The organism is Acidobacteriota bacterium (genome assembly GCA_021161905.1).
Taxonomy (GTDB): Bacteria; Acidobacteriota; B3-B38; order Guanabaribacteriales; family JAGGZT01; genus JAGGZT01.
In genome coordinates, this window is the sequence record JAGGZT010000050.1 from 1 (window position 1) to 57,671 (window position 57,671).

Annotated in this window: 49 protein-coding genes and 2 tRNA genes (1 of these 51 running past the window's edge); 25 read left to right on the top strand and 26 right to left on the bottom strand. The window is 50.4% G+C overall.

Annotation, left to right across the window (positions count from 1 at the left end):
• The 10 genes from J7L64_06585 to pilB all read right to left on the bottom strand — a co-directional run.
• A partial coding sequence (locus J7L64_06585) for a spermidine synthase (protein MCD6452008.1) occupies positions 1-503 on the bottom strand: 503 nt, incomplete at its 3' end.
• Between the two features lie 57 nt (positions 504-560).
• A complete protein-coding gene (locus J7L64_06590; GenBank protein MCD6452009.1) occupies positions 561-2,471 on the bottom strand; it encodes an O-antigen ligase family protein in 1,911 nt (636 codons plus the stop codon).
• A gap of 8 nt (positions 2,472-2,479) precedes the next feature.
• The gene (locus J7L64_06595) at positions 2,480-4,240 is read right to left on the bottom strand and encodes an O-antigen ligase family protein (protein ID MCD6452010.1); all 1,761 of its coding nucleotides are present in this window, start codon (positions 4,238-4,240) and stop codon (positions 2,480-2,482) included.
• Between the two features lie 81 nt (positions 4,241-4,321).
• Positions 4,322-4,777, bottom strand: coding sequence for a type II secretion system protein GspG (locus J7L64_06600; GenBank protein ID MCD6452011.1), 456 nt, complete (start codon positions 4,775-4,777; stop codon positions 4,322-4,324).
• A 167-nt stretch (positions 4,778-4,944) separates the two neighbouring features.
• Positions 4,945-7,389, bottom strand: a complete 2,445-nt coding sequence (locus tag J7L64_06605; GenBank protein MCD6452012.1) for a YfhO family protein — start codon at positions 7,387-7,389, stop codon at positions 4,945-4,947.
• The gene (locus J7L64_06610; GenBank protein ID MCD6452013.1) at positions 7,386-8,762 is read right to left on the bottom strand and encodes a sigma-54-dependent Fis family transcriptional regulator; all 1,377 of its coding nucleotides are present in this window, start codon (positions 8,760-8,762) and stop codon (positions 7,386-7,388) included. The genes J7L64_06605 and J7L64_06610 overlap by 4 nt, the downstream gene beginning before the upstream one ends.
• Complete coding sequence (locus J7L64_06615; GenBank protein ID MCD6452014.1) at positions 8,759-10,441, bottom strand: PAS domain S-box protein; 1,683 nt, start codon at positions 10,439-10,441, stop codon at positions 8,759-8,761. The genes J7L64_06610 and J7L64_06615 overlap by 4 nt, the downstream gene beginning before the upstream one ends.
• Positions 10,438-11,640 (bottom strand): type II secretion system F family protein, encoded by a 1,203-nt coding sequence (locus tag J7L64_06620; protein MCD6452015.1) that lies wholly within the window; start codon positions 11,638-11,640, stop codon positions 10,438-10,440. Before J7L64_06620 ends, J7L64_06615 begins: the two co-directional genes overlap by 4 nt.
• A 23-nt stretch (positions 11,641-11,663) precedes the next feature.
• The gene (locus tag J7L64_06625) at positions 11,664-12,806 is read right to left on the bottom strand and encodes a type IV pilus twitching motility protein PilT (GenBank protein MCD6452016.1); all 1,143 of its coding nucleotides are present in this window, start codon (positions 12,804-12,806) and stop codon (positions 11,664-11,666) included.
• A gap of 18 nt (positions 12,807-12,824) precedes the next feature.
• Complete coding sequence (gene pilB, locus J7L64_06630) at positions 12,825-14,537, bottom strand: type IV-A pilus assembly ATPase PilB (protein ID MCD6452017.1); 1,713 nt, start codon at positions 14,535-14,537, stop codon at positions 12,825-12,827.
• A 164-nt stretch (positions 14,538-14,701) separates the two neighbouring features.
• Between pilB and J7L64_06635 the strand changes: the two genes are divergently transcribed.
• Genes J7L64_06635 through J7L64_06650 form a run of 4 tightly spaced genes read left to right on the top strand, consistent with a single transcriptional unit; the run spans position 14,702 to position 18,671 of the window.
• Complete coding sequence (locus J7L64_06635) at positions 14,702-15,721, top strand: 2-hydroxyacyl-CoA dehydratase (GenBank protein MCD6452018.1); 1,020 nt, start codon at positions 14,702-14,704, stop codon at positions 15,719-15,721.
• 10 nt (positions 15,722-15,731) lie between these two features.
• Complete coding sequence (locus tag J7L64_06640) at positions 15,732-16,940, top strand: 2-hydroxyacyl-CoA dehydratase (protein MCD6452019.1); 1,209 nt, start codon at positions 15,732-15,734, stop codon at positions 16,938-16,940.
• Positions 16,941-16,959: 19 nt separating this feature from the next.
• A complete protein-coding gene (locus J7L64_06645; protein MCD6452020.1) occupies positions 16,960-17,739 on the top strand; it encodes a 2-hydroxyglutaryl-CoA dehydratase in 780 nt (259 codons plus the stop codon).
• A gap of 2 nt (positions 17,740-17,741) precedes the next feature.
• Positions 17,742-18,671, top strand: coding sequence for an NAD-dependent epimerase/dehydratase family protein (locus tag J7L64_06650; GenBank protein MCD6452021.1), 930 nt, complete (start codon positions 17,742-17,744; stop codon positions 18,669-18,671).
• On the opposite strand, the gene J7L64_06655 is transcribed toward J7L64_06650, so the two are convergent.
• Positions 18,663-19,154 (bottom strand): thioredoxin family protein, encoded by a 492-nt coding sequence (locus J7L64_06655; GenBank protein ID MCD6452022.1) that lies wholly within the window; start codon positions 19,152-19,154, stop codon positions 18,663-18,665. The two genes, J7L64_06650 and J7L64_06655, sit on opposite strands and share 9 nt — an antisense overlap.
• A 110-nt stretch (positions 19,155-19,264) precedes the next feature.
• Here J7L64_06655 and J7L64_06660 point away from each other — a divergent pair, with 110 nt between their 5' ends.
• The 8 genes from J7L64_06660 to J7L64_06695 all read left to right on the top strand — a co-directional run bounded on the left by J7L64_06660 (position 19,265) and on the right by J7L64_06695 (position 26,771).
• Positions 19,265-19,909, top strand: coding sequence for a hypothetical protein (locus J7L64_06660; GenBank protein MCD6452023.1), 645 nt, complete (start codon positions 19,265-19,267; stop codon positions 19,907-19,909).
• 15 nt (positions 19,910-19,924) lie between these two features.
• The gene (locus J7L64_06665) at positions 19,925-20,578 is read left to right on the top strand and encodes a hypothetical protein (protein MCD6452024.1); all 654 of its coding nucleotides are present in this window, start codon (positions 19,925-19,927) and stop codon (positions 20,576-20,578) included.
• 237 nt (positions 20,579-20,815) lie between these two features.
• On the top strand, positions 20,816-21,070 hold the full coding sequence (locus J7L64_06670) for a YfhL family 4Fe-4S dicluster ferredoxin (protein MCD6452025.1): 255 nt from the start codon (positions 20,816-20,818) through the stop codon (positions 21,068-21,070).
• A gap of 108 nt (positions 21,071-21,178) precedes the next feature.
• Entirely contained in the window at positions 21,179-23,188 is a 2,010-nt protein-coding gene (locus J7L64_06675; GenBank protein MCD6452026.1) for a peptidase M49, read from the top strand.
• Between the two features lie 76 nt (positions 23,189-23,264).
• Complete coding sequence (locus tag J7L64_06680; GenBank protein MCD6452027.1) at positions 23,265-24,176, top strand: ABC transporter ATP-binding protein; 912 nt, start codon at positions 23,265-23,267, stop codon at positions 24,174-24,176.
• Entirely contained in the window at positions 24,177-25,022 is an 846-nt protein-coding gene (locus tag J7L64_06685; protein MCD6452028.1) for a hypothetical protein, read from the top strand.
• A complete protein-coding gene (locus tag J7L64_06690) occupies positions 25,019-25,945 on the top strand; it encodes an ABC transporter ATP-binding protein (protein MCD6452029.1) in 927 nt (308 codons plus the stop codon). The genes J7L64_06685 and J7L64_06690 overlap by 4 nt, the downstream gene beginning before the upstream one ends.
• Positions 25,946-25,955: 10 nt before the next feature.
• Positions 25,956-26,771: an ABC transporter permease gene (locus J7L64_06695; GenBank protein MCD6452030.1), complete on the top strand. Its 816-nt coding sequence runs from the start codon at positions 25,956-25,958 to the stop codon at positions 26,769-26,771.
• A 3-nt stretch (positions 26,772-26,774) separates the two neighbouring features.
• Here the strand turns inward: J7L64_06695 and J7L64_06700 are convergent, their stop codons facing one another.
• The 8 genes from J7L64_06700 to J7L64_06735 form a co-directional block, all read right to left on the bottom strand.
• Complete coding sequence (locus J7L64_06700) at positions 26,775-28,349, bottom strand: NAD(P)H-hydrate dehydratase (protein MCD6452031.1); 1,575 nt, start codon at positions 28,347-28,349, stop codon at positions 26,775-26,777.
• 12 nt (positions 28,350-28,361) lie between these two features.
• Positions 28,362-28,769: a hypothetical protein gene (locus J7L64_06705; protein MCD6452032.1), complete on the bottom strand. Its 408-nt coding sequence runs from the start codon at positions 28,767-28,769 to the stop codon at positions 28,362-28,364.
• An 18-nt stretch (positions 28,770-28,787) separates the two neighbouring features.
• Positions 28,788-30,140: a Trk family potassium uptake protein gene (locus J7L64_06710; protein ID MCD6452033.1), complete on the bottom strand. Its 1,353-nt coding sequence runs from the start codon at positions 30,138-30,140 to the stop codon at positions 28,788-28,790.
• A 3-nt stretch (positions 30,141-30,143) separates the two neighbouring features.
• A complete protein-coding gene (locus J7L64_06715; GenBank protein MCD6452034.1) occupies positions 30,144-30,854 on the bottom strand; it encodes a DUF502 domain-containing protein in 711 nt (236 codons plus the stop codon).
• Positions 30,847-31,395 (bottom strand): CDP-diacylglycerol--glycerol-3-phosphate 3-phosphatidyltransferase, encoded by a 549-nt coding sequence (gene pgsA / locus J7L64_06720; GenBank protein MCD6452035.1) that lies wholly within the window; start codon positions 31,393-31,395, stop codon positions 30,847-30,849. Before pgsA ends, J7L64_06715 begins: the two co-directional genes overlap by 8 nt.
• Before the next feature lie 216 nt (positions 31,396-31,611).
• Positions 31,612-33,975, bottom strand: coding sequence for a glycyl radical protein (locus J7L64_06725; protein ID MCD6452036.1), 2,364 nt, complete (start codon positions 33,973-33,975; stop codon positions 31,612-31,614).
• A gap of 5 nt (positions 33,976-33,980) precedes the next feature.
• On the bottom strand, positions 33,981-34,886 hold the full coding sequence (locus J7L64_06730; GenBank protein MCD6452037.1) for a glycyl-radical enzyme activating protein: 906 nt from the start codon (positions 34,884-34,886) through the stop codon (positions 33,981-33,983).
• Between the two features lie 12 nt (positions 34,887-34,898).
• Entirely contained in the window at positions 34,899-35,594 is a 696-nt protein-coding gene (locus tag J7L64_06735; GenBank protein ID MCD6452038.1) for a GntR family transcriptional regulator, read from the bottom strand.
• Positions 35,595-35,783: 189 nt separating this feature from the next.
• Here J7L64_06735 and J7L64_06740 point away from each other — a divergent pair, with 189 nt between their 5' ends.
• Genes J7L64_06740 through J7L64_06750 form a run of 3 tightly spaced genes read left to right on the top strand, consistent with a single transcriptional unit; the run spans position 35,784 to position 37,409 of the window.
• The gene (locus J7L64_06740) at positions 35,784-36,155 is read left to right on the top strand and encodes a 6-carboxytetrahydropterin synthase (GenBank protein ID MCD6452039.1); all 372 of its coding nucleotides are present in this window, start codon (positions 35,784-35,786) and stop codon (positions 36,153-36,155) included.
• Between the two features lie 15 nt (positions 36,156-36,170).
• Positions 36,171-37,199: a hypothetical protein gene (locus J7L64_06745; protein ID MCD6452040.1), complete on the top strand. Its 1,029-nt coding sequence runs from the start codon at positions 36,171-36,173 to the stop codon at positions 37,197-37,199.
• Positions 37,200-37,211: 12 nt separating this feature from the next.
• Complete coding sequence (locus tag J7L64_06750; protein MCD6452041.1) at positions 37,212-37,409, top strand: hypothetical protein; 198 nt, start codon at positions 37,212-37,214, stop codon at positions 37,407-37,409.
• Here the strand turns inward: J7L64_06750 and J7L64_06755 are convergent.
• Both J7L64_06755 and J7L64_06760 read right to left on the bottom strand, forming a co-directional pair.
• Positions 37,374-38,675 carry a (Fe-S)-binding protein gene (locus J7L64_06755; protein ID MCD6452042.1) on the bottom strand — a complete coding sequence of 434 codons (1,302 nt, stop codon included), beginning with the start codon at positions 38,673-38,675 and terminating at the stop codon, positions 37,374-37,376. The genes J7L64_06750 and J7L64_06755 overlap by 36 nt on opposite strands.
• 13 nt (positions 38,676-38,688) lie before the next feature.
• Positions 38,689-39,006: a divalent-cation tolerance protein CutA gene (locus J7L64_06760; protein ID MCD6452043.1), complete on the bottom strand. Its 318-nt coding sequence runs from the start codon at positions 39,004-39,006 to the stop codon at positions 38,689-38,691.
• A gap of 147 nt (positions 39,007-39,153) precedes the next feature.
• On the opposite strand from J7L64_06760, the gene J7L64_06765 reads away from it, so the two are divergent.
• The 3 genes from J7L64_06765 to J7L64_06775 all read left to right on the top strand — a co-directional run bounded on the left by J7L64_06765 (position 39,154) and on the right by J7L64_06775 (position 42,279).
• On the top strand, positions 39,154-40,560 hold the full coding sequence (locus J7L64_06765; GenBank protein ID MCD6452044.1) for a phosphoglucomutase/phosphomannomutase family protein: 1,407 nt from the start codon (positions 39,154-39,156) through the stop codon (positions 40,558-40,560).
• Between the two features lie 15 nt (positions 40,561-40,575).
• Entirely contained in the window at positions 40,576-41,877 is a 1,302-nt protein-coding gene (eno, locus tag J7L64_06770) for a phosphopyruvate hydratase (protein MCD6452045.1), read from the top strand.
• Positions 41,878-41,940: 63 nt separating this feature from the next.
• Entirely contained in the window at positions 41,941-42,279 is a 339-nt protein-coding gene (locus J7L64_06775; protein ID MCD6452046.1) for a septum formation initiator family protein, read from the top strand.
• Here the strand turns inward: J7L64_06775 and J7L64_06780 are convergent.
• The 3 genes from J7L64_06780 to J7L64_06790 form a co-directional block, all read right to left on the bottom strand.
• Positions 42,211-43,545, bottom strand: coding sequence for an NTP transferase domain-containing protein (locus J7L64_06780; protein MCD6452047.1), 1,335 nt, complete (start codon positions 43,543-43,545; stop codon positions 42,211-42,213). The genes J7L64_06775 and J7L64_06780 overlap by 69 nt on opposite strands.
• A 99-nt stretch (positions 43,546-43,644) precedes the next feature.
• Positions 43,645-43,721 (bottom strand) — tRNA-Glu (locus J7L64_06785).
• Positions 43,722-43,827: 106 nt separating this feature from the next.
• Positions 43,828-43,903: transfer RNA gene (locus J7L64_06790), tRNA-Lys, on the bottom strand.
• An 865-nt stretch (positions 43,904-44,768) separates the two neighbouring features.
• On the opposite strand from J7L64_06790, the gene J7L64_06795 reads away from it, so the two are divergent.
• From J7L64_06795 to J7L64_06805, 3 genes are read left to right on the top strand one after another with little or no spacing between them, the layout of a single operon-like run.
• Positions 44,769-45,932, top strand: a complete 1,164-nt coding sequence (locus J7L64_06795) for a carboxypeptidase regulatory-like domain-containing protein (GenBank protein ID MCD6452048.1) — start codon at positions 44,769-44,771, stop codon at positions 45,930-45,932.
• Complete coding sequence (locus J7L64_06800) at positions 45,932-46,588, top strand: hypothetical protein (protein ID MCD6452049.1); 657 nt, start codon at positions 45,932-45,934, stop codon at positions 46,586-46,588. Before J7L64_06795 ends, J7L64_06800 begins: the two co-directional genes overlap by 1 nt.
• Positions 46,589-46,610: 22 nt before the next feature.
• Positions 46,611-47,276, top strand: a complete 666-nt coding sequence (locus J7L64_06805; GenBank protein MCD6452050.1) for a hypothetical protein — start codon at positions 46,611-46,613, stop codon at positions 47,274-47,276.
• 118 nt (positions 47,277-47,394) lie between these two features.
• Here the strand turns inward: J7L64_06805 and J7L64_06810 are convergent, their stop codons facing one another.
• The gene (locus tag J7L64_06810; GenBank protein ID MCD6452051.1) at positions 47,395-48,702 is read right to left on the bottom strand and encodes an adenylosuccinate synthase; all 1,308 of its coding nucleotides are present in this window, start codon (positions 48,700-48,702) and stop codon (positions 47,395-47,397) included.
• Between the two features lie 178 nt (positions 48,703-48,880).
• On the opposite strand from J7L64_06810, the gene hutU reads away from it, so the two are divergent.
• Genes hutU through J7L64_06825 form a run of 3 tightly spaced genes read left to right on the top strand, consistent with a single transcriptional unit; the run spans position 48,881 to position 55,313 of the window.
• Entirely contained in the window at positions 48,881-50,530 is a 1,650-nt protein-coding gene (hutU, locus tag J7L64_06815; protein MCD6452052.1) for a urocanate hydratase, read from the top strand.
• Between the two features lie 26 nt (positions 50,531-50,556).
• Positions 50,557-50,973 (top strand): hypothetical protein, encoded by a 417-nt coding sequence (locus J7L64_06820; GenBank protein MCD6452053.1) that lies wholly within the window; start codon positions 50,557-50,559, stop codon positions 50,971-50,973.
• Entirely contained in the window at positions 50,973-55,313 is a 4,341-nt protein-coding gene (locus J7L64_06825) for a HAMP domain-containing protein (GenBank protein MCD6452054.1), read from the top strand. Before J7L64_06820 ends, J7L64_06825 begins: the two co-directional genes overlap by 1 nt.
• Here the strand turns inward: J7L64_06825 and J7L64_06830 are convergent.
• Complete coding sequence (locus tag J7L64_06830; GenBank protein MCD6452055.1) at positions 55,288-56,259, bottom strand: CPBP family intramembrane metalloprotease; 972 nt, start codon at positions 56,257-56,259, stop codon at positions 55,288-55,290. The genes J7L64_06825 and J7L64_06830 overlap by 26 nt on opposite strands.
• 455 nt (positions 56,260-56,714) lie before the next feature.
• On the opposite strand from J7L64_06830, the gene J7L64_06835 reads away from it, so the two are divergent.
• A protein-coding gene (locus J7L64_06835; GenBank protein MCD6452056.1) for a TonB-dependent receptor crosses the window boundary here: on the top strand, positions 56,715-57,671 show its 5' end (the start). It continues 1,983 nt past the right edge of the window; the window shows 957 of its 2,940 coding nt (coding positions 1-957); the start codon lies at positions 56,715-56,717; its stop codon lies beyond the right edge, outside the window.

Consider the following 57,671-nt stretch of genomic DNA (forward strand, 5'->3'; position numbering starts at 1 on the left):
ACCGCCCCTAAGGTGTTCACCCCGTAGAGCACCCCCACCCGAAAACCAAGATGGGACCCTCGCCTAACAAGATGACGGGAAAGGAGAGGAAGGGTACCTCCCATCAGGATGGTCGGAGGAAGAAGGATGAGAGCACAAAGAAGAAATCGGGAAAGACCAAAGATAACCCCACTTCCGTTGAATAGACGATAGAACGGTATGTAAAGCGAGGCCGCTCCCTTGAAGAGGAAGGGTGAGAAAAGGGCAAAAAGCCCAATCAGCCCTTCGAGAAGGGCATATAGCCTGAGAGGATTTCTCACTTTATCAGCGATCCGCCCGAAGAGGAAACTCCCCAAAGCAAGCCCTCCCATAAACACGGAAAGAAGGGTGCTCGTGGCATAAACGGTGTTCCCGAAGACGAGAACCAGGTATTTAAGCCAAACCATCTGGTATAAAAGGGCGGTAAAACCGGAAAGAAAGAATAGCCCTAACACAGCCGAAAGCGATTCCCCTCTTCTTACCATCTTTCTCCCTTAGATTATCTTTCAGAACTTACTCTATACGCCTTAAAAAGGAAAAAACTATCGCTCTTTTTTAAAGAGCGTCTTTGGTTGCGCCAGAAGTTCCCTGAGGTAGGGGGAACTATCCCTCAAGCTTTCGTATTTCCTGGCTATCTCCTCCGCTTTTTTCATCTCCTTTTTCCCTTCTTCCACCCTTCCCAATAAGAGGTAGAGCTTGCCCAAATCATAATGGCCAGCGATATAGTTTGGCTCAAGCGATATCGCTTTCTTAAGCGTATCTTCCGCAAGGGAGTATTTCCTCAAATCTATATAGAGATAAGCCAGACCCCGGAGGAGAAAGACATCATAAGGACGAAGCGATAACGCCCGTTTATATTCAGCTTCAAGTAGCCGGTATGCCTCCTCAGTGGTGAACCCCTTCTCAAGTAGGGCGAGATAGCAGTTTATCCTTCCGATAATAAAGCGCGGATCAGCAGGAGAGAGCCTTTCCGCCTGGTTGTAGGAAAGAAGGGCGTAGTAAAATGCCTCAATACTACCCCGTTTTCTGAAGTAACTGAGGTAGAGGTCGGCAAGAGCAGCACGATAATGGGGTTGGATGGGGATGATTCTTACCGCTTGCCTCAACAACGCGCTTCCGGAAACGATCTCCCCTTTCTCAACCTTAAGGAGCCCCTCCCGATAATATCGTTCGCCGACGAAGGGGAGTAGCGAACCCAAGACAAAGAGAGGTAGATAGAAGATCACTCCATATAAGAGGAGTATCTTCCCGTTAGAGAGGCGAAGGTTAAGGTTTCTTCCCCCTTTTGTCTGGGAGGCGAGGATAGCGATGAGGATGAAGGTTAAGTAAAGGACGCCTCGCGAGCGGAAGATGCTCGAAAAGAACGCCTGGAATAACACTGCAGAAAGGGAGAGAATAGGAGCAAAGGTGTAAGGAGGGGTATCGTTCTTTCTCACGAATCCCTTGACCTCGCGGAAAAGGAGGAATAAAGCGACTATGAGAAGCGCTCCTCCTATTGCCCCTGTTTCTACAGTAAATTCGAGAAAGCTGTTATGTGCCTGGCGTGGTATCTTGGCGTACCTCCCTATCGCCTCGGCTACAGGGAAGTTGTAAGGCTCGGCAGCGATCTTGAAATTGCCCAGACCGACCCCAAGTAAAGGATGATCGAAGAACATCCTTAAAGACATCCGCCAGATATCGATTCGGGTGAAGGCGTAGATATCGTATCGTTTAATTAGGTGATCTCTCAAGGGATTGGGGATTAGGACCACCGCCAATAGGATGAGGAAAAGGGCGATGAGAGTGCGTTTTTTCCCCTTAAGAAATGCGATAAGGGCAAGGATGAAGAGGAAGCTAAGGAATCCTCCTCGCGATTTGGTAAGTAGAAGAATGAAGAAAAGAAATCCTCCGATACCCCCGAGGAGGACATTGGTTCTCTTCCCCTTCTTTCCTGAAAATAAAAGGGCGATAACTACCCCCAGAGATATGTTAATGAGTGATGCTAAGTGGTTGGGGTTGATGAAGCTTCCTGATGCCCTATCGAGGTTAAGTACGAAATACTGTCTTAAGGCGATTACCCCTTCGATGAGAGAGACGATCAGGATTAGGAGGAAGATAATGGATATTGAGCCCTTCTCCCCGGAGAGGAATCTTCTCACTGCCAGGTAGAGGATAAAGCCGAAGAGGAGATCGAGAGAGGAGAGAAGGGTGGCGTAAGGATAAGAAGAGTAGAAATAACCCGAGAAGCAAAAAGCGATGAGGACTAAGAAGAGAGTTTCAAATAAGTGAAATTCCGCTTCCCCTTTTTTCCGGAACATAACGAGAGAAAAGAGAGAAAGGGCGATGATCATAGATTGCACGATGAGGATGGTATTGTTTTCACTCGTCCCACCGCCAAAGGGTAGAGTGAAGATAAGAGAGGAGAGGATGATAAAGGGGAATAGGTGATTTGTTGATCTTAGTATCCTAACCATTTCCCTCCTCAAGGCTGTTTCTTTATCTCCTCTTCCAATCTCTTTTTTACCTCATCCCGCCACTCACGATAAACCTTCTTGGTGGGATATAGCCTTCGTGCTTCTTCTGCCTGATAATAGGCATTGATCAGTTCTCCCCTAATGTAGTAGAGCTTGCTCAGTTGGTAGTGGAGGTAGGGGATAAAATAGTTCAGCTCTATCCCTTTCTTATAGAGGGAGATTGCCTGCTCGATGTCGGACATACTTGGTTTTTTCCCGCCTTCCGCCAGGATGATCTCCGCCTCAAGCAAGGGGTGGTTACTGTTTTCTGGATCGAGGCGGGAGGCGAATCGTATCTGAGAAAGAGCTTTTTCGTATTCTCCGTTCTCGAAACTCCTTTTCGCCTCTGAGGCGACGATTTCTCCCAAGAAGGGGATGAAGAAAAGGATTATGAGGAGGAATGCAGAGGCTAACAACGCAGTTATTATTATCCCCTTCTTTCTCGGGGAAAGCCTCGGAAGGGGGATGTTTTTCTTCGAAGGGAGACCGCTTTCCCCAATAAATAGGGAGAAGATCAGCGCTCCTAAAAGTCCCAGGCTGGGGAAGTAGTAGTTGATGTCGATCAGGTTATGGAGAAACAGGATGAAACAGGAAGTGGCGAGGGCGATGGGGAAGCCAGTTTCAAAGGAGGTTAGGTTTTTCCTCTTTCTTTTGCGGAGTCTGATTATCGCCCTTAAAAAGAGTAGCACGATAAAGAGGGTGGGGAGGAGACCTCCAATTGGGCCCATTTCCGCTCCCCACTGGATCAGGGTGTTGTGGGCGAATTGGGTCTCGCCCCATTCTTTTCTCTTATATTGCGGATAGACAGTGCCGTAATTGCCTAAGCCCACCCCTACTATTGGATGGTCGGCGATTATTCTTCCTCCTATTGCCCAGTTGTCGAGACGGAGGGCGATGGGGTTCTCTGGAGTGGATATTTTCCAGATAGGCGCTCCCCTCTTCTTGCTTATCGGTATGAGAAGGAGGGTCAACAAAAGGGCTATGCCGATGGCGATCAGGATGTTTTTCCCCTTTTTTACTAAGAAAAGCAAAGCCAAGGTGGTTCCTCCAACCAGGACGAAAGGACCGCCGAAGGAGCCGGCGAGCACCATCACTAAGATAAGCCCAGCGAGGAGGCTGGATGAGAGAAGTAAATGTTTTCTGTCTCTCAGGCTTATCGCGAAATAGAGGAGGGAAAATGGAGAAACGATGGCAAGGAAACCGGATAGGGTGGTAGGGAGAGCAAAGGTGGCGAATACCCTTTTCTGAGAAAGCCTTTTTAATATCTCCTCCTTGACCTCTGGTGGGAGTTTCATCTTTTCCAATATCTCGGGTATAAGGGGAAGGCTAACTGTGTATTGATAGAGGGCGTAGGTCACCACGATGCCAGTAGCAATGAGTATGGCGAACAGGAAAATCTCCTTTTGTCTCTTATTGGACTTCAAATTGGTGATGAGGAAGAAGATGAGGAAGTAGGTGAGGCTGAGGAAAAGATAATCCCTCGTTTTGGCGAAATAAACGCTTTCTTTTGAAGAAACGGCAATAAATAGGAAGGTGAGGAGAAGTATAAAAGAATGAGGAAGGAAAAGACATTCCCTTTTTTCGCTTATTATCCTCACGCCCTTTATGACGGTGATGATGATGATGATGAGAGTAGCGATTATGAGGTTGGTTTTATAGATCTCTCCAGGCAGAATCAGGTTTAAGAGAATGACAGCGAGGATGAGATAAAAGATGAATTTATCCTCCATTTTCCTTCCTAATGATAGCAATAAAAGGGCAAAAAAAAACAGCCCCTTTACGCTCTTAAAGGGGCTGTTTTGGCTTCAAGATCAGGTCTGGACGCCCTGCGGATATACGGTGAACTGCCCATCGAAGAAGATGATGTCATCGTCGAAGCTGGTGGTGGTGTGGGGAGTAGCAGTCCAGGTTGGGGTGCTGCCATCACGACCACCAGAACCCAGGGAGTAATCCTGCTGGGAAGAGGTAGCGACATAGTGAAGAGCATTGCCCCAGCCGTCGAGGGTGGGGACCCTTCTCATATAGGTCGGCTGGAGATAGAGCAGATTGGCATCACCTGTCTGGGGATACTTGTTGTAGTCGATCTGATAGGTCTCAAGCGCAGTTCCTATCGATCTCATATCAGCCATCGTTCTCTTCTGTTTCGACCTCTGAATAGCACTCAGAAGGGACGGAACTGCAATTACCGCGATGATCCCGATAATCGCCACCACGATCAAGAGCTCAATCAGGGTAAAACCTTTTGAATTCTTTCTCGCTAATTTGATTAACACCTTCTCTCACCTCCCTTTTTAAGGGTTAAAACCTTCCACCCTTTATTCTTAAGCAAGCTTTATGCCATTATTAAAAACCACCTCATTTATAAGATACATCTTAAATTTAATGAAAACAAGAGCTTTTTGGAAGATCCCTCCTCCCCTTAATGAGAAAGAGGCTAAAAGTGACGAAATTTGTCACTTATCAGTTGACGAAATCTGTCAACAACGCCTATCTTTTTCCTCTCCCTACCCTTTACAAGGAGGGTTATTACAATTCCCAATGCAATGAAGGAGATAATCGCCCCATAAAGGAAGTTGAGAGGACGATAGCGAAGAAAAACCTTGTGTTTTCCCGGAGGGAGGAGAACGCCCTGAAAGAGGTAGTTTACCCTTATTAGTTTTGACTCCTTTCCATCCACCAATACCTCCCAGCCGGGGTAGTAGGTTTCGTTCACCACGAGCAGCCTTTTTCCCGGAGCGTTGGTTTTTATAATTATTCTTCCCGGTTGATAGCTTACGAGAATCGCTTCCCCTCCTTTTTCTTCTCTAAGTAAGTCCATCTTCTCCTCAGCTGGAACTACCGCCGCTTCACCCTTTGCCACCTCGGGTGAGAGGAGCAGGGAAAGTTCCTCTTCTTTTGATCTCGCTTTAATCAGTTTTTCCACTAAATAACAGCGGGGGAGAACGGAGTTATTGATATATATCTTGAGACTTATGTTCGCTCGGGGATAGTATTCGGATAGAAGCTTAAGGGAGGGGGAGTTTAAATGTTTGAAAGTTAGCAGGTAGCGCACATTGGTGAGGGAGAGAAGCTTTACCCGGTCGCTTTCGGGGAGGGAGTCGAAGAAGTTGAGGAGGTCAATATATCTGCTGAGGTTCGATTTGTCTATCTTGGTGTCGAAGGCGTAGGCAAGGTGGTGAGTAACCCCGGTTGCCGGACGGAGGACATCCCGTTCCCATACGAAACCCCACTCGAGAGAAGGACTGGGTAGGGCAAGCCCTATATGGGGTGGTCTCTTATCCCGGAAGATGCGGAAGGGTTTTTTATTATTCTCCCGTTCTATTAGGGTGACCGCCCGGGGCTTATAGGTGAAGAATTCAGGGGCTATGGTGGGGTTTATCCCGCAGTTGGCGGAGAAGAGATCCACTATCACCAAGCCGGTAGCCAAGCCGAAGGTGAGGAGTGAAGGGAATTTCTTCTTCTCCGAGAGGTAGATGATCCCGAACCCAGCGCTGGCTATGATTATCGCTCGGGATAAGCCCCTCATCACTATTTTGAAAGCGAGTTTAGAAAAGAAAGGAGCGCTTCCCCTTGGAATGTAGATCCGGCTAATGAGGGTTTCGATTAGCCCAGGTTTTATCTTTCCGATGATATAAATTGTTCCCAAGCCGAAAATCACGATGGCAAGAATGAGGAGGCAGAGATTTAGTATTCTTTTTTCCGTTTCCCTCTTCCTGAAGAGAAGCACCTCAAGCCCTATCCCAGAGAGAAGGGCAAGGGAGAGGATGGTGAGGTAAAACGATTTTCCGGGGTAGCGGAGGCTCTTTAGAAGAGGAAGGTGGGGATAGATCTTTTCAGCATAAGGGATATATCTTCCCAAGGAGAGAAGGAAACCGAGGGCTCCCAGCCCAGTGAAGAATAATGCCTTTCTCCTTCCTCGGAGGATGGCGATGATGGCTAAGGCGAGAGGGAAAGCACCGATATAGATACCCAAGATTAGGGGATAACCCCGATCGAAGAAAACCCTACCCCAGAATTCGGTGAAGTAGCGGTTGGTAGGACTTCCGAAGAAATTTGGTACCAGGAGTTCGATCAATCTCTTTGGGTTGAAGGAGAAACGGAACAGTTCCGAGTTTGGCAACCTAGCCCAGCGCATTGAATGGCGAAAGAGCTTCAAGGCAGGAAGAAGGAGGATAGACGAAAGGAGGAAGGATATTACCCCTCCAGCGAGGAGATAGGCGATATTTCCTCCTCGCTTGGCAAGGGGGGTCCTCTCCTCCTTTATGGGAAATAAAGCGTAAAAGCCGAGGAGGATGAAGATGAGAAGAAGGGCTACATACTCTCCTCCAAGCGTCGCTAAAGCGAGGACCAAGGAGAGGAGAATGAGCTCTCTACGCTTTCTCCCTTCAATCAAACGGATAAAGAGAAAGAGAGCAAGCGGAGCCCAGGTGATGGTAAAGAGGGTATTTATGATGTTGCCCAGGGAGAGGATGAATCCACTGAAGGTGTAAACCGAGGCGGCGAAGAAAGCCCCCTCGCTCTTCAAACCGATCTCCTTGGCGAGGAGGAAGAGAAAGAGACCTCCAGCGAAGAAGTGAAGGATGATGAGCAGAGTGAGGGTATGGGGGGTAGGTAGGAGATAGAAAAGGATCATAGGGGGGTAAAGGAGGCTGTAGTTGGGATCAGCGAGGAGTGGTTCCCCAAATGCTTGGTAGGGATCCCATAAAGGAAGGTTCCCCTTCCTTATCATCTCCGCTGCTGCTTTTTCTATTGGGTAGTGGTTCTGGAATATATCGCGAAGGTAGAAAACCTCTCCTTGAAAGAGGGAATAAAAAAAGAACAAAGAAAGCAATATCAATCCCAAGGCTAAGAAGAATATCCGTTCCTCTTTTTCCCTCATCGTTGATTCAGGTTGTATTTCTTCACGAAATAGCGAAAAGAGCGGAAGCTCATCCCGAGGAGTTCCGCCGCCTTCTTCTGCACCCCACCGGTTTTTGCCAAGGCGAGGCTCATAAACTCCTTCCGTATCTCGGTGAGGTGTTTCTCAAGGTCTATCCCCCCTTCGGGGAGGACGATCCCTTCTTTAGGGAATTCTGTTTCCCTCCGTATCTGCTCTGGGAGACGCTCAGGAACGATGTATTCCCCGGTTTCCAAAGCTACTGCCCGTTCGATGGCGTTCTCGAGCTCCCGCACATTTCCGGGCCAATGGTAGCGGAGGAGTAACTCCTTTACTTCCGGGGTGAACCCTTTTATATTCTTCCCCGTCTCTTTATTGAATTTGGCGAGGAAATGGTCCGCCAGAAGAAGGATGTCTTCCTTTCTCTCCCGCAACAGGGGGAGTTTTATCTCGATGACATTTATCCTGTCGAAGAGATCATCACGAAAGGAACCAGAGGAGACCAGTTTTCGCAGGTCTTTATTGGTAGAGGCGATTACCCGTACATCTACCTTTATCTCCTTGGTACCTCCCACCCTCCTTATCGTCTTCTCCTGGAGCACCCGGAGGAGTTTAGCCTGCATCCGCAGAGGCATCTCGCTTATCTCATCGAGGAGGATGGTTCCCTTGTCGGCTACCTCAAACAGCCCCTTCTTATCGGAGAAGGCGGAGGTGAATGCCCCTTTCATATGCCCGAAGAGTTCCGATTCCAGAAGCTCCTCGGATAGGGCAGCGCAGTTTATAGACACGAAGGGGAATTCGCGACGGGGGGAGTTATAGTGGATTGCCTTTGCCACCAATTCTTTCCCGGTTCCTCTTGCCCCGGTTATGAGTACGGTGGAGTTGGTGGGGGCAACCTGTTCGATGAGCCGATAGAGCTCTATCATCTTTTTACTTTTCCCCATCAGGTTGCCGAAGCGATATTTCTCGATCAGCTCCCGGCGGAGGTATATGTTTTCTTCTTCGAGCCTTTTCTTTTCGAGCGCTTTCTCAATTATTAAGGTGAGCTCTTCGATGTCGAAGGGCTTGGTTATGTAATCGTAAGCACCAGCCTTCAGGGCTTGGACTGCGGTCTTGGTGGTGGCATAGGCGGTGATCATAATGACTATCGTCTCCGGAGAGTATTTCTTGATCTCTTTAAGGAGAGCGATCCCATCCATCTTTGGCATCTTGAGGTCACAGATGGCGAGATCGATCTCATTCTCCTCAAGGAAGGATAATGCCTCGAAGGCGCTTTTCGCCGTTTTGACCTCAAACCCCTGTTTTTTTAGCATCAGTGATAGAAAATGGCGGATGCTTTCCTCGTCATCCACCACCATAAGCTTAGCCTTGCTCATTTCATCTCATCCTGGAAAAGCCTTATTCTTTCCCTTTTCTCCCTCTTCATAATAGGGGGAAGCGATATCGTTACCTCTGTTCCTTCCCCTTTTCTACTTTGGACATCGATCCTCCCCCGGTGGTTCTGAACTATCCGATAGACGATCGCCATTCCTAACCCCGTTCCTTCCTCAAACGATCCCTTGAACGGCTGGAAAAGGTCCTTCCGCTCCTCTTCGCTCATTCCCACCCCCTCGTCTTTGAAGGAGAGAATGAGCCCCTCATCGCCCTTTTTCTTCATCTTTATGATGAGCCTCCCCCCATCAGGCATCGCTTTGAGGGCGTTTCTCGCCAGATTCCAGAATACCTGTTTCATCTGGTTGGGATCGCAGTAGTATGCCATCCTCTGGTTGTTATCGAATAGTATTTGATGTTTCTCGTTGAGCTCTCGCGAGTTTTTAAGGAGAGCGATCGTCTCTTCAAGAAGAGCGGTTAGGTCTACCTCCATCGGATGGAAGGGGAGGGGTTTTGCATAATCGAGGAAGTTTTTCAAGATTCGGTTGAGCCTTTCCGATTCCCTCAAGATGATCTCCATCAGCTCTCCTCCTCGAGAGGAGATGAGGTAATCCTTCATCAGTAGCTGAATGGAACCGCTCATTGCTGCCAATGGGTTCCTTATCTCGTGAGCGATACCGGTTGCCATCTCCCCTATTGCAGCAAGTTTTTCCTTTTGCTTCATCTCCTCTTCCAGCTTCTTGAGCTCTGAGAGATCCTGAAAGATGAAGATGTAACCATTAGGTTTGCCTCCCTTGGAGCGGAGAAAGGTAATACTTCCCCCTATGTATTTCTCCGTTCCATCCTTTGCCCGGTAGCTCCGCTCATAGCGATAGAATTTCTTCTTTTTGAGGAAGTGTGATATCGATGAGAGCTTCTTCTCATCTATATCGAGGACTGTGGAGATGTGTTTCCCTATTGCCTCCGCCGGGGCAAAGCCAGTGATCTCCTTCGCCGCTCTATTGAGGGAGAGGATCCTTCCGGAAAGGGTGGTGGTGATAAGCCCACTACTCATACATTCGATTATATTCTGGTTGAAGTTTTCCAGGTCCTTTAACTGCTCCGCCCTTATCTTGAGCTCGATGTTGCTCCTTCTAAGACTTTCGGTGAGGTAACTGCTTAAGAGAGCGATGGTATAGAAGCCGAATGCGTGGACGAATCCGTTTAAAAACAGGCTCTTTGTAGGGGGGATGATCGCCGAATAGGGAAGGGGAACCGCCTTTTGGTAGATGAGGTAGAGGAGGAGGCTATAGCAGATGGTGCTCGCGGTGGCAACTATCAACGCTCCACGGCGGAGAAGAATAATGGCAGCAGCGATGATGGAGATGAAGTAAAGGAGGGAGAAGAAGCTCTGCGAACTCCAGGTTACCTCAACGAGAAAGGTGATAAAGAGGAGGTCGACCATTATCTGAAAATAGGCAAACGCTTTCTTGTTCTTAATGAAATTGAACAGGGTGGCGTAGATGATGGTAAGGAGGTAAACCAGCCCCACCACATAGTAGAGCGGGTTATAGGGTTGTATTTCCTCCTGATGAAGGAGTTGAACCCCGATAGCGGTCCCAAGCAGGGTGGTTACGATGACCGCCCGGAACCCCATCATCAGAAGGAGTTGTCGAGTGAGGCTCTTTTCTCTTTTTCTCCTCACTGGAGCTTTCCAAGCAAGGTGAACATAGGCATATACATCGAGACGACGATGAAGCCGACGGTAACTCCGAGGAAGAGGATGATCAACGGCTCCATAAGGGAGAGCATACCGGAAATAGCGGTGTCCACCTCATCTTCGTAAAAGTCGGCTACCTTGTTGACCATTGCGTCCAGTTCACCAGTCTGCTCGCCCACCGAGATCATATGGGTTACCATCGGTGGGAAAAGCCCGGTCTCCCTTAAGGGGTCGGCGATCGTCTTTCCTTCCTCGATGTTCTTCCTCGCCAGGATGACCCCATCCTCTATCACCGCGTTTCCCGCAGTCTTAGCGGTAATCTCCATCGCATCGAGGATGGGAACACCACTGCTTACCAGGGTGCCGAGGGTTCGGCAGAAGCGGGCGATGGCTATCTTCCTCAGGATCTGCCCAATGACGGGCAACTTGAGCAGTGTCCCATCGACCCTCCTCCTCCCGCTGTAGGTATGGTAATAGGCACGGAAGGCGAGGGCTAAGGCGACCAAACCACCTATGATGAAGAGGATATAGTTCCCGAGGAAGGTGCTCAGGGCGATGGTGATCCTGGTGGGGAGAGGAAGCTCAGCCCCTAACCCAGCGAACAAAGCGGCAAAGGTAGGAATGACCTTCCATAGGAGGATGATGATCACCAGGATACTGATGGCGATAACCGCTATGGGGTACATCATCGCTGAGCGGATGGCGCCCTTTAATTTAACCGCTTTTTCAATGTAGGTGGATAACCGCTGAAGGATGGTATCGAGGATACCACCTGCTTCTCCTGCTGCCACCATATTGCAGTAGAGATTGTTAAACACCTTGGGATGGCTCCTCAGGGCATCTGCCAAGGAGGAACCTGCTTCGATATCGTCCCTCACCGTATAGAGTATCCTTTGGAAAGTCTTGTTTTCCTGCTGGCTCGCTAAGATCTCAAAGCATTGGTTTAGGGGAAGACCGGCATCTATCATAAACGACAGCTGTCGGGTCATAACAGCCAGTTCCTTCTGCTTCACCCCTCCAGTGAGACGAGGTAAGGCTACCTCCTTGCCTCGTTCGGTGACCCGGGTCACCATTATCTGTTGTCTCCGGAGGTTGGCGATGACCTGGGCTTTATTGGGCGCCACCATTACTCCCTCTTTTGTCTGTCCTGTTCTGGTGCGCCCTTTCCAGGCATAAGTGGGCATCTTTTCCCCTCCCTGGATGTTAGTTATCTAATAGGCCTACTTCTTGGAATGCGGGGGGGTTGGTTGCCAATTACCCCTACCCCACGGTTTATCATCTCCATAAGCTCATCGGGCTTCGAGGAATAGGCGAGGGCAGTCTCCAGGGTGATCTGCTTCCTAAAGTAGAGGGTAGCCAGCGACTGGTTGAAGGTCTGCATTCCGTGTTTCGCCTGCCCCGCCTGCATTGTAGCGTAGATCTGATGTATCTTATCCTCACGGATGAGGTTTCTTATCGCTGCATTGGGCACCAATACCTCACAGGCGAGCACCCTTCCCTTACCGCTTGCTTTGGGAAGGAGCGCCTGACAAATTATCCCCTCAAGGACGAACGAAAGCTGCGCCCTTACCTGGGGTTGCTGGTGGGCGGGGAATACATCGACGATCCGGTTTATCGTTTCCGCTGCCGAGTTGGTATGGAGGGTGGCGAAGGTGAGGTGTCCTGTTTCCGCGATGTTGAGCGCTGCCTCGATCGTCTCCAAGTCCCGCATCTCGCCTATAAGCACCACATCGGGGTCTTGGCGGAGTACGGAGCGAAGAGCATTGGCAAAGGAGTGGGTATCGGAATGTAGCTCCCGTTGGTTGACAATGCATTTCTTGTGGGAGTGGAGGTATTCAATCGGGTCCTCGATAGTTACGATGTGAAGGTGCTTCTCCGCATTTATTTTATCGATCATTGCCGCTAAGGTGGTCGATTTGCCCGATCCCGTAGGTCCGGTAACCAGAACAAGTCCCCGTGGTTTACGGCAGATCTCCTCCACCACCCGAGGGAGCCCTAAGGATTGAAAATCCATAATCTTCCACGGGATCACCCGGTAAGCAGCGGCGACAGCCCCTCGTTGGAAAAATACATTGCACCGGAAGCGAGCAAGGCCCTTCACCCCAAAGGAAAGGTCTATCTCCAGGTTTTCCTCCAATCGATGCTTCTGAGCATCGGTAAGGACACTGTAAGCGAGCGCCTTGGTCTGGGCAGGGGTGAGCGGTGGCATATTCAAGGGACGCAGTTTGCCATCGACCCTTATCTGGGGTGGAGAGTTGGTGGTGATATGAAGATCGGTCCCCCCCTCCTCTATCGTTATCTTGAGAAGCTCATGAAGGCTCAACGCCGTTTTCTGTGCCGAAATCTCCATAATCTCCTCCTAAAAGTGTTACTTTGCCGTTTCCCTTAACACCTCTTCGATGGTGGTGATCCCCTGTCTTACCTTGATGAGACCGCTTTCCCTCAGGGTGATCATCCCCTCTTCTCTTGCCTGATGCTTAAGCTCAAGGGTTGATGCCCCCTCGAGTATCATCTCCCTGATGGTGTCGCTCACCTCCATTACCTCGAAAACGCCGATCCGTCCTCTATAACCGGTATTATTGCAGTTGGGACAACCCGCTCCTTTATAAAGTCTTAGGTTTGGGATTTCATCAGGGGAAAAGCCAACATCGATCAGCGCTTCCGGAGGATAGGTGATTGGTTGCTTGCACTGGGGACATATTCTCCTGACCAATCTTTGGGCTACCACCAAAAGTAGGGAGGTGGAGACGAGGAACGGCTCGATCCCCATATTAAGAAGCCTGCTCACCGAGCTTGGGGCATCGTTGGTGTGAAGGGTGGAGAGGACTAAGTGCCCAGTGAGCGCTGCTTTGATCGCTATCTCTGCTGTTTCAAAGTCCCTTATCTCTCCCACCATTATGATGTTCGGGTCTTGCCTTAGGAAACTCCTCAAAGCGGTGGCGAAGTTCAGCCCGATCCGCTCATGCATCTGCACCTGGTTTATCCCATGGAGGTTAAACTCGACCGGATCCTCGGCGGTCATTATGTTAACCTCAGGGGTGTTAAGTCGGCTAAGGGCGGAATAAAGGGTGTTTGTCTTTCCCGATCCGGTAGGACCGGTAACCAGTACCATACCATAAGGTTTGCTTATCGCCTTTAGGAATTTCTCGAGCGAACTCGGCTCAAAACCGAGCTGGGTCATATCGAGCCTCAATTGATCCTTGTCCAGGAGCCGCATAACGATCTTTTCCCCAAATAGGGTGGGGAGGACCGATACCCGGATGTCGAGGTCCTTTGTGCCCGTCTTCGTCTTCATTCTTACCTTTATTCGTCCATCTTGGGGGAGTCTCTTTTCCGAAATATCGAGCTGGGAAAGTATCTTGATCCGCGAGGCAACCGCATCCTTGAGCTTTAACGGTGGGCTCATCACTTCGTACAGAACCCCGTCTATTCGGAAGCGAATCCGGTAGTCCTTTTCGTAAGGTTCTATGTGGATATCGCTTGCTCCCCGCTGGACCGCTTCAGAGAGGATGAGGTTGACCAATCGCACCACCGGAGCGTCCTCGGAGGACTTCTCCAGTTCCGCAATGTCTATTTCCTCTTCTTCGGCTTTTACCTCTATTTCTTCCGCAGTACCCTCCATATCCCCGAGTACCGTCTTCAGCTTTTCGTCCCAAGAAGCGCCGTAATACTTCTCTATCGCCTTCTTAATGCCCTCCTCAGTTGCCACTACTGGCTCCACATTGAGACCGGTCATAAACTTGATGTCATCGAGGGCGAAGACATTGGTGGGATCAACCATCGCTATGGTGAGGGTAGCGCCTACCCTTCGTATCGGCATTACCATATATTTTTGACAGACATCAACGGGAACAAGGTTGGTTATCTCAGGGTCTATCTCCAGCTTGGATAGATTGACCGAAGGAACACCATACTGCCGGCTCAGGATCTGGGTTATCTGCTCTTCGGTCACATAGCCCAATTTCATCAGATGTTGCCCTAACCTTCCTCCCTCCCTTCGCTGGATCTCAAGGGCTTCTTTTAACTGTTCCGGGGTTATGATCTTCGCCTGAACCAGCATCTCTCCCAACTTCGAAGGCATTGCTCCTCCTTCCCTATAAGGAATTCTATCGTTAACTTAGATGAACATATTTTACCCTCATTGACAAAAATTGTCAAGGAGATTAGCCTGGTTCCTCAAATCCGTTCCTTTTTGACAATTAAAGCCGTCTGGTTTAAAATCGTGAGCCTTGAACGGAGGGAGTGATGAGGGGTGAAATCGGTTGGGTCTGTTCCTATACCCCGGTGGAGATCATCTCCGCTTCCGGGTTTCGCCCGGTCCGGTTGGCAACTTCCCCTCCCCTTAGAACAGTCCAGGCTGATGCCTACTTAAGAAGCAACCTTTGTCCCCTCGTTCGGGGTATTTTCGAGCTTCTGAACTCCGAGGGAGCGCCCTCATTATCTGGCGTGGTGCTTACCACCTCCTGCGATGCGATAAGGAGGCTTGCCGATGCCCTCACGCTCAGTTCGAAGCTCGATTATCTCTATATTATAGAGGTCCCTCGTGCCTCAACTGAATCTGCCTCCTCCTACTTCCGCCATCAGCTTTCCCTATTTAGAGATTCCCTTAAGCAACGATTTGGAGTGAGGATAGATGATGAAATCATCTGGAAGGAGATAAGGGCATACAATCGGAGACGGGACACCTTGCGGTCCATCTTTCTTCGTTTGTTGGACGAGGGCAGGGGGATGGGAAGCTTCCTTTCTCTCCTCGACCGCTTTTTCGCCGGTGAGGAGGTCGAGCAGACGGAGGAGAAAGCGGTTATCGCCTCTTCTGCCAGGGATGTGGAGGCAGGACCGTCGCTTCTTCTTTCTGGAAGCAGGATCGATCAGCGGGAGCTCATCCTTCTTATTGAGGAGCTCGGAGGAAGGATATCCGCCTTGGACCTTTGCAATGGGGAGAGGGGGTTTGATTTCCGTATTCCCGAGGAGGGGGATGATCCACTCATCGCCCTCGCTTCCGGATATCTTTCTCGCCCTCCCTGCGCTCGGATGGGCGATATCACGAGGCGGATGAGATATCTCAAGGAGCTTTCGCTGAAGAGAAAGGTGGTGGGGGTCATCTACCACACGATAAAGTTCTGCGATACCCAGGCTTACGACCTTCCCCTTATTTCCTCCGAGCTTGCTCTTCCCCTCCTCCATCTCGAGACCGATTGTAGCGGTAGTTTTTGGGGGCAGCTGAGAACGAGGATCCAGGCATTTATCGAACTCCTTTCGGGTTGAGGAGATGAAGATGGAGGAAGCTTTAAAGAGAGCTGGAGCAAAGACGATCTTCACCCTATACGAGATCCATCAGTGGTTGAAGATGAAGCGAGAGCCCTCCGCCTACAATGCCCTCATCCACCGCCTCATCTCCCATACGAGGAGGAGCTATAAAGGTAAAGTCCTCCTTACCGGATATCCCTTTCCTATGGAGCTCGCCCATAGCTTTGGCCTCCTCCCGATGATTGGGGAGATAGTCTCGGCGATGATAGCTTCAGCCCACCTCGAGGGATACGCCTTGAGGCTGGCGGAGAGGGAGGGGTACCTCCGGGACGGTTGTAGTTTCCATCGGGCTACCTTGGGGGCAGCACTTTCCCACTTTCTTCCAGTGCCAGCGGTGGTGGTTGCTCCTTCGATGATCTGCGATGGGGTGGGAAAGTTCTCCGAGGCGTTGGCTAAGCGGATGAGGCTACCTTACTATTTTCTCGATGTCCCTCATTCCTTATCTTCAGAGGCGGTGCATTATGTGGCGGGTGAGCTGAGGGAGATAACCACTCTTTTTGAAGAGGTTACCAAGACCAGGCTGTCAAAGGAGAAACTTCGCCGGGCGATCCTCATCTCCAATGAAACGAGGAGGCTTATGCTGAAGGTGGCGGAGCTTCGGAAGAGAAAACCCTCTCCGATGTATGGTAGATGGGCGTTCAATTTCGCCTTTATCTCCTTCCTCCTGATGGGAACGGAGGAACTCCTCGAATTATATCGAAGGCTTCTCTCCGAGTTAGAGGGGAAGCTTGCGAAAGGGGATCCTACCGAGGAGAGATATCGCATCCTCTTTCTCCTTGCTCCCCCTTATCATACGATGGAGCCTTTTCATATCCTCGAAAACCGAGGAGCCCACACCGTTTTTGAGGAGCTCTCCTATGTCTATTGGGATGAGCTTGATCCGGATAAGCCCTTCATCTCCCTTGCTCGGAAGGTCCTTAAGAACCAGTTTTTGGGCTCGGCGGAGAGGCGGGCGGATGTGGTCAGTGAGCTTGCCTCCGAATACGATGTTGATGGTGCCATCCACTTCTCCCATTTTGGCTGTCGCCAGGGAGGGGGTGGGGTGAGGATACTTAAGGAAGCGCTCGCAAGCTTAGGGGTTCCCCTTCTCGATCTCGATGGGGATTGTGTCGATCCTTCTGGGTATTCCTCCGGGCAGGTGCGGACGAGGATTGAAGGCTTCCTCGAGATGCTATAGGATATTAGGGGGGATGGTGATGCGTTATTTCGCGGGAATAGATTCAGGAGCCCTCTCCACCGAGGCAGTGGTGATCGATGAGAAGGGAAGGATGATTGGGGAAGCGGTGCTTCTGACCGGTGCCGATCCCCTTTCTGCAGTTAAGCGGGCGTATGATACCGCCTTGGGGAAGGCGGAGCTTGCAGAAAAGGACATCTCCTTCGTGGTGGCTACCGGCTACGGCAGAGGGCGGATCCCCTTTGCCTCTCTGGAGATAACCGAGATTAGCTGTCATGCTAAGGGGATGAGCTACCTCTTCCCCAAGGTGAGGACGATAATAGACATCGGGGGGCAAGACACCAAGGCGATAAGGGTGAACGAGGAGGGTAAGGTCGTCGATTTTGCGATGAACGATAAATGTGCTGCGGGAACTGGGCGTTTCCTCGAGGTTATGGCGAATGCCCTCGAGGTCTCGCTTGAGGAGATGGGTGAACTTGCCCTGAAGGCGAAGAGGGAGGTCAAGGTAAGCTCTATGTGTACCGTATTTGCCGAATCCGAGGTGGTATCCCTCATCGCCGAAGGACACCCTAAGGAGGAGATACTGCTTGGGGTCGCCTCCGCCATCGCCGATAGGACGATGGGGCTTATCGCCAAGATCGGTCTTACCCCTGATCTTGCGATGAGCGGTGGAGTGGCTAAGAACCGGGCGGTGGTTAGGGCGCTCGCGAAAAAGCTGAAGCATAAAGTTCATATCCCAAAGGAGCCTCAGCTCGTTGGCGCCCTTGGGGCAGCCCTCTTTGCCCGGGAGAAAGGAGGCTAAAGGTGAAGATATTGGTTACCGGAGGAGCCGGGTTCATTGGCTCTCACCTCGTGGATCACCTCATCGACCTGGGGCACGAGGTGGTGGTGGTAGATGATCTTTCCTTCGGTAGAAGGGAGAACATAAATCCAAAGGCTAAATTCTACCAGATCGACATACGGTCCCCGGAGTTGGGAGAGATCCTTAAAAAGGAACATCCTGACATCGTTAATCATCACGCTGCTCAGGTGAACCTACGCCGCTCGATGGAGGAGCCCCTTTTCGACGCCGAGGTAAATGCGGTTGGCTCCTTGAACCTCATCCATCAATCGGCTGAGGCTGGGGTCTCGAAGCTGATCTACAGTTCTACCGGTGGGGCACTCTATGGCGAACCAAAGGTCATCCCTGCCACCGAGGATCATCCGATCGCCCCCCTCTCCTTGTACGGGGTTCATAAGTATATTGTAGAACATTACTTAAGGCTTTACTCCACCTCTCATAACCTCCGCTATACCGTGCTCCGCTACGGCAATGTTTATGGTCCACGGCAAAATCCAAAGGGAGAAGCAGGGGTGGTGGCGATCTTCTCCCTTAAGATGCTTCGCGGGGAACGCCCGGTTATCTTCGGCGATGGGTCGAAGACACGGGATTATGTTTACATAGAGGATGTGGTTCGGGCGAATATCCTCGCCCTTGAGGGAGGGGATAACGAGGTCTTCAATGTCGGTACCGGGCTTGAGGTTACCGACCAGGAGATATTCGATAAGGTGCGGGAGAAGGTTGGTTGCGATATAGAGCCGATATATGGGGAGAAACGGCCCGGTGAGATAGACCACATCGCCCTTGCCTATACCAAGATAAAGAAAACCTTGGGCTGGGAGCCCAAGGTCTCACTCGATGAGGGAGTATCCCGCGCCGTCTCTTACTACCGGGAGAACATAGACCTATTCTGACTTCCCCCTGGCTAATATCTGGGCTAAGTCCTCCTCGATGGAGATCTCCGGGGTCTCGACTATCCTTCCTATCTCCTTTCCCTGCTGGAAGAGGATGAAGGTTGGAACCCGTTCTATCCCCCTTTTTTTCGCTAAGCCCTCTGGATCGTGCTTTTTTCTGTCTACGCCGATGTAGATCACCTTGAAGTTCGGGTTATTTGCTTTCTCCATCACCTTGATGAACCGGGGTACCTCTCGCTGGCTGTCCGAGCACCAGCTTCCGTAGAAGACCTCGATCACCGTTGGCTTGTCGTACGATTTTAGGAACTCGATCGCCCTTGGTGCCGGGGAGTAGAGGTTTGCCTTGGCGCGGAAGGAGCTATCGACCGCGAGTACTCGATTTAGATCTGCCCTTCCGATGAGCATCGGCTCCTTCTTCGCGCGGGCACAATTGACCGATAAGAAAAGGCTGAGTATTGCTGCCATCAATAGAAACTTTTTCATTTTATCACCTCATTTCTTTGGTTTATTGTTAGTAGTATATCCCAAAATTTGGAAGGATGGTATAGAATTGGAAATATCGAGGGGTTAAGGGTTATACTGGAGGGCAAGTGATGGAATGTAAATTAAAGAGTAGGATAATACTGGCTGTCTTCCTTTCCCTTCTTTTATTTACCGTTTTTTCTGCCAAAGCCGATGAGAGAAAGAAGCGGTTCGAGGTTCTATTTTCCGCCGGTGCTTCCTATGCCACTTCCCGGCTGGGCTTCTCGCCAGGTGTTGGTTTTTCTTACTATATCACGAACAATATGGCTCTTTCCTTCGACTTCGGGGTAGCCTACCGAATCCCTGAACTCGACTTCCGCCAGTACTGGATACCAAAATTAGAAGCGGCTATAACCCATATAACGGCAACGGTAGATAGTCAGTATCGTTTGCTTTCTTCGCTTAGCGTCGAGTACGATTTTGCCTTCCTTTCCCGGGTGGAACCCTTTATCACTACCGGTATCGGCTGGTGCTGGGATCGGGTGGACATTGAACTGTTTCACTTATATTTCTCAGATCCTCAATTGGTTGCGCCCGAAGCTTATTTGGAAAACATCAAATATCGCGATAGCGGTTCTTATCTTTTCCTCATCGGCGGTGGGATCAGATATCCGGTGAGGGATAACGAGGTGTTGAAGATTATGGTTCGGACTCTTCATCCTGGTGGTGAATTTGCCACTTATCAGATAACAATCGGCTGGGGTTTTAAATTTTAATAACGAGAGGTCGAAATGAGAATATTAAACAGCCTACTAAATAAGAAGTTGGTTTTTCCTCTTATGTTTTTCCTTGCTTCTTCAGTGGTTACTTTTGGCGGCGATAAGGAGAAGAAGAACGAGCTCACCGGTTATGTAGGCACCTACATTTTCCTAAGTGAACCTAAGACCCACAGTTTCCTCTCTTTTAAAATTGAATACGAGAGAAAACTCTCAAATCGTGTTTCCTTGGCGGTATCAATGGGGTATGTCCCTTTGAAGTGGTCTGAATTATCGGACTCCGCCTCTTACGACTTTTACAAGAGATTTGGTGATTCCTTTGATTACAATCAAGTTTCGAAGCCGGGGACTGAACTGATTTTCGATTTCGGTGCCTATATCTACTTCCCCCTGCCGAATAAACATATCGACCTCTTTCTCTACTTTGGCAACAGTTACTATTGGATGCGCGAGAGTCATATTGCACTTGATAATGAGGATCTTCATACCGAGCGCATCACAAATTCGGATTCCTTTTACTCCTTTTTAGATTTGGGCTTTGGATTTAGATACAGATGTAATGAACGCTATTCCATGAGAACCGAATGGAGGTGGAAAAACCTTCGTTATCTTTTTGCGGGAGAGGAGATAACCTGGGACTTCCTCCTTGGCTTAAGCTACCAATTTTAGAATGTTAAGGTTATTCGGTTTCTTCAAGAAGGAGGCAAACCCTGCTTCCTCCACTTATCTTTAGCAATAAGTGCCTTTTTTTATTTTATCACCCCAGTTTTTGCCAGCCTATGCCAAGCTGAGAACAGGAGGGGGAGAATTTTATTGAAATTCTGAAGCAAGTTGGTCTATAATAAATTTCCCCTTTTGGGGGGTGGGTCTTGAGTGTCAATTTTTAAAGAAAGGCGGTGATTACAAATGGCGTTAATGATCAGCGATGCTTGCATTAGCTGTGGCTCCTGCGAGCCCGAATGCCCCAATCAGGCTATTTCTCAGGGTGCCGATCGCTATGTGATCGACCCCAATCGGTGCACCGAATGTGTTGGTTTTTACGATTCTCCTCAGTGCCAGGCGGTCTGCCCGGTTGATGCTCCGGTTCCCGATCCCAATCACCAGGAGTCGAAGGAACAGCTGATGGAGAAGTTCAAGAAACTCCATCCAGATAAGGCATAAGTAGGTTGCCTTTTAAAGAAGCAATGATTAAGTTTATCCCCTTAAAAAGGGGGAAGGTGGAAAGTCCCAGCTTTAAGGCTGGGGCTTTTTTTGTTTAGGAGGTGTGCTATGAGAAAGGCGTGGGTAGCAAGTTTTGTCTTGGTTCTTCTCCTTCCCGTTCTTCTTTTCTCCTCGCCGAAGAAGCTCGAAAAGGAGAGAAAGTACCTCCTGGAACAGGTAAAGGATGTTGCCCTCGTTCAGCTCTATGCCGATGGGTTCAAGAACCTCACTCCCAAGGAGCGGATATTCGCCTATTATCTCTCGCAGTCAGCCATCGCCGGGGATAGGATCCTTTACGACCAGAACCATCGCCACGCGTGGGAGATCAAGGATATTCTCGAGGAGATAATCACCCATCCCGCAGGTATCGACAAGGGAGTTTATGAGAAGATCCTCACCTATACCAAGCTCTTCTGGATCCACCATGGGAACTACAATTGCCGTACGGGGAGAAAATTCGTCCCCGATTGCACCTATGAGGAGTTCCTCACCGCAGCGAAGAAGGCGTTTAAAAACGGCGCCAATTTTGGGGTAAAAAGTGAGAAGGAGCTCTGTGCCAAGATCAGTTCGCTCAAGAAGACGATCTTCGATCGCGATTACGAGCCGTTTTTGGTGAACAAGTCGCCTCATCCACCGGATGATATCATCACCGGTTCGGCGAACAACCTTTACTTCGGGGTTACCCTTCGTGAGGCGGAGATGTTCCCTGAGAAGTATCCCTTGAACTCGCGCCTCGCCAAGATAAACGGGAAGATCGTGGAGCAGGTGTACCGTGCTGGTGGTGATGGGGTTCCCCCTGGGCTTTATGCCGCTGAGCTCAAGAAGGTCATTTACTACCTGGAGAAAGCCCTTCCTTACACCTATGAGAAACAGCGAGAGACCCTTCGCCATCTCATCCGCTATTTCAAGACCGGCGATCCCAAGGAGTTCCGTCGCTACAACATCCTCTGGGTTCAGGACGATCCACCGGTGGATATGATAAACGGGTTCATCGAGGTATATAAGGATGCCCGTGGGATCAAGGGAGCCTACGAGGGGATCGTTTACTTCAGGAACGAGAAGGAAACCGCCCTGATGAAGAAGATAGCCAAGCTCGCCCCCTACTTCGAAAAGAAGGCGCCCTGGCTCGATAAATATAAAAAGAAGAAGTTCAAACCGCCGGTGGCGAACATCGTTGACATCCTGATGGAGACCGGTGATGGTGGTCCTATAAGCTGGGGCGGGATAAACCTGCCCAATGCCCAGGATATACGGGAGACATATGGTAGCAAATCGATCGTTCTCCAGAATATCACCGAGGGAAGGAGGAAGGTGAGTTCCGGTCTCCTGATCAAGGAGTTTGCCTTCACTCCGGAGGAGGTAGAGCTTCAGAAGGAGTATGGAAGCGAGGCATCGAGGCTCCTTGTCGCCCTTCACGAGGTGATAGGCCACGGTTCGGGTAAGAAGAGCCCCAAACTCAAGGGTGACCCTTCGGAATACCTCAAGAATTACTACTCCACTCTGGAGGAGGCGCGGGCGGATTTGATGGCTCTCTGGAACATCGGGGATCCCAAGTTGAAGGAGGTAGGAGTTGCCAGCAATCCTGCCAAATTGCAGGAGCAGGCGTACCGTGCCTACGCCCGAGCAGACCTTCTCCAGCTTAGGGTGATACCCGAGGGAAACAAGATAGAGGAAGACCATATGCGGGCAACCCACCTCATCGTCTCCTATCTCAGGGATAAGATCAAGGCGGTGAAGGTGGTAAAGAAGAATGGGAAGACCTACTTCGTGGTTACCTCGATAAAGAAGATGCGGGAGGGGGTTGGTGAGCTTCTTGCCAAGCTGATGAGGATAAAGGCAGAAGGGGATTATCAGGCGATAAAGAGGCTGGTAGATAAATACGGGACCTACTTCGATCCGGCGCTTAGGGATGAGGTGATCGCTCGGGTAAAGAAGCTGAATCTTCCCAACTACACCGCTTTCGTGATGCCGAAGCTCATTCCAGTAAAGGATAAATCGGGTAAGATCATCGATGTGAAGATCACCTATCCTTGCGACTTCGTGAAGGAGCAGCTCGAATTTGCGGGCAAGGTGAAGTAGAGGTTGAAGGTGAAGGGGCGGTTTGGAGGAACCCAAACCGCCCCTTTTTCGTATAATGGGTGATGGGTCGAAAAAGATGATAATCGAGGTAGAGAACCTTACCATAAAATATGGAGAGCTGGCTGCCCTAAAGGGGGTGAGCTTCGCCACCAAGGGGGGGGCGGTGGGCCTTCTTGGTCCCAATGGAGCGGGAAAGAGCACCCTGATAAAGACGCTTCTCGGTTTCCTCACCCCTGTTTCTGGTTCCGCTGCTGTTCTCGGCATCGATTCTTCCCGTTTCCCCCTCGAGGTCCGGAGGAGGATAGGTTATCTTCCCGAAGAGGACGCCTTGATCCCCGGCTTTACCGGGGTGGGGTTCGTAGCCTACGCTGGGGAGCTCGCCGGTATGGACTACCGCGATGCTATCGAGCGAGCCCATGAGATCCTCTACTTTGTAGGGCTCAAGGAGGCGAGGTACCGTCGGGTGGAGACCTACTCCTCGGGGATGAGACAGAGGGTTAAGCTCGCCCAGGCGCTGGTTCACGATCCAGAGCTTCTCCTCCTCGATGAGCCCACCATTGGAATGGACCCCAAAGGAAGAAAGGAGATGCTCGACCTCATAAAGGACATCGTGGAGAAAAAGGGGATAAATGTTCTCCTCTCAAGCCATATATTGCACGATGTGGAGTATGTCTGTAGCGAGGTGGTGGTTCTGAATCGGGGGGAGGTGGTCGTCTCCGGTGATTTAAAGGAACTCCTCGGCAGAGAAGAGGAGGTCTACGAGGTGCAGATCAGGGGTGAGCGAGATGGCTTTACCTCTCTTCTCAAGAAGAGGGGGGCAAGGGTTTATTTTGACGATGAAGAGGGGCTCTTTCGCATCTTTATGAAAAAAGAATGGGGATCTGCTCCCATATTCGAGGCGGCGAGAGATAGTGGAGTGGAGGTGCGTCATCTTCTTACGAGTAAGAGAACCCTTGAGGATCTATTTGTAAAGGTGGTGGAGGAGTAAATGCCGATATATGAGCTGGGGTATCGTCATTTTAAGGGGGAATTCAAGGGGCATACCCATCGCTTCCTCACCATCACCAAGCGTGGTATCGCCCTTTTATTCAAGAAGAGGCGGTTTCTTTACCTTATCATTCTTTCCTTCATCCCCTTTGTGGTGCGAGGGGTGGTAATCTACATCGCTACCCACTATCCCCAGGTCCGGCTGGGTGCCCTTACCTTGGACCCCAAGTTCTACCGCGATTTCCTCTTCCAGCAGATATTCTTCGTTTTAGTTATATCTCTTTATGCTGGTTCTGGGCTCATCGCCAACGACATCAGGTATAACGCCCTTCAGATCTATCTCTCCAAACCGATAACCAGATTCGATTATATAGCAGGGAAGTTCGGGATCGTATCCTTCTTTATCCTTCTTGTTACCCTGATTCCTGGTCTTCTTCTCTTTCTTCTCAGGATCCTCTTCTCAGACGATCTCAGTTTCCTTTCGGACATTTACTTCGTGCCTTTCTCCATCATTGGATATTCGTTTATAATTGCGGTCTTTGTCAGCGTCCTTATCCTGGCTCTTTCGGCATTGGGGAGGAGTGCCCGCTTTGCCGGTATTGGGTTTCTTGCCATCTATTTCCTGAGTGATGTCCTTTTTCAGATCTTGCGCGGGATGTTTCGGGATTCGAACTTTGCCCTTCTTTCCTTCCGGGCGAATATGTCTCAGGTAGGGGCGATGCTTTTCGGCACCTCTCCCCGTTTTTCGCCCCCACCCCTCGCCTCGTTGGCGATAGTTATCCTTTCCATTTTGTTTTTCTTCATTCTACTTCATAGGCGGATTCGCGGAGTGGAGGTGGTCAAATGAGCGAGAAGGTGGTGGAGGCGAGAAACCTTTCCAAGTGGTACGGAGAGGTGGTGGGGATAAATGATCTTTCCTTCTCCCTTTCCCCCGGGGTGACGGGGCTTTTGGGACCGAATGGGGCGGGGAAATCGACCCTGCTCAAGTTGATCGCTGGGCTTCTCAAGCCGAGCAAGGGGGAGCTTCTCGTATTTGGTGAGGTCCCGTGGAAGAATCACCGGTTGAAGAGAAAGATCGGTTATTGTCCGGAACTCGATGCCTTCTGGCGTTATCTTACCGGGTTTGATTTTCTCTTAAATATAGCCCGTCTTTCCGGATATTCCGGAGAGGAGGCAGAAAAAAGGGTTTTAGCCTCACTCAAGGAGGTGGACCTCCTCTCCGCAAAGGATAAGAGGATAGCCGCTTACTCCCGGGGGATGAGACAGAGGATCAAGATAGCCCAGGCGATACTCCATGATCCGGAGCTTATACTTCTCGATGAGCCCTTGGCGGGGATGGATCCCATCGGAAGGAAGGCTATGATCGAGCTGATAAAAAGGCTGGGAAAAGAGGGGAGGACCCTTCTCGTCTCGAGCCACATCCTCCACGAGATCGAGGCGATGACCGAGGAGGTGATCTTGATCCATAACGGCAGGGTCATCGCCGAGGGGAATGTCCACCGAATAAGGGAGCTCATCGATGAGCACCCCCATATGGTATTCTTTACTTGCAACGATCCAAGGAAGCTTGCTTCCCTTCTCGTTAAGTATCCCGATGTGGTCAATATCAGCTTCAGCGAAGACGGGAGAGGGGTTACCATACAGAGCGTAAAGCCGGATGAGTTCTACCGCCGACTTCCCGATATTGTCCTTGATAACGGGATCGAGATCGAGGGGATGCACTCCCCGGACGATAACCTCGAGGCGGTCTTCAACTATCTCGTAAAATGAGGAAAGGGGAATGAAAGAGAGGATAAGAGATTGGTTCAGAGCTACTTACGCCGTCTTCAAGCTCTCATTTTCCACTCTTCTCAGGACGAAAAAGAGCCTCTTTCTCCTTCTTCTCGCTTGGTCCCAGGTGGGGTTTGCCTTGATCTGGCTTGTTAGTTGGTATTATGGCAAGGTGGGAAGTGGGGTTCACGGCTTGGGTGTTTTTTCGGCAATGATGGTTACCTCCTTCCTTCAGTTTCTTGTCTTAATCACCACCCTCTTTTACGGAAGTGCCCTCATTGGTGATGAGGTAGAGGGGCGGACCCTGGCATATCTTCTCGTTCGTCCTCTCCCCAGCTCAAGCATCATCTCGGGGAAGTTCTTAGCCCTTATTTTAGGTTCTTCCCTGATAATATATCCCGCGGTTGTCGGCTGTTATGCCCTCCTTCTTGCCCCTTACGGGCTTTCTGGTGTTTTGCGGAATCTTCCCACCCTCTTTACCGATATCTGGGTGATACTCTTAGCCTTTTTTGCCTATGGCTCTGTCTTTTCCTTTTTCGGGACGAGTACCAAGCGTCCGGTGCTCCTCGGGGTTCTCTTCGCCTTTGGCTGGGAGAGCATAATTACCTATGTCCCGGGACAGGTGAACAAGCTCACTCTTATGCACTATGTCCAATCCCTTTTCCCCCACCATGTATTTAGAGGGGATATGGCCAGTTTCCTTACCATCTTCCGGGAGCCAGCGGGTAAGGGAACCTCTCTACTTGTACTTCTCGGGGTGGGGGTGGCTTTTCTCTTCTTCTCAAGCCTTACCTTAGCCAACAAGGAGTATTACCTCGAGCAGTGAGTTTTATTCTTCCTCTTCCTCCTCAAGTTCGCCGGTTACCAACCTGATTGCCTCGGGAAGATATGAGATAAGATCACCTGCAGCGAGGGGGTATTCTCCTATTTCCTCTTCCGCTATGTCCCCAGCAAGGCCATGAAGGAAAACACCGAGGATGAGTGCCTCGCGCATCGGCAGACCCTGAGCGAGCAATCCTCCGACGATGCCGGAAAGGACATCGCCGGTTCCTCCGCTCGCCATCCCTGGATTTCCTGTGGGGTTGATATAGATTTCGCCGGCTGGGGAGGCGATGATGGTGCGGTATCCCTTTAGCACCACCCAGATCTTATGTTCTTCAGCGAACCTTTTCGCTATCTTGAGCCTTTCCTTTACCACCTCCGAGGCGGATATATTGAGGAGGCGAGCCATCTCCCCAGGATGGGGGGTGATGGCGATCTCCCTTCCCTCTCCGTGTAAAAGATCAACCGCTCCGATGAAAGCGTTGACCCCATCGGCATCGATGAGGATGGGAAGCTCTGCCTCAGTGACGAGGGTTTGCACCAGCCGTGTTGTCTCCTCGTTTCGCGAGAGCCCAGGACCGATCACCAAGGCGGTCTTCCCCTTGAGGAGCTCCCTCAGCCTGGGAAGGGCTTCCTCGCTTATCGTCTGCTCCTCGGTCTCGGGGAGGGGTTCGGTCATCACCTCGGTGAGCTTCACCTCGAGTATCGGGTTCAGACTTTTCGAGCAGGCAACGGTGACGAGACCGGCACCGATCCTCAACGCCCCTTCCCCGGCAAGAGCGGCAGCGCCGGTTTTGCCCGGCGAACCAGCCACTATCAATAGATGTCCGTAATCCCCCTTGTGGGTGTTTGGATGGCGGGGAGGAAGGAGCCCGGTGAGCATATCCTCCTCGATGAGCTCGATTTTCGCCCCTATTCCCCTTATGGCTTCTGGAGGCATCGATATGTTCGCTACCACTAAATCGCCAACGAACTCACAAGCAGGGGGAAGTATATGGGGTAGCTTGGGATAGGCGAAGGTTACCGTCAGATCGGCTGAGATGGTGGGGCCAATGACCTCGGAGCTCTCCCCGGAAAGGCCCGAGGGTATATCCACCGAGACAATGGGGCAGGGGGCCTGGTTCACCTCATCGATAACCCGGGCGTAGTAGCCGGATGCAGGTGAGGTCAAACCGGTGCCGAAGATGGCATCCACGATGAGGTCGAACGAGGAGAGATCGGGACCTTCCTCTTCCCAAGCCCGCTCATCTGGAAGCTCGATCAGTGGTATGTCAAGTTTCCTCACTATCTCAAGGTTTGCCCTCGCATCCCCCTTGACATTGTCTGCCGGGGCGAGGAGGAATACGATGGGAAGATGTCCTCTGTTTAAGAGGTGTCTCGCCACCACCATTCCATCCCCGCCGTTATTCCCCTTGCCGGCGATAATGGCTACGGAAAGAGGCTGGGTGGGCTCCAGCCATTCCTTTATCGCCTCGACTACCTGGATGCCGGCGTTCTCCATCAGCACTATCCCGGGGATGCCCATCTCCTTTATCGTTTTTTCGTCAGCCTTTCTCATTTGCTCCGAAGTCAAAACCTTCATTCTTCTACCTCCTTATTCCCGTTTTATCCAGTAGCCCGGTTTTTCCTCGATCTCCCTTATCGCCTTATCGTCCGCCTTCTCGTAGTGAGCGATGAAGGTCTTCTTTATCTGCTCGTATTCCTCTTTAGGGAAGTACCGAGTGATAGGAAGAATAAGTTGGGAAGCGGGGAAGAACACATATAGAATGAGCTCGTTTACCGGTTCTAAGGGAAGCCTGGTGTAGATTCGGTTGAAGCGGATGTGCTCGTCTTCATCGATCCAGATGGAATCCTGGGGGTCGTGTATCTCGAATTTGTGTTGGTTTTCCATATGGTTTGCCCAGAGGGCGAACTCCTTCAAGGGGACATAACGAACCTGACGGTTCGAAGGATCATCCCCTTTCTTTAGAACATAGCATTTAACCATCGGTATCCTTGCCATCTTTCCCCTCCTTAAAATTTACCCAAGCATCACATTCTCCTCGGGGTAGGAGAAGCGGGTTACTGGTCCTCCTCTCTCTAAGGTGAGGAAGAAGGTAAGAGGTCCTAATCTTCCTACGAACATCAGGAGGGTGATGAATAGCTTGCCCAGCGATGAAAGCTTGGCGGTTATCCCGGTAGAGAGCCCCACCGTTCCGAAGGCTGATATCACCTCGAAGAGGACCTGACGGAGGGAGAAACCGTGGTGGGAAAGACTATCCTCAGTGATAAGCAGGGCTAAGGTGAAAAGTAGCACTATTGCCGCCGAGGCTAAGATTATCCCTACCGCTCGATCGATGATCCGCTTGTTGATAGTGCGGTGAAAGATGTTCACCTGCTCCGATCTCCGAAGTTGAGAGAGAATTAGCGCAAGTATCACCCCGATGGTAGTTGTCTTTATCCCACCACCAGTAGAGCCAGGTGAAGCGCCGATGAACATCAAGATGGCGAAAAGGAAAAGGGTTGCCTCCCCTACCTTGGCGAAATCGACACTGCTGAACCCAGCGGTTCTTGGGGTAACTCCCTGGAAGATGGAGGTGTAGATTTTCTCCCTAAGGCTTAGGTTAGCCAAAGTGCCATTTTGTTCCAAGAAGAAGAAGCTCACCACTCCGATCAGGGTGAGGATGAGGGAGACGGTGATGGTCAGTTTTGTGTGAAGGGATAAGGGTTTTCTTTCCTCAGCTCTTTTCGTGCTGCGGCGAATGATTTCGGTTACCACCACAAAGCCAAGTCCACCGATGGTGATCAGTAGAGGCATCACGGTATTTATAATCCCGTTTCCTTTGAATCGAGCAAAGGAATCGGAGAAGGTGGAAAAACCAGCATTACAAAAGGCAGAAATCGAGTGGAATATGGCGTAATAGAGCGCAGTGCCAGCGCTCATCTGTTCTGAGAAGGGAAAATATAGGAGGAAAGCACCCACCGCTTCCACCCCAAAGGTTACCAACAGGACCATCCGCAGAAGACGGAAAAAGTCCTCCCATGGTTCAGGGGTATAAACCCCCTCGACCATTAATCTCTCTTTCAGGGAAACCCTTCTTCGCACCATAAACACGAAGAAGGTGGAAAAGCTCATTATACCCAGCCCCCCAAGCTGGATCAGAGAGAGGATTACCATCTGTCCGAAGTGGCTGAAGTAGGAACCGGTATCCACCACGATGAGGCCAGTTACGCAAGTGGCGGAAGTGGCGGTGAAAAGGGCATCGATCAAGGATATTTTTCCAGAGACAGTGGCTGCAGGCAAAAGTAGGAGAAGAGTTCCTATTAGGATCAAGGTGGCAAAACTTATTATCACTATCTGAGCAGGCGCCAAGTCGCGTTTCGGGAATTTCACCCCCTATTTCTCCTCTTTCGGTAAGGGACTTTCTTCATCTTTCCCCTTTCTCTCTTCGGGAGGAACGATCCCCCCGGAGACGATAAGCTTTAACGCATCCTCTATCGTTATGTCAAGGGGGATCACCTCAGATCTGGGAAAAAGGAGGAGCCAGCCCGAGGTGGGGTTGGGGGTGGTGGGAATAAATACATAGACTATCTCTCCAGAGAGGCTTCCTTTCGCCTTTTGGGTAACCGTAGCAGTAACGAAGCCGATGGTATAGCTTCCCTTCCTCGGGTATTCCACCAGCACCACCTTGGAGAAGCTCCCGGTGAAGGAGGGGTTGAATGCCTCGATCAACTTCTTCAACGCACCATAAATCCCCTTTACAAATGGTATCCGCATAATGATCCCATCGATTACTGCTCCCACCTTCTTCCCAATGTAGTTTCGACCGAGGATACCTATGAGGATGATGATGCCAAGGGTAATGATTAGTCCCACGATCGGGGCAAGGATTTTCATTAGCCCCAATCGTTCAATGGGGAGGCCAGTTAATTCAAGGACCTTTATTGCTATCGGGGTGAGATATTGATTTATCTTTCCGAAGAGGAAGGCGAGGAGAAAGAGGGTGATGAGAAGGGGAAGGAGAATGAGAATGCCGGTGACAAAGCTTCGTTTCAAAGTTGCCCTTAAGCCCAAGGTCTTCTTCTTGTCTCTCTCTTTTTTATCCATTCTGCGGAAGTTTGCTTATTTCTTTGGAGAATTTGATCACATAATCAAAGGCGGAGATGAGGGAGAGAGCTACGACGATCCACAAACCGATGATTCCTAAAAGGAAGAGAGGTCCCAAGATCTTCTCCCCTAATATCAGGATAAAGATGGTTGCCCCCTGGGCGGTCATCTTTGACTTACCGAGAAAGGAGGGAGAAAGATCGATGCCCTCACTTATGGCTACATTCCTTAAACCGCTTATGGCGAACTCCCTTCCCAAGATGACCACCACCATCCAGGAAGGAGCCCTGCCCAAGGCGACCAAGGGGATGAGGGCTGATGATATGAGGAGCTTATCCGCGATGGGATCGAGGATCTTCCCCAATCTGGTGACATATCCCCGTTTTCTCGCTATATAACCATCGAAAAGGTCAGTGAGAGCAGCGGTGAGGAATATGATACTTCCGATCAAATCGCGATATTTGAAGGGGGAAACAAGCACTATTACCAAAATAGGGATAAGCACCATCCGGCTGATAGTGAGGTAATTGGCTAAATTCATCCCCCCCTTTTCTCTCATCACGCCTCCTCACTGAATACCCGTGGAATTAAACCAATCGGGGCAAATTATATTACAGAGGAGGATACCAAGTCAACCGATTTTAGGGGATTGTTCTGGGGAAGGGACATCCCTCTCTTTCTCTCGGAGCGAGAAATAGGGGTGGGTCGGGGAAGAAGAAAGCCCTTGGGGTTTTTCATAAACAGGGTGTTAAGTACATCACAATGTCTTATGTTCCGTTCGAGCGATTATCTCGTTCTGAAGGTCAGTGCCGAGATGGCAGAAGTAATCGCTGTAGCCCGCTACCCGGACGATGAGGTTGCGGTATTCCTCCGGTTTCCTTTGGGCTTCTTTTAATGTCTCCGCGCTTACTACATTGAACTGGATATGGTGTCCATCCAACTTGAAGAAAGCCCGAATGAGATGTAGCAACTTGTTGATACCCTCTTCGTCCTTTAATAGGTCGGGCATAAACTTCTGATTGAGCAGGGTTCCTCCGGTTCTCGCATGGTCGAGTTTGGCGACCGATTTGATCACCGCGGTAGGTCCCTTTGTATCAGCACCCTGGCTGGGGGATATGCCATCGGAAAGGGGCATGCCCGCTCTTCTTCCATTGGGTGTTGCCCCCACAACTTGGCCAAAGTAGATATGGACAGTGGTGGGGAGCAGATTTACCCGATACTTTCCTCCCTTGGTGTTGGGCCTTCCGTCGAGTACCTCGAAATATGCCTCGAAGAGCTCCTTCATAATATCATCCGCGTAATCGTCGTCGTTGCCGTATTTTGGGGTTTCGTTCACCAGCCTCAGGCGGATATCCTCCTTCCCCTCGAAGTTTTTCCTTAAGGCGTCGAGTAGCTCCTCCATAGTGAAGTTCTTCTTGTCGAATATGTGATATTTGATCGCGGACATCGAATCGGTTAAGGTGCCTACGCCAACCCCCTGGATGTAAGTGGTTCTGTATCTTGGTCCTCGGGAGTGATAGTCTTCACCCTTCTCGATGCAGTCATCGAACAGAAGCGACATAAAGGGGGCAGGCATCCGGGTAGCATAGATCCTCTCGATGATGTTGTTTCCCTTTATCTTGATGTCCACGAAGTGCTTAAGCTGTTTTTTATATGCCTCCATAACCTCGGCGAAGGTCTTGAATTTGGTGGGGTCCCCGGTAGCAAGGCCGATCTTCTTCCCCGTATTCGGATCTACCCCGTTGTTCAAGGTGATTTCGAATATCTTCACCCAGTTCATATAGCCGGTTAAGATGCAGCTTTCTTTTCCAAATGCGCTGATGGTGACACAACCGCTGGGACCGCCCGATCTTGCGTCTTCTATTGATTTTCCTGCCCGGAGGAACTCTTGGATTATCACATCGGTGTTGAATATCGATGGTTGTCCGAAGCCGGTCTTGATGATCTTAAGAGCCCTTTTAAGGAGGCTGTCTGGGTTCTTCTTGCTCAACTGAACGCAGGAGCTCGGCTGAACGAGCCTCATCTCGTCTATCACATCGAGGATGAGATAGGAGAGCTCGTTGGTGGCGTCTGAGCCATCCTTCTTCAGCCCACCGACATTTATCAGGGCAAAATCGGTGTAGGTGGCGCTCTGTTCCTCGGTTATTCCCACCTTGGGCGGTGCTGGCTGATTGTTGAACTTTATCCAGAAGCACTCGAGGAGCTCCTTTGCCCGCTCCTTGGTCAGGGTACCCTCCGCCAACCCCCTCTTATAGAAAGGATAAAGGTGTTGATCCAACCTCCCCGGGTTGAAGGAATCCCAGGTGTTCAGCTCTATGGTTACCCCGAGATGGACGAACCAGTACATCTGGAGCGCCTCCCAGAAATCCCTTGGAGGATGGGCGGGTACCCAGGAACAGATCTCGGCGATCCTCGTAAGCTCCTTCCTCCTTTCCGGATCGTCTTCTTTTTCTGCAAGCTCCCTCGCCTTTTCCGCATACCTCTCCGCAAACCGGATCAGCGCATCGGCAGCTATCTCCATAGCCTGAAGCTCCTGGTCCTTATCGTAGGCCAGGGGATCGTTGAAGAAGTCGAGCGCCTCCCTCGCCCTTCTTATCTCCTGTTTGAGATCGAGGAGCCCCTTCTTATATATCTTGTCGTCGAGGATGGCATGGCCCGGTGCCCGCTGTTCCATAAACTCGGTGAACACCCCTGCTTCGAAGGCGTCGAGCCATTCTCGGGACATCGAGGAGAATATCGCCTCCCGGATGGTCTTTCCCCTCCAGAAGGGGATGATCTTCTCCTTGTACACCTTCCTCACCTCATCGCTTACGATGAACGGGGTTCTCCTTCGCGAATTGAGTATCTCGAGGTCCTCGAGACTATGGCAGCAGAGCTCGGGATAGGTGGGGGTTGCCTTTGGAGCTGGTCCTTTTTCCCCCACGATCAGTTCGCCATCGTTGATGCATATCTCCTTGTTCTCCAAGATATATTTGAAAGCAAGAGCCCGTCTCACCGGCTCGGATAAGCGGTTGCCCATATTCTTTGCATAAAACTCCGTTATGAGTTCCGCCCTCTCTGCGGAGATGTAGGGAGCGGTGTTTACGCTTTGTTCCCGTAGTTTCTTAACCCTTTCGTTCATAGTGCTCACCCTCCGACTTTTACCCTTATTCCGAATCCCCTTAACTCATCGACCACCTGGGAGATCCTCTCCTCCGATGGTGGCTGAGCCTTAAATTCTCTTCCCCGGCTTATCAACCTCCTTCCCTTTTCCACCCCTCCTTTGTGGTAGGGGAGGATGTCGATCTCCTCCACCCCCCTTAATCGGGAGACGAACTCGGCGATAGCTCTGATCTCATCTCGGTCATCATTTATCCCGGGGATTAGCGGTATGCGGATGAAGATACGGCTACCGGCGGAAGATAGAACTTCTAAGTTCTTGAGTATCAGTTCATTATCCACGCCGGTGTAGCGTTTGTGCCTTTTTTCATTCATCAGCTTGATATCGTAGAGGAAGAGATCCGTTTTCTTAATCAGCCGTAATAACTCGTTGGTGTCGGCGTAGCCTGAGGTGTCCACCGCCGTGTGGATCCCCTTCTCCTTACAGGCGCTGAGAAGGGCGTAGAGGAATTCGGGCTGAGCAAGGGGTTCTCCTCCAGAAAAGGTTACCCCTCCGCCAGATTCATCGTAGAAGATGATGTCCTTTTCTACCTCCTCCATCACCTCGTCTACGGTAGCCTCCTTTCCTACCATCTCTCTGGCATTTGCCGGGCATACCGAAACACAAACGCCGCAGAGCTTGCACCTTTCGGGATCAGTTGTGGGAAAGCCGTTTGAGCTCGATATCGCCTTATTAGGGCAGGCGAGGATACATCTTCCGCACCCGATACACCTCCCTCTCCAGAACATAAGCTCGGGCTCAGGTTTCTGACTTTCCGGATTGTGGCACCAGAAACAGGCAAGAGGGCATCCCTTGAGGAATACCGTCGTCCTTATGCCGGGACCATCGTGGATGGAATACCTTTTTATATCGAATATAACCCCTTTGATCACCGGTCGCGCCTCTTAAGCCTTCTCCTTGATCTCATTCTCATAAAAGGAGTAATACCTCTTGATGAATCTCTTCTGGACCTCAAAACCCCAATGGACATCACGAAGGAACCTCGCTGCTCCCTCTCTGTCCCCTTCCTCTATCAGCCTTATCAATTCCTCATGCTCCTTTATGGAGGCTTCCTCCCACTCCCTCACATAGCCCTTCCTCCTCGGGAAGTCGTAAAGACGCTGTTTCAGTGTCATCACCCATCTTACCAGCCTCTCATTCTGGGAAAGATCGAGATAGACATTGTGGAAGGCGAGGTTCTTTTCGTAATAGAGGTCAAAGTTGTCCTTTTCGATCGCTTTTTGCATCTCGAGGTTTAGTTTCTTCATCTTCTCGATGTGGCCGGAGGAGAGCTTATCGAAGACCTCGAGCAGTACCGAGGAGGCGAGGGCTCCGATGATCTGATAAGAATCCTTTATGTCCTTGAGGGTCAGACGATTCACCAGAACCCCGCGCCGGGGGAGGATGGTTACGAAGCCCTCGGAATCGAGCTGGATCAGGGCGTCCCTCAACGGGGTTTTGCTTATGCCGAGCTCTCTGCTTAACCTGTTGAGATTTATGAAGGAGCCGGGAAGGAGGTTTCCTTTATTCATTTCGCTTCTTAGATAATCGTAGACCTGCTCCCGCAATAGCTTAAGATTGATGATTTCCTTTTTCCTCATAAGCAGTCCGCACCATCTATGTGCCCTAAGTATCTAATATGTAATATATCAGATATCAGAGGGAGGAGTCAAGGGAAAATCTCGCCTCGCCTTCGAAGGAGGTTGATATCCTTGACAAGCGGAGAAAAATCCCTATTATGAAGGGGGTGAAGGATGAAATTGATACCTCCAGGGTGAGAGAGATCACTGATGAAGGGAAAGAAGCTATTCCTTTCTGGTTTTTTTTATGCGAGCCACCAGCTTAGACTTCCCGGAGGACGAAAGGAGCCCCTTCACCGCCATCGTTTCAAGATAGAGGCGGTGGTGGAGAGGGGGAGGGACTCGTTTCCCCTTCCCGAACTTATCCGGGCGTTCGAGGAGAGCATTCGTCCCTTTGACGAGGCAAATGTGAACGAGATCCCCGAGTTTAAAGAGGAGCTGAACCCCTCCACCGAGAATATGGCTTATTACCTTTTCGGGAGGCTGGAGAGGCTCCTTCCCAAAAACTGCCATCTGAGAAAGGTAACCCTCTGGGAGACGGAGGATTCCGCTGCCTCCTACATCGTGGTTGGGGTCTTATAAGAGGGAGGTTTTTCGATGTGGTCCTTATGGCTTCAATTTATCATCTTCTCTGCCATCATCATCTATGCTGGCATAAGGCTTTCTTTCTTGGGGGATAAGATAGCGGAGAAAACAGGTTGGGGGAGGACCTTCATCGGGGTTGCCTTCCTCGCCCTGGCGACCTCTCTGCCCGAGGTGACCACTTCCCTTGCTGCTGTTTCCATCAGGGCGGTTGATATCGGGGTGGGGAATATCTTGGGGAGCAACGCCTTCAACCTGTTGATAGCTGGTTTCGTCCTCCTCCTGGTGAAGAGGTTCTTCGGGACCCCCAAATCCCGGTCGAGTCATCTTCTTTCCGGCTCTTTGGGGATCCTACTTTGTGCCCTCGTCGGAGGAGCGATCCTCTTTCGCCGTCTCTCTCCGGGAAGCCTCCCCAGTCTTTGGGGAATAGGAGGGGAGTCCTTTATTCTGTTTCTGGTCTATCTTTTGGGAATGAGGATGATCTTCCGGGAGGAAAGAAGGATCATTGCCGAGGAGGAGCCCTCCATCCCTTCGGTTACCACCTCCTCCCTTGCACTATTTTCCTTTTTCGCCCTCTATACCGCTCTCATCCTCTTCTCCGGAATAAGGCTTGCTAAGCTCGGGGATGTAATTGCCACTCATCCCTTTTCCATTTTGGGGAGGAAGGTCCTTCTTGGGCAGACGGTGGTAGGGCTTTTTCTGATAGCGATAGTTACCTCTCTTCCCGAGCTCGTCGTCTCGATGACCTCTCTCAAGATCGGTGCTTACGATATGGCGGTGGGGAACCTTTTAGGGAGCAATATGTTCAACCTGATGATCTTCAGCTTCGCCGATTTCATCTATCCCCGTTCCTCCCTTTTCGCCTCGGCAAGCCTCGGTAATTTGGGAATAATCGCCCTCATCATCGCGATGACCGCGGTGGTGATGCTCGGTTCTGCCCTCCCCGGTGAAGAAAGGAGGTTCAAGCTCGAGGGATTGGCTATAATCTCCCTTTATTTTCTGGGGAGTTTTCTTCTGGTGAGGTTAAACCTGGTTATAAGATAAGGAGGAAGGGATATGGAATGCCCCAATTTGAAGAAGAACCTTGCTCGATGCAACTGCACCTATGAACCCTGTAGCCGTAAGGGAAAGTGTTGTGAATGCCTTGCTTATCACTTAAGCCATAGGGAGCTTCCCGCCTGCTTCTTCCCTCCGGAGGTGGAGCGGACCTACGATCGCTCAATCGAGCGTTTCCTTTCGCTCAACCGAGGATAGGGAGGCGGTCTTTTCTTCCTCGAGGTGTTCCGAGAGGATTTCCACGATATGGCGGACCCTGATCGAGAGACGGTTCCGCATTACCCCTTCCCTGAGGTAAATGATACACCCGGGGCAGTCGGTTGCCACCACCTCTGCCCCGGATTCTTTTATCTTCTCTATCTTCTTCTGGTTTATCTTGGTCGCCACTTCGGGGTAGAGGATGCTGAAGAGCCCCCCGAAACCACAACAGAGGTCCGCTCCCTTCATCTCCTTAAATTTCTCCCCCAAGGAGAGGGAAAGGAGCTTCCTCGGTTCCTCCTCAATCCCCTGAACCTTCTTCAGATGGCAGGGGTCGTGGTAGGTGGTAAGGCTGTCTTTCTCCTTTGGCAGAAAGTGGAATAGCTCCCGGTGGTGGTAGATGAATTCGGTTATATCCATTACCTTTATCTCCTTCCCCTTTCTGTTCTTGAACTGGTAGTAGTGTTTGAGAGCACCACCGCAGGTAGCGCAGGCGGTAACGATCGTTTCCACATCGGTTTTCTCAAAGGCGGAGATGTTTTTTTGAGCGAGTTTATTGGCGAGTTTGCTCATCCCAGAGTAAGAAGCAGGAAGACCACAGCATACCTGATCCCTCGGCACCACCACGGTGAACCCCGCTTTGGTGAGGAGGGCGATCGTCTTTTCCCCCACCTCAGGAAGGAGATAGTTGGTAGCACAGCCGACGAAGAAACCTATCTTGCCCCGTATCTTTCCTTCCCCTTCGTTTTCGCCCTGATATCGGGGAATGAAGAACCGGGAAGCGATGGGAGGAAATATCTTATGATAGCGAAGAAAGGGTATGGGGAAACGGAGCCTGAGTCCGCTTTCTTTAGGGATCTTCCTCAGGAATATCTTCTGAAGGATCCTTCCGAGAGAGAATAGAAACCGTTGCCATAAAGCTGGGTGAAATGCGGAGAGGATGAGTCTTCTCGTAAGCGGCACCCCGAAGGTATCGGAAAGCTCCTTCCTCGCGGGAAGCATTATACGGAGGTAATCGACGCTCATCGGGCAGTTCGCCTGGCAGGTACCGCAGAGAAGACAGAGGGAGAGAACCTTCAACAGCTCCTTTCTCTCCGGAATCTCGCCCGCCACCTTCTTTTCCACCAAGGCGAGCTTTCCCCGGGCGACTGCCGGTTCTACCCGAAGCACATCGAACACAGGGCACACGCTTCGGCACAAACCGCACTTAACACAGCGAAAAAGGACATCCTCCGGTAGTGCTTCAAGATGGTATTCGGGATACATCGTTTCTCCTATTTCAGATCAGGGTTTGTTCGATCCAATCGAGGTAATCGGCTGAGCCCTCGCTTATCTCGATCGCCACCACCTCAGGACATTCGTAGGAGTGGAGGGATTTTATCCTTTCTTCCACCCGGCTTACCAGGTTTTCCTTCGTCTTTATGAGGAGAAGCGTCTCCCCACTTTTCTCTATCTTCCCCTGCCACCAGTAGCGAGATCGGATCTTGGGGATGATGTTGACGCAGGCAGCGATCCTATCCTCAAGGAGGGCGTTTGCTATTTTCTCAGCTTCTTTCTCCGTCTCGGTGGTGGTAAATATGATAACCTTCTTTTCCATCCTCTCATCTCCCCCATCTTTAAGCCCTTTATGATAGATTATTTCCCTTCTTATTGCAATAAGGGCAAATTTCCTTGGTAGTTTACTCCTTCTTATGGTATAGTATTAAATCAAAAGAGCTTCGCCCTATTTAGTTAAGGAGGGTAAATGATAAGGTTCGGTACCTCCGGCTGGCGAGGGATAATTGGGGAGGAGTTTACCTTCCACAACCTCCGCCTTCTGTGTCAGGCTATTGCCAATATATTGAGAGCGGACGGGAATTCAGAAAAAGGGGTGGTGATCGGTTATGATACCCGCTTTCTATCGGAAAGGTTTGCCCAGGAAGCGGCTAAGATATTTACCTTCAATCGGGTAAAGACCTATCTTACCCGTCGGGATGTGCCAACACCAGCCCTTTCCTACGAGGTGAGGAAGAGGGAGACGGCGCTTGGCTTGAACATCACTGCTTCCCACAATCCTCCGGAATACAACGGGGTGAAGCTCTTTACCGGCAACGGTGCCACTGCCCTTCCCGAATTCACCGACCGGGTAGAAGAGGAGGTGGTGCGGGTGGCAAAGGAGGGGATACGGAGCGAGTACTATCTGAGCGAGTATTACCTCGAGGAGATAGACCCGAGGGAGGAATATCTCTCCCTTCTTTCTGAGCGGGTGGACCTCGAACTAATAAGGAAATCGGGTTTGAAGATAGCCCTCGATCTCCTTTATGGAACGGCGCGGGAGTATCTCGATGAACTTCTACTTGAGGCTGGTTGCCCCCTCGAGGTGCTTCATAACTTCCGTGATCCCTACTTCGGGGGATATAGCCCGGAGTCGAAGAAGGAGAACCTTCTTGAGCTGAGGAAGGTACTTCGGGAGAGGGATTGTCAGCTTGGGCTTGCCACCGATGCCGATTCCGATCGCTTCGGGGTGCTCGATGAGGGTGGGGATTACATTGCCCCAAACTACATTCTTGCCCTCCTCTTTCGTTATCTTCTTAAATCGAGGAAGATGAAAGGGGGAGTGGCGCGGAGTGTAGCTACCACCCACCTGATCGATGCCATTGCTGAGAGGAGCGAGATTGAGGTCTATGAGACCCCGGTCGGCTTCAAGTATATTGGAGAGCTCATCCTCGAGGATAAGATAATCCTTGGGGGAGAAGAGAGTGCTGGCCTTTCCATAAAGGGGCATATCCCGGAGAAGGATGGGATATTGGCTTGCCTCTTGGTGGCGGAGATGGCTTCTTATTACAAGAAGAAGCTCCTTCATCTCCTGGAGGATATCTATCGGGAAGTGGGAAGGAGGTTCTTCCAGCGAAAGGTTCAGATAAGTTCTGCTTCCCATCTGGAGAAGAAGGTGAAGGAGAGGATGTCATCACCCCCTTCTGAGTTTGCCCGGAGGAAGGTGGTCAAGGTGAGCGATGTGGATGGTCTTAAACTCGTCTTCGAGGATGGGAGCTGGTTTCTTATCCGCTTTTCCGGTACCGAGCCGGTGATCCGCCTCTATGCAGAGGGGGAGACGCCGGACAAGGTCGATGAACTCATAGATTTTGGAAGGAGATATTTCCTTGAGGCTTAGTGGAGGAGGTCTTCGCTGATGATAATAGAGGATGTTTATGCTCGAGAGATCCTCGATTCCCGAGGAAATCCCACCGTTGAGGTGGAGGTAGTGCTTGAAGGTGGTGTTATGGGTAGGGCTGCGGTGCCCTCTGGAGCGTCAACCGGTGAGCGAGAGGCGATTGAACTCAGAGATGGCGATCCTGCCCGTTATTCGGGTAAAGGGGTGCAGGAGGCAGTTCGTAATGTAAATTCGATTATCGCTGATGCCATTATCTCCGAGGAGATGGAGGCGGTGGATCAACTTGGTATTGATCGACTTTTGATAGAGCTCGATGGAACGGAAAACAAGAGCCGTCTTGGGGCAAATGCCATCCTCGGGGTATCGCTTGCGGTGGCGAAGGCAGCAGCTGAGTATCTCGGGCTTCCCCTCTACCGCTATCTGGGAGGGGTTTCCGCCCGGGTGCTCCCCGTCCCTCTGATGAATGTTATAAATGGCGGTGCCCATGCAGACAACAACCTGGACATTCAGGAGTTTATGATCGTTCCCGCTGGCGCCTCCTCCTTTTCCCAAGCCCTGAGGATGGGTTCCGAAGTGTTCCATCAGTTGAAGAAGGTGCTCAAGGAGAAGGGGCTTGCCACCTCGGTAGGCGATGAGGGTGGGTTTGCCCCTGATCTTTCCACGAACGAAGAGGCGATCGAGCTTATCCTTAAGGGGATAGAGAAAGCGGGATATAAACCAGGGAAGGATCTCTTTATCGCCCTCGATGCAGCAGCAAGCGAATTCTACGAGAATGGTAGTTATCGTTTAGCCGCCGAGGGTAAAGAACTCTCCCCCGAAGAGCTCGTCTCCTATTACGAAAACCTTCTTTCCCGTTATCCCATAATCTCGCTCGAGGACGGAATGGCGGAGAATGATTGGGAGGGATGGCGGTTGCTGACCGCTCGGCTGGGGGATAAGGTCCAGCTGGTGGGGGATGACATCTTCGTCACCAACAAGAAGATAATCGCTAAAGGGATAAGGGAGAGTATAGCCAACTCGGTGCTTATCAAGCTGAACCAGATAGGCACTGTATCGGAGACGATCGAAGCAGTGGAGCTCGCCCATCGAGCGGGATACACCACCGTTATCTCCCATCGCTCGGGCGAAACCGAGGATACCAGCATCGCCGATCTCGCCGTCGCCCTGAATAGCGGGATGATAAAAACCGGCTCCCTTTGTCGGAGCGAACGGATCGCTAAGTATAACCAGCTTCTAAGGATCGAGGAGGAGCTTGGCGATGAAGCGGTCTTCCTCGGATTAGGAGCTTTCCTGCCCTACAGGGATAGGGGGGGTTAAACTGAGGAAGGTAATTAGGGTGATAATGGGGTGAGGCGGATCCTTTACATCCTTCTCGGGGCTATGGTGATAGGCCTTATCCTCCTCTCCATCGCCGGGGACAGGGGGCTGGTGGAACTTTCCCGAAGGAGGATAATCGTTTCTCAGCTCGAACGGGAGATAGAGCAGTTGCGAGTTGAGAACGCCAGGCTTTCCCGCGAGGTGGAAGCATTAAGAAGCGATTGGAGTTATCTTGAGAAGCTCGCCCGTGAAGAACTCGAGATGATAAAGCCAGGAGAGGTACTCCTTCTTCTTCCTTCGGATAGCAACCTCCCCTCAAAAGGGGGAAAGCGATTAGTCCTTCCTCGCGGAGATGAAGAGCCCCATTACCCCGATGTGAGAAAGCGCCCCGGCAAAAAGTAGTGCCTCGAATTGCCTATTCAATACCGACCCCACAAAAAGGACGAAGAGTCTCAAATCCCTTTTTATGAGTTTGGCGATGAGGCCTCGGTTCGGTTGTGGCTTGTGGTAGCGGAGAGCGAACTCCTTTTTGGCGTAGCTCGGCATAATGAAGCCGATTCCCGCTATCGTTCCCAAGATCCAGGGGACGCTACCAGAAGCTGCCTGCCAGGCACTGTAGGTGATCCCTAAGGCGATTACGATGTCGGCATAACGGTCGGTGACCGTATCGAACCATCCGCCGAAGGGACTGCATTTGAAGGTGAGCCGAGCCACCTCCCCATCGCAGCCATCAAGCACCGAGGCGAATTGGATCAGGATACCGGCAAGAAAGATGTAGGAATAACTGCTCTTAGCGAAGAGGAAACCGCCTATGATACAAAGGAGGAAGCTCGTTACCGTTATCAGATTGGGCAGTATCCCCCAGTCGGCGAGATAAGAGGAGAGAAAGCGGGATAAACGGCGATTGAGATATTGGGAGACAAAGCCATCCTCGTCCTTGGAGCTAATATGGGAAAGAAGTATCCTTTTTGCCTTTTTAAGATCTTCTTTCGTATCTACATCCTGCCAGAATAGCCCCTCGGTGGGGATGAAGAACATATTTCCTCGCTCAACGAGCTTCCTTATCCCCCCGGTAAGGGTGTAATCTCCCTCCTTGGCAGAGGCGCGGAGGGCGGGGAATAGGGTGGGGAAGCAGAAAAAGGCGCCGGTGTCGAGCCCATCAAATGAGGAGAGCTCCTTTCCGATAGCCACCAGCCGTTCCCCCTCAATCCGTACCTTGGTCGCCTCTTCCGTATCCTTTTCCTTATCCCAATTGAGGTCCACGGCGAGGAGGCAGCCATTCCTTAACCTTTTACCCTGAGCTATGAGCTTCTTCAGGATGTCCGGAGCAACTATATGATCACTCATAAGGAGGAGGAAAGGCTCATCCTCTTTTAGGTAGGGGGAAACTGCCAAGGCGGAGCTCCCGTTGCCCAGGGTCCAATCATTGTTCTCCACCACCCGGATGGTGAGGCGATATCTCCTTTCCAGCTTCCGGAGGTATGAGGTCATTATCTTCTTCTTATACCCCACCACCACGAGGAATTCGGTGACCCCTGCCTCGCGAGCGGAGAGGATTGCCCGTTCGATAAGGGTTAAGCCGAGAAGTTTGGTGAGCGGTTTCGGGGCGTTCCCGATGTGCGGTTTTATCCTTCTTCCTTCCCCAGCTGCGAGAATTACCGCCTTCACCTTATCCCCCTTTGTTGTTTGTTAGATAGATTTGATAAGGTTATAGCTTAAAATTGCTCCTCCCGGGGCTTGAACGCTCCCCTTTTGCTAAGGAAGAGATGGCGTCCCCAAGGGGATTTGAACCCCTGTTGCCGGCTTGAAAGGCCGGTGTCCTAACCTGGCTAGACGATGGGGACGCTTTAGTTATAAAAAACAAGCGCCTTTTTTATATTAAGGTTTCTTCCAAAAACTTCAACCCCTTTTTGAAAGGAAGAAACCTCAGGAGAAGAATGAGAATAATTATGGTGAGCCGTGCTGGATTCGAACCAGCGACCCTCTGCTTAAAAGGCAGATGCTCTACCTGCTGAGCTAACGGCTCACCACTTGTATTTTAGGTTCAATCCTTATTTATGTCAAGGAAAATGGGTTTAGGGTTTTAGTAAGGGGTCGGGGTGATATTTTTCAAAATAGCATAATGCAGGGACAGCCGCAAACGGCCTGTCCGTTTCTCATCTTTTGGCTGCCTCCTTCCCTGTTAGCGGAATTAATCTAAAATCAGTAAGAAGATAGCCTCGCATCTCCAAGAAAATTTCCGAACCGGATCAGGCGATTTTTTAATTTTTTTTTCTTGACATACCTTAAAATTGAGGCTGATAGTATAAGTATAATATTTTCCAGAAGGAGCAGGAAGTAATATTATTATACTAGTTGAAGTAAGGGAGAGATTAACTAACTAGTTTTGGAAGGAGGGATTTAAGAGGTGGAAATTAAAGCTCTTAGTAGTAGGTTTGTGTATGGTCGTTTTTGGCTCGATTTTGGTCTCCTTTCAAGAGATCCCTAAGCCTAGTGCAGGCGGTCCATGCGAGTACTATTGTGTGATAACCAAAGTTCTTCAGAATCAGAATAGGAGAATGCTGACAGGAAATGTGAATACTGAATGTGAGTGGTGGCTGCCATCTCCTCATACCACCACTTGGACAAACTTATGCGTTAATTCGAATCTGGGTCTTCGTGTATCGGGTGGTTCTCAATTCATGGGATGGCACCCAGGCGAAGGGTGGAATTGTTGTCACCAGTGGTGGCCCACTCCCAATTGTGTTTATTACAACTATGCCGCCTGTACCCAGCAATTTACGACGCATGGTCCTTGCCAGCATGCTTCAGGTGAGCTCTGGATTGATACCGACGAAGATATGGGATGTATTCTCTGTAGAGGTTATGTAGTAACTTCCACGGGAAACTTTATGTGCATCTATGACGATGATGGTGGTGTGGGGGATGATTTTATCCAGAGGATGAACTTTCCCGATTTAAGTGTTACATTACCAAATGACATGGGCAAGGGCGGGTGTAGCTCTTACGTCTACTCTGGATGGGAAACTCCTTCTTCGTGGCAAGACCCTGGTTATATGATTGTTAAATCTGAGCTCCGGCTTGGTGCCCGTGCAGCGCTTAAGAAAATTTGCGAAGGACCGGAGCCGGAACCCCAAAGGATGATCATCGGGAGTGTTAAAAATCACCTAACTACAAATAATCATTCTCCGATTACCGTTACACCTCATTCAACGGAGAAGAAGCTAATAAAAGGCTGCATAAAAGATAAGATCACCCTTCAGCCGATTAAAGGGGTCAAGGTTTCGGTTATAAAGGGAAAAGCGACCAGTGAGGATGAGAAAGCAAAAGCACCGATAATAACCGTTACCAATGACACCGGTGATTTCTACCTTGAGTGCGATTACGACGATGCTATCCTGGTGGTTGATGCTGAAGGGTACGCCATTGCTAGGAGGGCATTGATTTTCAATAAAGGGGAGGCGGTCAAGTATAAGGAAATTGAGCTTTCGCCAGCATCGATAGCAAAAGGAGGAATAAGGGATAGAGTTACTAAAGCTCCGGTTAAAGCCGCCAATGTTATAATGGCGATGATTTCTCCTTTTGAGGCTGAAATAAAGACAGTAGCTACCGATGATAGCGGATCATACGAGGCGGAGAGGTTGCCCGATGGAAAGAAGTATATAGTGATCATGGCCGAAGGCTATAACGCTGAGACAAGGGAGTTTGAGTTAGCGAGTAGCGAGGTTAGGTCCGGGGTTGACTTTGAGCTTACTAAGGCAGGGAGTATCTCCGGGTATGTGGTGGATAAAAACGGTAATCCGGTAAATGGGGCTCATATAGAGATTGTTTATAAGGATCTGCTTCCCTCTTCTCCGCTCAAGTTTAATTATTGGCACACCGGCACCATAGAGACAATATATGAAGGGTTTTTCTATGTGGGTAACATCCAGTCGTGGAAGAGATTTGTGATTGAGGTGACGCACAATGATTATAAACCGTTTAAATCTCCACTCCTAAGTCTTAAGCCCGGAGAGGAGGCAGAAGGGTTAAAGATCTTATTGGAGGGTAAGTGATGAAATTTAACTTAAGGGGGAGGATAGCGCTCATTATACTTCTCTTTACTTTTCCCTATTTTGCTTTTTCTGCTTATGCCGGGGAGAAGGAGAAAACGCCGCGGTTTGAAATCTTATTCTCCGGCGGCGCCTCGTATGCCACCTCCCGCGTCGGTTTCTCGCCCGGGGTCGGTTTTTCTTATTATCTTAGAAAGAACCTTGCTCTTTCACTCGACTTCGGCGTAGCCTTTAGTATTCCCGAGCTTGATTTCCGTGAGTTCGGGATACCGGTTGGTGAAGCTGTCCAACATACTGAGATAAGAGTGGAGAATCAATACCGTCTATTTTCTTTTCTCAGTGCCGAGTATTCTTTCGATATTTCCCCTCAAGTTAAGCCTTTTCTTACCGCCGGCGTTGGCTGGTGTCGTGATTATGCCGGCTTTTCTGTTTTTACCTGTGGCCGGTACTATCCGGACCCTTCGTGGTTCGTTTGGTACGAAACTAATATCGGAGATTATAAGCATCGTGAGGATAGGTTCCCTCTTCTCCTTTTTGGCGGTGGCATCAAATATTATGTGAGGGAGAAAGATTTCCTCAAGGTTACCCTGCGGGGATTAGGTTTTGGAAGCGATTTTACCACCTACCAATTGATCGTCGGCTGGGGTTTCAGGTTTTAAAGATATAAAATGGGGAATAAGGATGGAAAAATCAAATAGATTGCTCAAGAATAGAAAAATAAGCTTTCTTCTTCCCCTTTTCATGTTTTTGCTTTTCATTTCTTTATCGGTGAAAGCAGGGGAAGGAAACGGAGATGACAAAAATAGTATAACTGCCTATCTCAGTGGTTATTTTTATTGGGAAGAGACAGAAGGCAGTTTTATTTCCTTTCACCTGGAGTATGAACGGAGGTTATCCCGCCGCCTTTCCCTTGCAATATCAGTGGGATATACACCCTTATTGAACTATTACGAAAATTCAGGTTTAGCCTGGGATAGTTTTCACCAAAAGGTCGGCGATAACTTCAGCCAGATCTCAGATGGTTCTCTGCTGATCTTTGATTTCGGCTGTTATATCTATTTTTATCAGTCTGATAATGAAGAATTTTTTGCCTATGTCGGAGGGAGCACCTGTTTATCAAAGGAAAACTATGAGATGATCGATAATAAATCTCCTCTTACTGAGAGCTATTCCTTCTTGCATTTCTCCATTTTCTCCCTTGGTGATATGGGAATAGGTTACAGTTATAAGATTAATGAGCGTTACTCCATTAGAGCTGATTTAAAGATGCTAGATCTTGCACTCTTTTTTGTAGGTCAAGCGCGGCCTGCGCCCCGAGTGAGTATTGGCTTATCCTACAGTTTTTGAGGTTAACCTTAACTATAGGTTATCTTACAAAGAAACAAGATATTTTAACTGTAACAAGTCTGGTTCCCTGCTTCTCATCTTGAAGAAAATTTTAACACTGGATTAGAGAACCCCGATTTTATTCTGAGAGCCATCCGGAAAGTACCGATTCTCGCCGGGCGATCATCTCCTCCCGGGCGGCGCCGGTCGAGATGAGCGATATATCGAGCTCGAGAAGGTCGGAGAGGTAGGTGAGATAATCCCTTGCCCGTTTCGGGAGCTCCTCGTAGTTGGTTATCCCCTTGGTCTTTTCTTGCCAACCAGGAAGCGTCTTGTATATCGGTTCGCATTCGGCGAGGATGAAAGGTTCTGCGGGAAATTCCTTGATGACTCTCCCCTTGTAGCGGTAAGCGGTGCAGACCTTGATCTCGGAGAAGCCATCGAGGACATCGAGTTTGGTGACCGCCATCGTGTCGAGACGATTGATCCTTTTGGCATAGGAGGCGAGCACCGCATCGAACCAACCACATCGCCTTGGACGGCCCGTGGTAGCCCCGAATTCACCACCCTCTTCCCGCATTCTTTCCCCTTCCTTTCCGGGAAGCTCGGTGGGAAACGGTCCCTCACCTACCCGGGTGGTATAGCATTTGGTCACCCCCATCACGCCATCGATCCAGGTAGGAGAGACCCCAGCACCGGTACAGGCACCTCCGGCAAAGGCGTTTGAGGAGGTGACGAAGGGATAAGTCCCGTGGTCGACATCGAGCATCGTTCCCTGCGCCCCCTCGAATAGCACCGATTTCCCCGCAGATAACGCCTCGTTTATTACCAAGGAGGTATCGGTTATGTAAGGGGATAGAAGCTCGCCATAACGGCAATAGCTTCGATAGATAGCATCCAGCTCCATCGGCTTTAGGTGGTATACTTCCTTTATAAGCGGGTTGAGAATGGCAAGGTTCCTTTCGATCTTCTCCTTTAGGTAATCCGGGTGGAGGAGATCGCCTATCCTGAGCCCGATCCTCGCCATCTTGTGCTGATAACAGGGACCGATTCCCCGTTTCGTGGTTCCTATTCGTCCTTTGCCTAAAAGGGTTTCCAGCCCCTCCTCTATGGATAGATGATAGGGAAGGATGAGATGGGCTCGATCGCTTACCTTAAGGTTTTCGTTGACTTCGACACCAGCTTTTCTCAGGTCTTCTATCTCGCTAATGAGGGCAGAAGGGTCGACCACCACCCCGTTTCCGATGATGGCGAGTTTCCCCCTTCTTATTATCCCCGAGGGGATGAGGTGGAATACCAGTTTTTTCCCCTTAAAATAGACGGTATGTCCCGCGTTGTGTCCTCCCTGATAGCGGACAGCGATGTCGAAGTGGTCCATAAGGTAGTCCACTACCTTGCCTTTCCCCTCATCGCCCCATTGCATTCCTACCAGTATAATATTGGGCATAATAAAAACCCCCGTTTACTCTTTTTCCTCAACGGGAGATTTCATATTACCATAATTCCCCCTGTCAAAACAAGGATTATCAGGTTTAACTACATTGAATGTTGATGAGCAATGTGGTATCATTTTTCGAGGTTTTTAAAACAATAATTGTCAACCGATAGATTGGGGAGGAGAGAGGATGACGAGGACGGTGAAAGCGCCAAGGGGAACAAAGCTCTCCTGTAAGGGCTGGGGCCAGGAGGCGGCGATGCGGATGTTGATGAACAACCTTGATCCTGAGGTGGCGGAGAAGCCCGATGAACTCATCGTATATGGTGGTACGGGGAAGGCGGCTCGAAACTGGGAATGCTTCGACAAGATCGTGGAGACATTGAAGGAGCTGGAGAACGACGAGACCCTCCTTGTCCAGTCGGGAAAGCCGGTGGGTGTTTTCAAGACCCATCCTGATGCCCCTCGGGTGTTGATATCCAACGCGATGCTGGTCCCTGCCTGGGCTACCTGGGAGAAGTTTTGGGAACTGGAACGGGCAGGGCTCATAATGTATGGCCAGATGACCGCTGGTAGTTGGATCTACATCGGCACCCAGGGAATCCTTCAAGGTACCTATGAGACCCTCGCTGCCTGTGCCAAGAAACATTTCGGCACCAGCCTGAAGGGGAAGCTGGTGGTCACTGCCGGCTTGGGAGGTATGGGCGGAGCCCAGCCCCTTGCCGTTACGATGAACGAGGGGGTGGCTTTGGTGGCTGAGGTGGACCCGGAGAGGATAAAAAGGAGGCTCGATACCGGTTATCTCGATGTTATGACCGATGATCTCGACGAGGCGATTAAGCTTGCCCTCGAGGCGAAGAAGAAGAAGGAGGCAAAATCGATAGGACTTCTTATGAACGCCGCCGACTTCCTCCCGGAGCTCGTCCGCAGGGATATCATACCCGATGTCCTCACCGACCAGACATCCGCCCACGATATCCTAAACGGCTATGTCCCTCACGGGATGGAATATAAGGAGGCGCTTGAACTCAGGAGAAAAAACCCCGAAGAGTACAAGAAGCGAGCGCTTTCCTCCATCGCCGTTCATATGGAGGCGATGCTCGAGCTGAAGAAGCGGGGCGCGGTCGCCTTCGATTATGGGAACAACATCAGAGGGCAGGCGATAAAGGCTGGGATCAAGGATGCCTTCGACATACCGGGCTTTGTCCCCGAATATATCAGACCCCTCTTTTGTGAAGGACGTGGTCCCTTCCGCTGGGTAGCCCTTTCCGGTGATCCCAACGACATTCGGGTGACCGATGATCTGGTTCTTGAGCTCTTCCCGGAGAACGAGATCCTCTGTCGTTGGATAAGGCTTGCCCGGGAACGGGTAAAGTTCCAGGGACTTCCCAGCCGTGTCTGCTGGCTGGGCTATGGGGAGAGGGCGCTTTTCGGCACCAGGATGAACGATCTGGTGGCAAAGGGCAAGATATCGGCGCCGATAGTGATAGGGCGTGACCATCTCGATACTGGCTCAGTCGCCTCGCCCAACCGGGAGACCGAGGGGATGAGGGATGGCTCCGATGCGATTGCCGATTGGCCCATCTTGAACGCCCTTCTCAATGCGGTGGCTGGTGCTACCTGGATCTCGGTGCATCATGGAGGTGGAGTGGGTATCGGTTACTCCATCCATGCGGGTATGGTCATCGTTGCCGAGGGGACGAAGAACGCTGAGGAGAGGCTCCAGAGGGTGCTCACTACCGATCCAGGGAGCGGTATCGTCCGCCATGCCGATGCTGGATATCCTGAGGCGATCAAAACCGCTAAAGAAAAGGGAGTGAAGATACCATTCCTCAAATGAGAGATTAACGAGGGCGAGGGTGGAGTATGTTCCTCAAGGAGGAGAAAATCAAGCCCCTCGCCCTCGCTCCCTTTTTGAAGCAGGCGAAGAGGATGATCGAGGAGGCGTTCTCGCGGGCGAAGGTGGCTTCGCTAAAACCTCTCCTCTCGAAGAGAGGAATGATAGAGCTCAATTTCCCCCGTTTCTTCCCCGTGAAGGGATATGTCACTTCTAACCAGGCGATGCTCATCCTTTCTTCCTTCCTCAGGAAGGTCTCCCCGGTTAGATTTGAATGGAAAGGGGAGAGAATATTCAGGAAGGGAGGGAGGGTTTATTTGGTGGCGATGCTCCTTTATAGATTGAAGGCTGAAGGGCGGATGATCTCAAGTTCTCTTTTCTTCGTGCTCAATTGGGAGGAGGAAGAGAAGCGGTATCTTCTTTGCCGCATTTGGGCGGTGGATTGATGAAGAAAAGATGGTTCATCATAGCTTTCTTTATTCTCCTTGCCTCGGTCCTTCTTGCAGATAGCCTTTCCGACTTCAGAAGGTTCCCCCCTTTTATCACCTTTTCTCTTCCCCTTTTCTCTCTGGGGTTTCTCCTTTTTCTCATTCGTCTCCGGCGCCGTTTGGGCTGGGGATGGTTTCCCATTTTTCTGGCTTTTCTTCTCCTCTTGGCTTCATTCGCCGGAGCAGGGCTTCTTTCCCTAAGATACTATGTCTATTCCCAGCCTCGCCAGTTTCGAGAGAGGGAGATGAGGAGACGGGCGCTCGAGATCGAGGACAAGGTGAAGGCGCTTTATGCTCAAGCGGAAAGGATGGGGAAGGAATTGGCAGGGAGAATTTCTTCATCGGGGAATTCTTTCTCCACCCTCCAACTACCTGGTAAAGGAAAAGCTTCACATTGGGGTGTCTCTTTATATAACAGGGAAGGAAAGCTCATCTTCTGGCGAGGAAATGTATTTGAAGCTCCTGCCCTTCCCCTGAAAGGCAAGGGTAGCTCTCCTTTTGTGGGAAGGAATCTGGTCAATGTCTGGTTGAATTTTTCCTTCCCCTTAAAAGGGGGAAAGGATGGGGTTATTCTTCTCCATTATCTTGTCTCCTCTGAGCTCTCGTTTGGCCATTCAGCAAAAGAGGGAGCTCTCTTCCCCGCTATCAATGATAGGGTGAGTATAAGATGGCTCGATTTCCGTGAGGATACAGCCGAGCTCCGTCAGGTATTTGAACAATATGGGAAGTTCTTCTTCAGTCGACCTGAGGGGGGGAGAGAAGTCCTCTATTATCCCTTGATCCTTAAGGAAAGGCTCCTCGGAGTGGTGACCATAGGGGGACTGACCAGCGAGGGTTATATCGCGAGCTATGGTTTTCCGTTCAGGATCATCGTCTTTTTGACGCTTTTGTTCTTTTTTTCCTCTTTTGGAGTTTTTTTGGGTCTCAGGGCGGTTCGGACCAAGAAAATCTATTATCTTTTGCTCTCCGCGGGCGTTCTTTATGGATTTAAGTTTCTCTTTCCTCTTTTCCCCATTATAAAGGAGGCGGATAGGATTTCTTTACTTAGCCCTCTTTACTTCGCTTCAGATAATCCTTTGCTTTTTTCTCGCTTTCCCCTCGAGTTCCTCCTCGGAGGAATGATTGTGTTCTTCCTCGTCCTGGTCCTTTCTTCACTTCTCTATTCCCTGAGGAAAAGTAGGGGGGGTTATGCAATAGCTTCTTTCTTAGCCGCTTCCTTCTCGGTTTTCTTACTACTTCTTCTTACCAAGGTAGTGGCTAAAGAGGTTCTTTCCTCTTCTGGAGTGAACCTTCTTCAGCTTCCTCTTTATTCTTTAGATGTTCCTCGGATTTTTCTTCTTTTCGGTATTATATTCTATTCTGTCTCCCTGTTTTTTCTTGCCTTTTCTCTCCTCAGAGTAGCGGTAGATTCTGCAGGGAACCTTTTTGGAAAGAGGGGGTGGGTTATTGTCCTCTTGCTCATTCTTATTCCCCTTCTCCTTTATGAGGGGAAGGAGGTTGCCCCCCAGGTGGTGGCTTTTATTCTCCTTTTGATGGCGGCTCTTTTTGAGGAAAGGGTCAGGAATTGGCTTAAGGGAAGATCCCTCGCCAGCCGTCTTTTGTTTTTCTTCACCCTCTTTTTTGGCGGTGTTGTTCTTTTCCTCCCCTATCTTGTATCTGCTCACATCGAAGTGGCGAAGGGGTTTATCCATAACGCCTTCATCCCCCAGCTTCAAGGGGAGGAGGAGTGGATTCGGTTTCTCCTTTCTCGTTCCCTGGAGCAGGCTGCCTCCTCAAGGAGGGTGAGGGATGCCCTTGCCTTCTCCCGCCTCGGTGGGGTGGGAACCGCCTTTACCATTTGGCGGGAGATGCCCCTTTCCGCCTATAATTCCCTTCTCGCGGTGTACGATGGAGAGGGTAAACTGAAGGACCTCTTCTCCCTTAACCTCCCCAAGGTGGTAAGAGATAGCCTAACTCCTGGTGAGGGGAAAATAGTCCTTAAGGAGGTAGAGGCAAGGATCGGGGGAAGGGCGATTCCTCTTCTCGAAGGGCGGATCACCGTTTTCGAGGGAGGCAAGCCACTCGGTACTATCCTCGCCCTGACCCCTTTGGGCTATCGTAGTCTTCCTTTCCTGTTAAGGGAGAGTGCTTACTCCGAGCTTATTCGGTCCTCCAAACTCGATCTTTCAGAAGAGAGGATCAGAAGTTACCATCCGGTGTTTACCGCGTACGGAAGGGATGGCAGGTTTCTTTTCAGCTCGGGCGATCTCGTTCTCCCGTTCCCCCAAAAATCGGAATTCGACCATCCCCTGAGTACCGAGCTGGAGGTTGGTGGGAGGAGGTATCTCATCTTTTACCTCCCATCAGGGGATGAACTGTTGGTAATAGGTATCCCTTTTATCTCCTTCAGGGATTATCCCTTTCTCATCCTTGGTTTTTTTGTACTTGCCGTTATCTGCTTCTTGTTTTTTGCCTTTTTATGGTTTCTCCTCTCCCTCGAGAAAGAAGGAGGCTTTCCCTCTCCCATCCGGTTCATCCGGGGTAGTTTCTATCGAAGATTGGTTTTCGTTTTTCTTCTCCTCTCTGTGGTTCCCATCCTATTTCTCACCTTTTATCTTCACCGTTACCTTGGGGCACGGCTTCGGATGGAGGTCCTCAGGCAGGGGCGGGAGACGGTGGAATTCGCCCGTCGGGTGGTCGAGGACTACATTGTAAGTGAAGAGGGGAAAGGCAGAACCTCATTTCCTCTCACCGATACCTTAGCTCAGGCGGTGAGCGGATGGATAAATCGAGATATAGATATCTACCTTCAAGGAGAACTGGTTGCTTCGAACCGAAGGGAGCTTTTCTCGGCGGGCATTCTTCCTTCGCGGATAAATGGAGAGATATACGAAAAGCTGATCTCGGACAGGATACCATTTGCCTCCGCTACGGAGGAGATAGGGGGGTTCCGCTATCTGGTGGTGAGCAGTACTATCGATCTTCCCAACGAGAGCCGTGCCATCCTTTCCATACCCCTCACTTTGGAGGAGCGGGGATTGCGAGAGGAGCTCGCCGATGTGAGTGAAGTCCTTCTTCTCTCTTCTCTTTTGCTGGTGGTGGTGGCGTCCCTTGTCAGCTACTCCATTGCCCGAAGGTTGACCAAACCGGTGAAGGAGCTTACCTCGGCAACGGAGGAGATATCCCGGGGGAATTTCGATCTCACCATTGCCCCTACCACCGAGGACGAATTGAAATCCCTGGTGGAGTCGTTCAACAGGATGGCGAAAAACCTCAAGAAGCAACAGCTGACATTGAGAGAGCGAAAGGATTACATCGAGAAGATCCTTTTAAATGCCACCATAGGGATAATATCCGTTGATGAGAAGGGAAAGGTAACCACCATCAATCCGGCGGCGGTTGATATTCTTTCTTTAGAAGAAGGGGGCGTTGGGGATGAAATACTTTCTCTTCTCTCGTCGTTTTCTCCTCTTAAGGCATTTATTCTTCAATTCTTGTCTAAGAGAGAGAGGTTGGAGGGAAACATCAGGCTTTCCCTTGCTCGGGAGGTAAGGGAGCTCCAGATAAGGGCTATTCCCCTGGTAGATGAAAGGGGAGGATATTCGGGGGCTATCTTTATCATCGAGGATATAACCGAGGTGATGAAATCCCATCGTCTCTCCCTATGGGCGGAGATGGCACGGATAATCGCCCACGAGATAAAGAACCCCCTTACTCCCATCCGCCTCTCCGCCGAGCAGATCAGCCAGATACTCAAAGATCGCCCCTCAGGGTATGAGAGGCTTATAGAGAGATGTCTCGATACCATAATCGACCAGGTGAAGAACTTGCGCGAGCTTTCCTCGAGGTTCTCCACCTACGCCCGGATCCCAACCCTAAAGTTGGAGCCGACCCCTATTCCCTCCCTTATCGATGAGGTTGTTTCACTTTACCTTTCCCCCTTCAGGGGTAAGATAGAAGTTGAGACGGACATCCCCTCGGATCTTCCCTCCCTTATGGTAGACAGGGAACTCCTGAAGCGAGCGTTGGTTAACATCGTGAAGAATGCGGTCGAGGCGATGGGAGAAAGGGGCAGGATCACCTTCCGGGGGAGGAAGGAGGGCGATTATCTTCTTCTTACCATTGAAGATACCGGTCCTGGGATAGATGAGGAGATAAAGGAGCACCTCTTCGAGCCCTATTTTTCCACCAAGGCTTCTGGGGTGGGCCTCGGGTTAGCCATCACCAAGAAGGCGATAGAGGAACACGGAGGGAAGATAGAGATAGAAAGTGAGAAAGGGAAGGGGACAAAGGTTAAGATATGGCTTCCCCTTCCTTGAGCTCCGTTTTTCTTCCCAAATAGCTTTCCCAGAAGCTTGAGAGTTGAGGATGAGGGGCTATTTTTTTCGTCCGAAGGATGTACCAGGTGACGATGATCAAGATAATGGTACAAATAAGCCCGCCCTCAGGACCGTAGCTACCCCCGGTTAATATCCTCCCTTTTTGATGGATTGATCTGAGCAGTGAGGATCCCTCCGATACCCCGGAGACGGGGAGGCCAAAGATAGTTCCCATAAAGTAGTTCCAGGAGAAATGGAGCCCAGAGGGGAACCAAAGCGATCTCGTTTTAATATAGGCGATGGAGAGCCACACCCCGGCAAGCACCGTATTCACCGTAGAGAGAAGGGTTGCGTTCGGGTTTCCTAAATGGGCGAGCCCGAAGATGGTCGAAAGGATGACAATGGCAGCGATCTCGTTTGTTCCTGCAATTAGATTCTGGAAGAGGTAACCACGGAATAGCAGCTCCTCGAAAGCAGATTGGAATATGAAGAAGACCAGACTTATAAAGCCCACTTTAAAGATGAGCTCTTTTGTGATAAGGGAGGTCTCCACTTTTATAAGGCCAACCGCCCACTCAATGAGGAATATCACCCCTACCAGGATAAAGGAGATTATCAATCCCAGCAGGTACTCTTTGAGGAAGCCTTTATGAAAGGAGAAACCGATCGTCCTCGCCGGTCTTTTATCGACAAAACGGGCGAAGATGGCGGATACGAAGAGGAGAAGGAAGAAGATCAGGGATCTCTCTATCAGAAGACGATAAGGGTAAGGGATAGGTAGTGGTGGGATTAAGGATAAGGGGGCACAGATCCTTTTTACCCTGGAGACGATTATAGATACCCCGAACGCTATCGAAAACAGGGTGAGGATGAAAAACAGTATGCGCCATCCCGCCCTCAACCTTCCTTCACGGATAAGTATCGAATTATTTTTTCTTTCTCCCATCAAGAACCTCCTTGGTTAGGCTATCTTTCTGGAAGATTTTTAAAATAATATCAAAAAATTTTACGATGAGAAAAGGAATTTTGTTCCTAACCTCGCCTTGGTTCAAAATATTGGACGGGGTTTATGAGAATGCATTTAGACAAATGGGAATAACCTCCTTATATTATAATCACTTGTGGAAGTAGTTTTCGGGGGGTTCAAAAAAGTGGATTTCAATTCAAAAAAATGTATCCCAATAAAGAAGGAAATTTTGATGAGGAGGGTCTTTTTCGATTAAGTGTAAGAAAATAAGGAGCGACCTCTTGGAGATAGATTTTGAGGAAAGAGGATATGTTTTGGCATATATATTGCATCTCCTTCCTTGGAAAGGAGGTGAGAAGGGATCAAAAAAATAGGGGGATAGAGTGTGATAGATCAATTTAGTAAATAGCAAAGAGTAATGGGAGGAGGGATTTATGAAAAGAAAAATTGGATGGTTAGTGGTGTTGTTTGTCTTCGTCTTTGTGGGGGGCCTTTTTGCTCAGGAGCAGACCGGTCAGATCGTGGGCACGGTGAAGGACGAGACCGGTGCCGTTCTTCCTGGCGTGACCATCCTCGCTAAGAGCCCTTCGCTCGTGGGCTATGCCAAGACCGTTACCGATAAGTACGGTTATTATCGACTGCTCAATCTGCCACCAGGTACCTATACCATTACCGCCAGCCTGGAGGGGTTTGCCACGGTAAAGAGGGAGAACATCGAGCTCCGGTTAGGGAAGGTTCTCCGGGTTGATTTCACGATGAAGGTGGCAGCAGTGGCGGAGACGATCACCGTTACCGGAGAAGCGCCTCTCGTCGATGTGAAGAAGAGCGCTTCGGCGATGAGCATCACCAAGGAGATGTTCGCCACCCTTCCCCGGGGCCGTGACTTCCTCTCCGTGGTGGACCTGAGCCCGAGCGCCAACTTCGAGAATATGTTTGGCGGTCGGCTGTCAGTGGATGGTGCCAGTAGCTCCGAGAATGTGTTCTTCGTCGACGGTCTCGATACCAGCAGTATGTACACCGGCAACTCATTGCTCACCGTTCCCTTCGAGTTTGTTGATGAGATCCAGGTGAAGACCGGCGGTTACGAGGCTGAGTACGGCGGTTCGATGGGCGGTGTTATCAATGTGGTTACCCGGAGCGGTGGTGACACCTTCCATGGTGAAGGTGTGTTCTACTACAATGGTAGCTCTATTGCAGGGGGACCTCAGCCAACACTTCGCCTCGATCCTCTGGATCCGCATAAAGCCCAATATTTAACCTATGATGAAGATACCTGGTACCGGTTGGAGCCTGGGTTTAACCTCGGTGGGTACATCAAAAAGGGTAAGGTCTGGTTCTATAACAGCTATCTCCCGAACTATAGGAAGACCAAGCGCCATGTGACCTTTGTG

What these genes read in the sequence shown, in the direction of transcription:
- J7L64_06590 (MCD6452009.1), bottom strand. Translation starts at nt 2,471, where the DNA reads ATGGTTAGGATACTAAGATCAACAAATCACCTATTCCCCTTTATCATC.
- J7L64_06595 (MCD6452010.1), bottom strand. Translation starts at nt 4,240, where the DNA reads ATGGAGGATAAATTCATCTTTTATCTCATCCTCGCTGTCATTCTCTTA.
- J7L64_06605 (MCD6452012.1), bottom strand. Translation starts at nt 7,389, where the DNA reads ATGAGGGAAAAAGAGGAACGGATATTCTTCTTAGCCTTGGGATTGATA.
- J7L64_06610 (MCD6452013.1), bottom strand. Translation starts at nt 8,762, where the DNA reads ATGAGCAAGGCTAAGCTTATGGTGGTGGATGACGAGGAAAGCATCCGC.
- J7L64_06620 (MCD6452015.1), bottom strand. Translation starts at nt 11,640, where the DNA reads ATGCCCACTTATGCCTGGAAAGGGCGCACCAGAACAGGACAGACAAAA.
- J7L64_06625 (MCD6452016.1), bottom strand. Translation starts at nt 12,806, where the DNA reads ATGGAGATTTCGGCACAGAAAACGGCGTTGAGCCTTCATGAGCTTCTC.
- pilB (MCD6452017.1), bottom strand. Translation starts at nt 14,537, where the DNA reads ATGCCTTCGAAGTTGGGAGAGATGCTGGTTCAGGCGAAGATCATAACC.
- J7L64_06635 (MCD6452018.1), top strand. Translation starts at nt 14,702, where the DNA reads ATGAGGGGTGAAATCGGTTGGGTCTGTTCCTATACCCCGGTGGAGATC.
- J7L64_06640 (MCD6452019.1), top strand. Translation starts at nt 15,732, where the DNA reads ATGGAGGAAGCTTTAAAGAGAGCTGGAGCAAAGACGATCTTCACCCTA.
- J7L64_06645 (MCD6452020.1), top strand. Translation starts at nt 16,960, where the DNA reads ATGCGTTATTTCGCGGGAATAGATTCAGGAGCCCTCTCCACCGAGGCA.
- J7L64_06655 (MCD6452022.1), bottom strand. Translation starts at nt 19,154, where the DNA reads ATGAAAAAGTTTCTATTGATGGCAGCAATACTCAGCCTTTTCTTATCG.
- J7L64_06660 (MCD6452023.1), top strand. Translation starts at nt 19,265, where the DNA reads ATGGAATGTAAATTAAAGAGTAGGATAATACTGGCTGTCTTCCTTTCC.
- J7L64_06665 (MCD6452024.1), top strand. Translation starts at nt 19,925, where the DNA reads ATGAGAATATTAAACAGCCTACTAAATAAGAAGTTGGTTTTTCCTCTT.
- J7L64_06670 (MCD6452025.1), top strand. Translation starts at nt 20,816, where the DNA reads ATGGCGTTAATGATCAGCGATGCTTGCATTAGCTGTGGCTCCTGCGAG.
- J7L64_06675 (MCD6452026.1), top strand. Translation starts at nt 21,179, where the DNA reads ATGAGAAAGGCGTGGGTAGCAAGTTTTGTCTTGGTTCTTCTCCTTCCC.
- J7L64_06680 (MCD6452027.1), top strand. Translation starts at nt 23,265, where the DNA reads ATGATAATCGAGGTAGAGAACCTTACCATAAAATATGGAGAGCTGGCT.
- J7L64_06685 (MCD6452028.1), top strand. Translation starts at nt 24,177, where the DNA reads ATGCCGATATATGAGCTGGGGTATCGTCATTTTAAGGGGGAATTCAAG.
- J7L64_06690 (MCD6452029.1), top strand. Translation starts at nt 25,019, where the DNA reads ATGAGCGAGAAGGTGGTGGAGGCGAGAAACCTTTCCAAGTGGTACGGA.
- J7L64_06695 (MCD6452030.1), top strand. Translation starts at nt 25,956, where the DNA reads ATGAAAGAGAGGATAAGAGATTGGTTCAGAGCTACTTACGCCGTCTTC.
- J7L64_06700 (MCD6452031.1), bottom strand. Translation starts at nt 28,349, where the DNA reads ATGAAGGTTTTGACTTCGGAGCAAATGAGAAAGGCTGACGAAAAAACG.
- J7L64_06705 (MCD6452032.1), bottom strand. Translation starts at nt 28,769, where the DNA reads ATGGCAAGGATACCGATGGTTAAATGCTATGTTCTAAAGAAAGGGGAT.
- J7L64_06715 (MCD6452034.1), bottom strand. Translation starts at nt 30,854, where the DNA reads ATGGATAAAAAAGAGAGAGACAAGAAGAAGACCTTGGGCTTAAGGGCA.
- pgsA (MCD6452035.1), bottom strand. Translation starts at nt 31,395, where the DNA reads ATGAATTTAGCCAATTACCTCACTATCAGCCGGATGGTGCTTATCCCT.
- J7L64_06725 (MCD6452036.1), bottom strand. Translation starts at nt 33,975, where the DNA reads ATGAACGAAAGGGTTAAGAAACTACGGGAACAAAGCGTAAACACCGCT.
- J7L64_06735 (MCD6452038.1), bottom strand. Translation starts at nt 35,594, where the DNA reads ATGAGGAAAAAGGAAATCATCAATCTTAAGCTATTGCGGGAGCAGGTC.
- J7L64_06740 (MCD6452039.1), top strand. Translation starts at nt 35,784, where the DNA reads ATGAAGGGAAAGAAGCTATTCCTTTCTGGTTTTTTTTATGCGAGCCAC.
- J7L64_06745 (MCD6452040.1), top strand. Translation starts at nt 36,171, where the DNA reads ATGTGGTCCTTATGGCTTCAATTTATCATCTTCTCTGCCATCATCATC.
- J7L64_06750 (MCD6452041.1), top strand. Translation starts at nt 37,212, where the DNA reads ATGGAATGCCCCAATTTGAAGAAGAACCTTGCTCGATGCAACTGCACC.
- J7L64_06755 (MCD6452042.1), bottom strand. Translation starts at nt 38,675, where the DNA reads ATGTATCCCGAATACCATCTTGAAGCACTACCGGAGGATGTCCTTTTT.
- J7L64_06760 (MCD6452043.1), bottom strand. Translation starts at nt 39,006, where the DNA reads ATGGAAAAGAAGGTTATCATATTTACCACCACCGAGACGGAGAAAGAA.
- J7L64_06765 (MCD6452044.1), top strand. Translation starts at nt 39,154, where the DNA reads ATGATAAGGTTCGGTACCTCCGGCTGGCGAGGGATAATTGGGGAGGAG.
- J7L64_06775 (MCD6452046.1), top strand. Translation starts at nt 41,941, where the DNA reads ATGGTGATAGGCCTTATCCTCCTCTCCATCGCCGGGGACAGGGGGCTG.
- J7L64_06795 (MCD6452048.1), top strand. Translation starts at nt 44,769, where the DNA reads ATGTGCATCTATGACGATGATGGTGGTGTGGGGGATGATTTTATCCAG.
- J7L64_06800 (MCD6452049.1), top strand. Translation starts at nt 45,932, where the DNA reads ATGAAATTTAACTTAAGGGGGAGGATAGCGCTCATTATACTTCTCTTT.
- J7L64_06805 (MCD6452050.1), top strand. Translation starts at nt 46,611, where the DNA reads ATGGAAAAATCAAATAGATTGCTCAAGAATAGAAAAATAAGCTTTCTT.
- J7L64_06810 (MCD6452051.1), bottom strand. Translation starts at nt 48,702, where the DNA reads ATGCCCAATATTATACTGGTAGGAATGCAATGGGGCGATGAGGGGAAA.
- hutU (MCD6452052.1), top strand. Translation starts at nt 48,881, where the DNA reads ATGACGAGGACGGTGAAAGCGCCAAGGGGAACAAAGCTCTCCTGTAAG.
- J7L64_06820 (MCD6452053.1), top strand. Translation starts at nt 50,557, where the DNA reads ATGTTCCTCAAGGAGGAGAAAATCAAGCCCCTCGCCCTCGCTCCCTTT.
- J7L64_06825 (MCD6452054.1), top strand. Translation starts at nt 50,973, where the DNA reads ATGAAGAAAAGATGGTTCATCATAGCTTTCTTTATTCTCCTTGCCTCG.
- J7L64_06830 (MCD6452055.1), bottom strand. Translation starts at nt 56,259, where the DNA reads ATGGGAGAAAGAAAAAATAATTCGATACTTATCCGTGAAGGAAGGTTG.